The organism is Enterococcus sp. DIV1304_2 (genome assembly GCF_050555445.1).
Classification (GTDB): Bacteria; Bacillota; Bacilli; order Lactobacillales; family Enterococcaceae; genus Enterococcus_B; species Enterococcus_B pernyi.
Genome location: NZ_CP187851.1, coordinates 1,062,672 through 1,120,342, shown reverse-complemented (window position 1 = coordinate 1,120,342; position 57,671 = coordinate 1,062,672). Strand labels below are relative to the sequence as shown.

At 38.6% G+C, this 57,671-nt stretch carries 56 protein-coding genes and 1 riboswitch (2 of these 57 cut by a window edge); of the genes, 7 read left to right on the top strand and 49 right to left on the bottom strand.

What is annotated here, in order from left to right; all coding sequences use genetic code 11:
- The 6 genes from topA to IGJ14_RS05300 form a co-directional block, all read right to left on the bottom strand.
- Positions 1-521, bottom strand: the start of a protein-coding gene (gene topA / locus IGJ14_RS05325) for a type I DNA topoisomerase (protein ID WP_019723732.1). 1,558 nt of this gene lie to the left of the window's left edge; the window shows 521 of its 2,079 coding nt (coding positions 1-521); its start codon is at positions 519-521; its stop codon lies beyond the left edge, outside the window.
- A 126-nt stretch (positions 522-647) separates the two neighbouring features.
- Positions 648-1,505 carry a DNA-processing protein DprA gene (gene dprA, locus IGJ14_RS05320; protein WP_019723733.1) on the bottom strand — a complete coding sequence of 286 codons (858 nt, stop codon included), beginning with the start codon at positions 1,503-1,505 and terminating at the stop codon, positions 648-650.
- A gap of 56 nt (positions 1,506-1,561) precedes the next feature.
- Positions 1,562-2,329, bottom strand: a complete 768-nt coding sequence (locus tag IGJ14_RS05315) for a ribonuclease HII (RefSeq protein ID WP_430608372.1) — start codon at positions 2,327-2,329, stop codon at positions 1,562-1,564.
- A complete protein-coding gene (gene ylqF, locus IGJ14_RS05310) occupies positions 2,322-3,182 on the bottom strand; it encodes a ribosome biogenesis GTPase YlqF (protein ID WP_019723735.1) in 861 nt (286 codons plus the stop codon). The genes IGJ14_RS05315 and ylqF overlap by 8 nt, the downstream gene beginning before the upstream one ends.
- 120 nt (positions 3,183-3,302) lie before the next feature.
- The gene (locus tag IGJ14_RS05305) at positions 3,303-4,079 is read right to left on the bottom strand and encodes an aminoglycoside phosphotransferase family protein (RefSeq protein WP_019723736.1); all 777 of its coding nucleotides are present in this window, start codon (positions 4,077-4,079) and stop codon (positions 3,303-3,305) included.
- Between the two features lie 677 nt (positions 4,080-4,756).
- Complete coding sequence (locus IGJ14_RS05300) at positions 4,757-5,401, bottom strand: helix-turn-helix domain-containing protein (RefSeq protein WP_019723737.1); 645 nt, start codon at positions 5,399-5,401, stop codon at positions 4,757-4,759.
- Between the two features lie 212 nt (positions 5,402-5,613).
- On the opposite strand from IGJ14_RS05300, the gene IGJ14_RS05295 reads away from it, so the two are divergent.
- Both IGJ14_RS05295 and IGJ14_RS05290 read left to right on the top strand, forming a co-directional pair.
- A complete protein-coding gene (locus IGJ14_RS05295) occupies positions 5,614-6,081 on the top strand; it encodes a hypothetical protein (protein ID WP_019724587.1) in 468 nt (155 codons plus the stop codon).
- Between the two features lie 88 nt (positions 6,082-6,169).
- Positions 6,170-6,568: a VOC family protein gene (locus tag IGJ14_RS05290; RefSeq protein ID WP_010735749.1), complete on the top strand. Its 399-nt coding sequence runs from the start codon at positions 6,170-6,172 to the stop codon at positions 6,566-6,568.
- A 52-nt stretch (positions 6,569-6,620) separates the two neighbouring features.
- On the opposite strand, the gene lepB is transcribed toward IGJ14_RS05290, so the two are convergent.
- From lepB to IGJ14_RS05220, 14 genes are all read right to left on the bottom strand, one after another.
- Positions 6,621-7,172, bottom strand: a complete 552-nt coding sequence (gene lepB / locus IGJ14_RS05285) for a signal peptidase I (RefSeq protein ID WP_065096573.1) — start codon at positions 7,170-7,172, stop codon at positions 6,621-6,623.
- A 248-nt stretch (positions 7,173-7,420) separates the two neighbouring features.
- Positions 7,421-7,648, bottom strand: coding sequence for a YozE family protein (locus tag IGJ14_RS05280; RefSeq protein ID WP_019723629.1), 228 nt, complete (start codon positions 7,646-7,648; stop codon positions 7,421-7,423).
- Positions 7,645-8,163: a peptide-methionine (S)-S-oxide reductase MsrA gene (gene msrA / locus IGJ14_RS05275; protein ID WP_019723628.1), complete on the bottom strand. Its 519-nt coding sequence runs from the start codon at positions 8,161-8,163 to the stop codon at positions 7,645-7,647. Before msrA ends, IGJ14_RS05280 begins: the two co-directional genes overlap by 4 nt.
- 32 nt (positions 8,164-8,195) lie before the next feature.
- On the bottom strand, positions 8,196-8,852 hold the full coding sequence (locus IGJ14_RS05270) for a YpmS family protein (RefSeq protein WP_010735753.1): 657 nt from the start codon (positions 8,850-8,852) through the stop codon (positions 8,196-8,198).
- The gene (locus IGJ14_RS05265; protein WP_019723627.1) at positions 8,845-9,741 is read right to left on the bottom strand and encodes an SGNH/GDSL hydrolase family protein; all 897 of its coding nucleotides are present in this window, start codon (positions 9,739-9,741) and stop codon (positions 8,845-8,847) included. The genes IGJ14_RS05270 and IGJ14_RS05265 overlap by 8 nt, the downstream gene beginning before the upstream one ends.
- Positions 9,742-9,983: 242 nt before the next feature.
- Positions 9,984-10,826 (bottom strand): DegV family protein, encoded by an 843-nt coding sequence (locus tag IGJ14_RS05260; RefSeq protein ID WP_010735755.1) that lies wholly within the window; start codon positions 10,824-10,826, stop codon positions 9,984-9,986.
- A 265-nt stretch (positions 10,827-11,091) separates the two neighbouring features.
- Positions 11,092-11,604, bottom strand: coding sequence for a dihydrofolate reductase (locus IGJ14_RS05255; RefSeq protein ID WP_019723626.1), 513 nt, complete (start codon positions 11,602-11,604; stop codon positions 11,092-11,094).
- Between the two features lie 14 nt (positions 11,605-11,618).
- A complete protein-coding gene (locus IGJ14_RS05250; protein WP_019723625.1) occupies positions 11,619-12,566 on the bottom strand; it encodes a thymidylate synthase in 948 nt (315 codons plus the stop codon).
- 10 nt (positions 12,567-12,576) lie between these two features.
- Positions 12,577-14,463, bottom strand: coding sequence for an ABC-F family ATP-binding cassette domain-containing protein (locus IGJ14_RS05245; protein ID WP_010735758.1), 1,887 nt, complete (start codon positions 14,461-14,463; stop codon positions 12,577-12,579).
- Positions 14,464-14,684: 221 nt separating this feature from the next.
- On the bottom strand, positions 14,685-16,781 hold the full coding sequence (locus IGJ14_RS05240) for a cation:proton antiporter (protein WP_195339324.1): 2,097 nt from the start codon (positions 16,779-16,781) through the stop codon (positions 14,685-14,687).
- A gap of 12 nt (positions 16,782-16,793) precedes the next feature.
- Complete coding sequence (locus tag IGJ14_RS05235) at positions 16,794-17,069, bottom strand: hypothetical protein (protein WP_010735760.1); 276 nt, start codon at positions 17,067-17,069, stop codon at positions 16,794-16,796.
- 224 nt (positions 17,070-17,293) lie between these two features.
- A complete protein-coding gene (locus tag IGJ14_RS05230) occupies positions 17,294-17,749 on the bottom strand; it encodes a hypothetical protein (RefSeq protein ID WP_010735761.1) in 456 nt (151 codons plus the stop codon).
- Between the two features lie 265 nt (positions 17,750-18,014).
- On the bottom strand, positions 18,015-19,220 hold the full coding sequence (locus IGJ14_RS05225; protein ID WP_195273936.1) for a CCA tRNA nucleotidyltransferase: 1,206 nt from the start codon (positions 19,218-19,220) through the stop codon (positions 18,015-18,017).
- A 19-nt stretch (positions 19,221-19,239) separates the two neighbouring features.
- Complete coding sequence (locus IGJ14_RS05220; RefSeq protein WP_010735763.1) at positions 19,240-19,578, bottom strand: nucleotide pyrophosphohydrolase; 339 nt, start codon at positions 19,576-19,578, stop codon at positions 19,240-19,242.
- Between the two features lie 247 nt (positions 19,579-19,825).
- Between IGJ14_RS05220 and IGJ14_RS05215 the strand changes: the two genes are divergently transcribed.
- Positions 19,826-20,707, top strand: a complete 882-nt coding sequence (locus tag IGJ14_RS05215; RefSeq protein ID WP_019723717.1) for a YitT family protein — start codon at positions 19,826-19,828, stop codon at positions 20,705-20,707.
- A gap of 725 nt (positions 20,708-21,432) precedes the next feature.
- On the opposite strand, the gene IGJ14_RS05210 is transcribed toward IGJ14_RS05215, so the two are convergent.
- The 10 genes from IGJ14_RS05210 to IGJ14_RS05165 all read right to left on the bottom strand — a co-directional run bounded on the left by IGJ14_RS05210 (position 21,433) and on the right by IGJ14_RS05165 (position 31,882).
- Positions 21,433-21,993, bottom strand: coding sequence for a YpiB family protein (locus tag IGJ14_RS05210; protein WP_029594129.1), 561 nt, complete (start codon positions 21,991-21,993; stop codon positions 21,433-21,435).
- A gap of 5 nt (positions 21,994-21,998) precedes the next feature.
- On the bottom strand, positions 21,999-23,258 hold the full coding sequence (locus IGJ14_RS05205) for a tetratricopeptide repeat protein (protein ID WP_019723719.1): 1,260 nt from the start codon (positions 23,256-23,258) through the stop codon (positions 21,999-22,001).
- Positions 23,259-24,305, bottom strand: coding sequence for a hypothetical protein (locus IGJ14_RS05200; protein WP_066025634.1), 1,047 nt, complete (start codon positions 24,303-24,305; stop codon positions 23,259-23,261).
- Positions 24,306-24,546: 241 nt separating this feature from the next.
- Positions 24,547-24,822, bottom strand: coding sequence for an HU family DNA-binding protein (locus tag IGJ14_RS05195; protein ID WP_002290178.1), 276 nt, complete (start codon positions 24,820-24,822; stop codon positions 24,547-24,549).
- A 246-nt stretch (positions 24,823-25,068) separates the two neighbouring features.
- The gene (der, locus tag IGJ14_RS05190; protein WP_010735768.1) at positions 25,069-26,379 is read right to left on the bottom strand and encodes a ribosome biogenesis GTPase Der; all 1,311 of its coding nucleotides are present in this window, start codon (positions 26,377-26,379) and stop codon (positions 25,069-25,071) included.
- A 212-nt stretch (positions 26,380-26,591) separates the two neighbouring features.
- The gene (rpsA, locus tag IGJ14_RS05185; RefSeq protein WP_019724179.1) at positions 26,592-27,824 is read right to left on the bottom strand and encodes a 30S ribosomal protein S1; all 1,233 of its coding nucleotides are present in this window, start codon (positions 27,822-27,824) and stop codon (positions 26,592-26,594) included.
- Positions 27,825-27,957: 133 nt separating this feature from the next.
- Entirely contained in the window at positions 27,958-28,638 is a 681-nt protein-coding gene (gene cmk / locus IGJ14_RS05180; protein ID WP_010735770.1) for a (d)CMP kinase, read from the bottom strand.
- Positions 28,639-28,764: 126 nt separating this feature from the next.
- Positions 28,765-29,400: an SAG1386/EF1546 family surface-associated protein gene (locus IGJ14_RS05175; RefSeq protein ID WP_019724180.1), complete on the bottom strand. Its 636-nt coding sequence runs from the start codon at positions 29,398-29,400 to the stop codon at positions 28,765-28,767.
- An 84-nt stretch (positions 29,401-29,484) separates the two neighbouring features.
- The gene (locus IGJ14_RS05170) at positions 29,485-30,876 is read right to left on the bottom strand and encodes a RecQ family ATP-dependent DNA helicase (protein ID WP_195339322.1); all 1,392 of its coding nucleotides are present in this window, start codon (positions 30,874-30,876) and stop codon (positions 29,485-29,487) included.
- Entirely contained in the window at positions 30,863-31,882 is a 1,020-nt protein-coding gene (locus IGJ14_RS05165; RefSeq protein ID WP_019723226.1) for a helix-turn-helix domain-containing protein, read from the bottom strand. The genes IGJ14_RS05170 and IGJ14_RS05165 overlap by 14 nt, the downstream gene beginning before the upstream one ends.
- Before the next feature lie 29 nt (positions 31,883-31,911).
- Here IGJ14_RS05165 and IGJ14_RS05160 point away from each other — a divergent pair, with 29 nt between their 5' ends.
- The gene (locus tag IGJ14_RS05160) at positions 31,912-32,133 is read left to right on the top strand and encodes a ferredoxin (RefSeq protein ID WP_010735774.1); all 222 of its coding nucleotides are present in this window, start codon (positions 31,912-31,914) and stop codon (positions 32,131-32,133) included.
- A 259-nt stretch (positions 32,134-32,392) separates the two neighbouring features.
- Here IGJ14_RS05160 and IGJ14_RS05155 read toward each other — a convergent pair whose 3' ends face one another.
- The 5 genes from IGJ14_RS05155 to IGJ14_RS05135 all read right to left on the bottom strand — a co-directional run bounded on the left by IGJ14_RS05155 (position 32,393) and on the right by IGJ14_RS05135 (position 37,507).
- Positions 32,393-33,124: an alpha/beta hydrolase gene (locus IGJ14_RS05155; protein ID WP_430608365.1), complete on the bottom strand. Its 732-nt coding sequence runs from the start codon at positions 33,122-33,124 to the stop codon at positions 32,393-32,395.
- 279 nt (positions 33,125-33,403) lie between these two features.
- Positions 33,404-33,811: a type II toxin-antitoxin system death-on-curing family toxin gene (locus IGJ14_RS05150; protein ID WP_071866357.1), complete on the bottom strand. Its 408-nt coding sequence runs from the start codon at positions 33,809-33,811 to the stop codon at positions 33,404-33,406.
- A complete protein-coding gene (locus IGJ14_RS05145; RefSeq protein WP_071866356.1) occupies positions 33,808-34,044 on the bottom strand; it encodes an addiction module antitoxin in 237 nt (78 codons plus the stop codon). The genes IGJ14_RS05150 and IGJ14_RS05145 overlap by 4 nt, the downstream gene beginning before the upstream one ends.
- 222 nt (positions 34,045-34,266) lie before the next feature.
- Positions 34,267-35,607, bottom strand: coding sequence for a M20 family metallopeptidase (locus tag IGJ14_RS05140; protein ID WP_430608364.1), 1,341 nt, complete (start codon positions 35,605-35,607; stop codon positions 34,267-34,269).
- 376 nt (positions 35,608-35,983) lie between these two features.
- Positions 35,984-37,507 (bottom strand): YfcC family protein, encoded by a 1,524-nt coding sequence (locus IGJ14_RS05135; RefSeq protein WP_065096592.1) that lies wholly within the window; start codon positions 37,505-37,507, stop codon positions 35,984-35,986.
- 603 nt (positions 37,508-38,110) lie between these two features.
- Between IGJ14_RS05135 and IGJ14_RS05130 the strand changes: the two genes are divergently transcribed.
- Positions 38,111-39,406: an ISL3 family transposase gene (locus IGJ14_RS05130; RefSeq protein WP_430608363.1), complete on the top strand. Its 1,296-nt coding sequence runs from the start codon at positions 38,111-38,113 to the stop codon at positions 39,404-39,406.
- A 176-nt stretch (positions 39,407-39,582) separates the two neighbouring features.
- Here IGJ14_RS05130 and IGJ14_RS05125 read toward each other — a convergent pair whose 3' ends face one another.
- From IGJ14_RS05125 to IGJ14_RS05060, 14 genes are all read right to left on the bottom strand, one after another.
- Complete coding sequence (locus IGJ14_RS05125) at positions 39,583-40,194, bottom strand: ECF transporter S component (protein WP_019723230.1); 612 nt, start codon at positions 40,192-40,194, stop codon at positions 39,583-39,585.
- Positions 40,195-40,321: 127 nt separating this feature from the next.
- A riboswitch (FMN riboswitch) is annotated at positions 40,322-40,444 on the bottom strand.
- Positions 40,445-40,528: 84 nt separating this feature from the next.
- On the bottom strand, positions 40,529-41,245 hold the full coding sequence (locus IGJ14_RS05120) for a pseudouridine synthase (RefSeq protein WP_010735779.1): 717 nt from the start codon (positions 41,243-41,245) through the stop codon (positions 40,529-40,531).
- Positions 41,245-41,820: an SMC-Scp complex subunit ScpB gene (gene scpB, locus IGJ14_RS05115; RefSeq protein ID WP_074801184.1), complete on the bottom strand. Its 576-nt coding sequence runs from the start codon at positions 41,818-41,820 to the stop codon at positions 41,245-41,247. The genes IGJ14_RS05120 and scpB overlap by 1 nt, the downstream gene beginning before the upstream one ends.
- Positions 41,804-42,574: a segregation/condensation protein A gene (locus tag IGJ14_RS05110; RefSeq protein ID WP_269149416.1), complete on the bottom strand. Its 771-nt coding sequence runs from the start codon at positions 42,572-42,574 to the stop codon at positions 41,804-41,806. The genes scpB and IGJ14_RS05110 overlap by 17 nt, the downstream gene beginning before the upstream one ends.
- The gene (locus tag IGJ14_RS05105) at positions 42,571-42,939 is read right to left on the bottom strand and encodes a GNAT family N-acetyltransferase (protein WP_071866353.1); all 369 of its coding nucleotides are present in this window, start codon (positions 42,937-42,939) and stop codon (positions 42,571-42,573) included. The genes IGJ14_RS05110 and IGJ14_RS05105 overlap by 4 nt, the downstream gene beginning before the upstream one ends.
- Before the next feature lie 19 nt (positions 42,940-42,958).
- The gene (gene xerD / locus IGJ14_RS05100) at positions 42,959-43,846 is read right to left on the bottom strand and encodes a site-specific tyrosine recombinase XerD (RefSeq protein ID WP_071866352.1); all 888 of its coding nucleotides are present in this window, start codon (positions 43,844-43,846) and stop codon (positions 42,959-42,961) included.
- A 96-nt stretch (positions 43,847-43,942) separates the two neighbouring features.
- The gene (locus tag IGJ14_RS05095; RefSeq protein ID WP_023519469.1) at positions 43,943-44,416 is read right to left on the bottom strand and encodes a Fur family transcriptional regulator; all 474 of its coding nucleotides are present in this window, start codon (positions 44,414-44,416) and stop codon (positions 43,943-43,945) included.
- Between the two features lie 105 nt (positions 44,417-44,521).
- Positions 44,522-45,385: a CvfB family protein gene (locus tag IGJ14_RS05090; protein WP_071866351.1), complete on the bottom strand. Its 864-nt coding sequence runs from the start codon at positions 45,383-45,385 to the stop codon at positions 44,522-44,524.
- Positions 45,386-45,672: 287 nt separating this feature from the next.
- The gene (locus IGJ14_RS05085; RefSeq protein ID WP_430608361.1) at positions 45,673-47,727 is read right to left on the bottom strand and encodes a cell division site-positioning protein MapZ family protein; all 2,055 of its coding nucleotides are present in this window, start codon (positions 47,725-47,727) and stop codon (positions 45,673-45,675) included.
- Between the two features lie 290 nt (positions 47,728-48,017).
- Positions 48,018-49,127, bottom strand: a complete 1,110-nt coding sequence (gene rpoD, locus IGJ14_RS05080) for an RNA polymerase sigma factor RpoD (RefSeq protein WP_010735787.1) — start codon at positions 49,125-49,127, stop codon at positions 48,018-48,020.
- 23 nt (positions 49,128-49,150) lie between these two features.
- The gene (gene dnaG, locus IGJ14_RS05075; RefSeq protein WP_071866349.1) at positions 49,151-50,992 is read right to left on the bottom strand and encodes a DNA primase; all 1,842 of its coding nucleotides are present in this window, start codon (positions 50,990-50,992) and stop codon (positions 49,151-49,153) included.
- Between the two features lie 168 nt (positions 50,993-51,160).
- A complete protein-coding gene (locus IGJ14_RS05070) occupies positions 51,161-53,530 on the bottom strand; it encodes a cation-translocating P-type ATPase (protein WP_430608470.1) in 2,370 nt (789 codons plus the stop codon).
- 248 nt (positions 53,531-53,778) lie between these two features.
- Positions 53,779-54,615, bottom strand: coding sequence for a DUF368 domain-containing protein (locus IGJ14_RS05065; RefSeq protein ID WP_074801234.1), 837 nt, complete (start codon positions 54,613-54,615; stop codon positions 53,779-53,781).
- A 102-nt stretch (positions 54,616-54,717) separates the two neighbouring features.
- Complete coding sequence (locus tag IGJ14_RS05060) at positions 54,718-55,347, bottom strand: lysozyme family protein (RefSeq protein ID WP_104775671.1); 630 nt, start codon at positions 55,345-55,347, stop codon at positions 54,718-54,720.
- Positions 55,348-55,557: 210 nt separating this feature from the next.
- Between IGJ14_RS05060 and IGJ14_RS05055 the strand changes: the two genes are divergently transcribed.
- Positions 55,558-56,274 carry an alpha/beta fold hydrolase gene (locus IGJ14_RS05055; protein WP_430608359.1) on the top strand — a complete coding sequence of 239 codons (717 nt, stop codon included), beginning with the start codon at positions 55,558-55,560 and terminating at the stop codon, positions 56,272-56,274.
- 23 nt (positions 56,275-56,297) lie between these two features.
- On the top strand, positions 56,298-57,671 hold the 5' portion of the coding sequence (gene mprF, locus IGJ14_RS05050; protein WP_019723507.1) for a bifunctional lysylphosphatidylglycerol flippase/synthetase MprF. 1,212 nt of this gene lie beyond the right edge of the window; 1,374 of the gene's 2,586 nt are visible here — the first part of the coding sequence; the start codon lies at positions 56,298-56,300; its stop codon lies off the right edge, out of view.

The following is a 57,671-nucleotide window of genomic DNA, read 5'->3' as shown; positions in this document are numbered from 1 at the left end:
TTCAATGCGATCGACTGGACTCGACCAGCACTCAAGCCTTTCTTTACTTTACGCCATAAGATCGGACTAATCGAATAACCAACGATACGGTCAAGCGTTCGACGTGCTTGTTGCGCATCGACAAGATCCACATCGATCGTACGTGGCTCTTTAAATGCCGCTTTGACTGCATCCTTGGTGATTTCATTGAAGACAACACGATTCTTATCGTTGAGATCCAAACCTAATAAATAAGCCAAATGCCAAGCAATTGCTTCCCCTTCTCTATCCGGGTCACTTGCGAGGTAAACTTTTTGCGCTTTTTTTGCTGCTGCTTTTAGACTTTTGATGACATCGCCTTTTCCTCGAATCGAGATATAATGCGGTTCATAATTATTTTCAAAATCGATCCCCATCTTACTTTTAGGTAAGTCACGAATATGTCCTACACTAGCCATTACTTTATAATTACGGCCAAGATATTTTTCAATCGTCTTGGCTTTTGCAGGTGATTCTACGATCACTAAATATTTATATGCCATTCCTGAATGGACTCCTTTCCATTTTCGGGTTCCTACTATATATATGTTACAAGGACTTTTACAAATCGTAGCTTATCATATCCATTCAGAAATCGTTTGTCAAGGAAAGCAATAATAAATCAATCGTTATGATTCCAATTCATTAAGGATATCTTGTCCTGAAAAGGTACATATCGCTCCATCTTGGATCAATTGGTGACAACCAGTGGATTGACCTGTCAAAATATTCCCAGGGACAGAAAAAATCGGACGTCCAATCTCTAAGCCTTGCTCTGCTGTGATCAATGAGCCGCTTTTTGCTTTTGCTTCAATCACACAGATTCCACTTGATAAAGCGGCAATCAGACGATTTCTCATAGGAAAATGAAATTTTTGTGGACCAACATCTGGTAAAAACTCACTTAATAAAAGATGATCTCTAGCAATCCCTCGTTGCAACTGCTGATTTTCTTTCGGATAACTATGATTAATCCCCGTACCGATCACTGCAATCGTTCTGCCTGAACAGCGGATCGCTACTTGATGCGCATAAGTGTCTACGCCTTTCGCACAGCCACTAACAACTAGATAGTCTTGGTCAATCACAGGAGTGATCACTCGCTCTACGATTTTTCGCGCATAACCAGATGTTTGTCTACCACCAACGACAGCGATCATTTTTCGTTTCATCAGCGAAAGATCCCCTCGATAAAATAATAAGATCGGAGGATTTGCTAAATGAAGCAATTGTGAAGGGTAGATCGGATCAAGAAAAGTTATGTATGGATTCTCTCCTATTCTATTCCGCCAAGTATAGTTGATCTGGCTCCAATAGTCATAAAAAATTGCTCTAGAGCGATTGAAGTGCGAAACTGCCAACATATCATCAACCGACAACCATTCTTTCTTTTCACTTAATAGATGACGGATCACACGCCATTTTTGCTCTCCGCTCAGTCCTTTGACCAATGCCAACTTTGTAATAAATTCATTGTATATAACCATAAAGCGCCACCTTTTCTAATCTTTTTTATAAGATACGTGAAAAAGTGGCGCATCGCTTATGATAAATATTGTTTGACTGGTGCAAAACTTTTACGATGGATTGGCGTGATGCCATGTTGTGTTAATCCTAACAGGTGTTCTTTTGTTCCATAACCTGCATTCTTGGCAAAACCATAGCCAGGATATTGTAACTCGTATTCGTTCATCAAACGGTCACGATAGACTTTTGCAATGATACTTGCAGCAGCAATCGAAATTGAACGGGCATCTCCTTTGATCAATTTATTTTGTGCAATCGGCAGATCTAAAGTCATCGCATCAATCAATAAATACTTAGGTTCTGGTGTCAATTCTTTAACAGCTTCACACATCGCTAATTTACTTGCTTCGTAAATATTGACACGATCGATCGTCTGCTCATCGATCACACCAATCCCGATGGAGAGGGCTTTTTCTTGAATCTGTTCATACAGTTCTTCACGTTTTTTTTCAGATAATTGCTTGGAATCGTTCAATCCGTAAATCTCTACACCTTTAGGTAAAATAACAGCTGCGGCTACAACAGGGCCAGCCAAGGGGCCTCTTCCTACCTCGTCGATCCCTGCAATCAGGTCATACCCTTGAGCGTATCCTTCATTTTCGTAGAAGGACATCGTCTCATATTTTTCACGAAGCAAAGCTTCATTTGCTAAGCGTTTTTCAAAAGAGCTTAACGCTTGTTGGACACCTTTTCTTGTGTCTAATCTTAGTTGTGTGACTATCGGATCATCAAGCGTTGTGAGTTGTTTCAGTTTTTCTTTGATACTTTGGATCGATTCACTCATGAGTAGTCTCTTCCATTTCTTCACATCGATCTAAAGTATAGCGACCAAGTTTCCCTTGGCGGATATCAAAAACGACTAGCTCGCTCCCACGGTCATAATCTTGGCGATACCCTCTCCGTTCCGTGATCGTCATCAATAACTCAGGTGCAACTTGTTGCTCTTCTTCTATTGATAGTCCATAACGTTCACTGATTTTATTAGGGTAGTAACGGGCAAAGAAATCTAAGCCGTAAATTGCTAGATCATCAAGGTGTACCAATTGGTCTTTGATTGCACCAGTCAAGGCTAGTTTTTTACCGATTTCTTCATCTTCAAACTTAGGCCATAAAATACCAGGTGTATCTAATAGTTCTAATTCACTTCCTAAACGAAGCCATTGTTGCCCTTTCGTTACCCCAGGCTTATTCCCTGTTTGTGCAATCTTTTTGCCCACTAAACGATTCATCAATGTCGATTTTCCTACATTAGGAATTCCTAGGACCATCGCGCGGATTGCTCGAGGTTTGATGCCACGAGCTGCGTCTCTTTCGCGTTTTTCTTTCAGTGCTTCTTTTGCCGCAGGGATCAACGCTTTGATTCCTTTACTTTCTTGAGCGGTGATTGCTAAGGCTTGATGTCCTTGCTTTTTAAAGTATTGTTGCCATAATTTTGTTTGTTGCGGATCCGCTAGATCAGCTTTATTCAATAAAACAAGTCTTGGTTTTTGTTGGATGATTTGATCTAACATTGGATTACGTGAAGACAAAGGTAGTCGTGCATCAACTAACTCAAAGACGATATCAACATATTTCATCTTTTCTGAAACTTCACGTCTAGCTTTCGCCATATGTCCTGGGAACCATTGAATAGTCATTGGTGTTTCCTCCTCTAAAACTTAAAATCTAAAAAAGTTGCTCTTTACTTATACAATACTTGAATGAACTACACTTCTAGGAGTATACAAGAAAAAAACTAAAAATCAAACGGCTTATTCTCAAGTTTCTTCATTTTGCAACTTTCTAAGAATTTTTTTCTCATTGTCGAGCAACCATTGAATATCTTGCTCATATTTTTTTAGATGGCCTTCTTGTATATTTTTTTGAAAATTTGCTTCTCCGCGACTCGCTGCTTTAGTGATGAAGTCCATCATATAAGAAAGTCGCTCGATCATCGTAGGAATCAAATTTGGATACTCGGACTCATCTAGTCTGTATGCTTCAATAAATTTTTTTAAACGATGACACGTTTCATCCGTGATTGGATCTCCTTGATTCATCTCTAAAGGTACCCAGCGATAGGCGGCATAGCTTACATCCCAGATTCTTGATCCTGGTGTGATCGTGTCAAAATCAATGATACCAATGGCTATACCATTTTTCGTTGTCACATTGTATGGCGCAAAATCATTGTGACACATTACCTCACGCTCTCCGAACGAATGTAGCATCCACGGTTCTGTGCCACTTAAAGAAGTAAGGTATCCTTGATTCTGGTCATGGAAATCTCTTAACAACCGACCTGCTGAACAAATGGCACTGTCCGTCAACAATTGAAGAGGCAAAGGATAATCATAGACCTCACCTGCGAGATAAGATACCACTTCATTTCCTTGCTCATCATAGCCTAGTGGTTCTGGCACATAAGTTACACCTTGGTTCCTGAGGTAACTTAAAAATTTTTGGACCTCCTCCGACCAGACTTTCTTAGGACGAATCACTTGCTCTTCTTGGGTCACTACACCGTCTCTTCCTTTTGGTTTCTTTTCGATCATCTAGCTCCTCGCTTTCGACTCTTTTCTTCAGTTTACCATATCGCTTCCACCTCATGTTCTAAAAATGGAAAGAGAGACATCCGTTCAATAAGCAGGTTTCTATTTGTTAAAGTCAATCAAGGAGAATGTTGGCTATCCTAGAAATATTTACCATTGAAACAAGTCTTCTATTTTATAGTTATCTCAGAACGTGTACCGACATATGATGCGAAACTCTGGAGAAGTGAATCCATGCTTATTCAGATCGTAAACTGGACAAAAATATTTGATGCGGAGGGAATACCTTAACAGAGTAAACTCCTTTGTCCGATCTAGCCACAAGAGGAATACTTCATATTTCTGATTCCTAACCGATCTTTTGACATACATCATGAGTCAGTTTTAGGAAAAGTCAAACGATCAATCAGCCAACGTTAGAAAGCAATCAATGTAAAAAAGAACTTGCATAGTAATGAAAAAAGTAAGCTCCGTAAAACAATCGACTGAACGATTCGTTTCATGAAGCTTACTTTTTAACCTGATCCGACTCGAAGTATACAGCTCGTTGACAAGAAGATTCACCTGATTTCTAAAAGTTTTTTAGAAGATTTTTATTTTGCCACACTTAACTTCACTAACCATAGAACTCCTTCATTTGTCCTCATACAGCTATTTTTGACTACTTCTTGCAATACGCTTTATTTTTTATAATTCACACTGATTTTATTCACTTTTGTAAACATATCTAAATCTACTTCAATCAGTCCATCATGTACTAATTTCCGCTGATTGACATCAGAATCAGCAGTCTTATATAAATCAAGGTTTACAAATCCTTCTTGATTACTTCCGTCAACATAGTAGCCAACATATTCACTGTCTTTAGGTATAGTAAAAAGAACAGTCATTTTCTTGTCTTTGAGGGTAATATCTTTGATGTCTTCTTTGTTAAAGAGCGCTACCTCTTCTGAATCGGCGTTTTCAACTGCATTCAAGACAATCGTCGGTTGCTTAGAAAATGAAAAAAATAAAAGCGACATGACTGAAACAATCGAACAAAGTGCTACTGCATAAAACAATTTTCCTCGCTTTTTTTTCTGATTCACCGCCATTTCTTTAGTAGTATCAATCATCGTCTCAGTCATAGTAGAATTTTCCAATAGTTCGTCTAAAGACACACCTAAGCTGGTCGATATTTCCACTAGTGTATGTATGTCTGGGTAATTTCTGCCGATTTCCCAATTAGAAATAGCTGAACGACTAACATTTAATCTCTTTGCCAATTCTTCCTGTGTAATTCCTGCTTGATGCCTTTTTTCTTTTAATATTTTACCAAAATCCACAACATCGCCTCCTTATTCTATCTCTCATTATAACCATTTCATAAAAGAACTTAAAAGCGAATTATTGAAACGAATCGATATATTTCCGATTATTCGATGTCACAATCTGTGACACCTTGTAAAACAAGGATTCTTGCTATTGAAAATGTGAAACAAAACACTTATTATCAAGAGGTGAACGTTCACTAAAAAATAACAAAAAAGGAGTACTTATGAAAAAATTATTTTTGTTCTCTACTATTTTCTTATTATTTGGTTTGTCCACTCCACAACAGTCAGTAGATGCAGATCAATTAAGTGTTGAAGCCACAAATACAGAAGCAAGTTTAATCAACTTGACCCCTTCATTGATCAGAGGAGCCAATGTGCCAACGGCAAACTGGAACGTAGCTTCGTCAGGACGTTGTTCAATATCTGGCACTTATAGTGGCAAATATTATTTATATTCTAACTACAATATATTAGGAAGAAATACGTATAATTATTACTTCCACAATCAAGGTCGTGGAACCTTAGAAATTCGAATGAGAAATTCAGTCAACCATGCCGTCTTAAAAACACATTTCGTTCCAGCGAACTCTACGATTTCTAGTACTCTTAGTATGACAGATCAAAGTTCAAGATTTTATTACGAATTTTATAGTACTGTCGATTATACTTTTAGCGGATACGTCCAATAAAATAAAAAATTCTTCCCCAAGCTAAATACTTTGACAACGCTTACCGACGAGCGCATGATAGAGGAAAATTGAAAGGAGCTGTAGCAAGGTGAACACAATGGTTTTTGTCAATTTCCCTGTGCAAGATGTTGGTCGCTCGGTCGAATTCTATACAAAATTAGGATTCAAACAAAATAAAGAATTTTCAACTGAGGAAGCAAGCGCAATGGTTTGGGATGACACATTTTGGGTGATGCTCTTGACACATGACTTTTACAAAAAATTCTTGAAAAACAAAGAAATCGCAGACACAAAAAAAATGAGCGGTGCACTGATTGCTTTTAGTTTAGCAAATGCTGCAGAAGTCAAACGTTTTGGTGAAATTGCAAAAGAAAATGGTGGTAGCTACCATACAGTCGAGATGGGAATACCGGAAGAAGAAATGTATTCTCTTGAAGTACAAGATCCTGATGGAAACACATTGGAACCAATGTGGATGAAAATATAATCAAAAAAAGAAGACTTTCCAACATGTTGCTATTGGGAAGTCTTCTTTTATTTTACCTGATCCATTTGATTTCATTTAATGGGTAATACACAAATCTCGCTTTTCCTAAAATTTCATCTCTAGATATTGTTCCAAATGAACGACTATCTTTTGACACACGACGATTATCCCCCAAAACAAAATAGCTATCTTCAGGTAATTCTGTATATCCTGTCAACTCTTCCAAGGTAAAATCGGTAGTATAAGGTGCATTTTCATGGTCCGAACGGATATTTTTACTTAAATAAGGTTCTTCGACTGGCTGGCCGTTGATTTTTAGTTGGTCCTTTTCATAACTAATAGTTTCTCCCGGTAGACCAATGACTCTCTTGATATAGATCGTGCCATCTGAAAGTTGGAAAACGACTACATCAAATCTTCTGATTTCAGAGAATTTTTCCATAACGACCATATCACCTTGCTTAAGGACATTCTCCATCGAGTTTCCTTCCACTGGTACTGGGATCAATATAAATCCCCGTAAAATAAATGCAATCACTATGGAACAAAGTAAAAATTTAATAAATAACCAAAAACGGTCAATATAACGCTGCTTTTTTGTCAAAGCCCATCAATCCATCCCTCGTAAAATCTTAACCTATTATCCTCATTATATAGAATAACTACAGAAAAAGCGAATGGTTCAATAATCATTTACAGATAGACGCGAAAAAAGACGGACATACGTACGATGCTTTAGAAATAATTGAATAGGCCAAAATCACTGTATCAAATAGGACTATTCAAAAATATTGTCTAAGCAGTACTTGTCTCGTCTTTTTTAAGTCATACCCTTCATACCAGATCCATTGTTCAGGCGAGATGATTATTCTCTAGATAATGATCCCAAGCTGTATCAAAGATATCCATAGAGGGCAAATAATCAACATTCATTTCTAAATAATCAGAGATTTCTTCATAACTCGTACTATGTTTTGGAAACTGGATATCTTTTCCAGCTTCGGTTGCAAACGTTGATAACGCATCGGAAGATTTCCCTCCACGAAGAGTCATCAGATAGTGATAGAAGCTGCGATTCATTGATTTCCCTCCCAATTGTCAGCAATAAATGCCGCACGACGCGCATGATTACGCTCAAAGTTCTCAGGATTTTTTTTGTAGTAATCTTGATGTTCATCTTCTGCTAAATAGAAGGTCTCCGCTGGCTCAATCGTCGTAACGATGGGATCACTAAAGCGACCACTTGCTGCAAGTTGTTGTTTGCTTTTTTCAGCTTTTTGACGTTGTTCTTCTGTAGTATAAAAAATCACAGGTCGGTAATTGTCGCCTCGGTCTTCAAATTGACCAAAAGCGTCTGTAGGATCTGTTTGTTGCCAATAAAGCTCAAGTAATGCCTCGTATGAGATCAATTCAGGATCATACAAGATTTCTACTGCTTCAGTATGTCCTGTTGTTTTGGCTTTCACTTGTTCATACGTTGGATTTGGCACATGACCTCCAGTATAACCGGACATGATCGTGTGGATGCCAGGTAATGTGTCAAAAGGCTGGATCATGCACCAAAAACAACCTCCTGCAAATATTGCTCGTTCCATTGTTGATTCCTCCCTTACTCTCGAGATATCACTTAATTAGTACTAGATTCGGTCGTTTCTTCCGTCGTTGAGGAATCTTTTGGTAAATACAAACTAAAGCGAATATCATCGTTGACTAAATCAATTTTGTCCGCTTTAATGTACATTCCATTTTGCATACGGAATTGGTCTAATCGTAACATGATCGTTAAATCGTCTGTATTGATCTCGATCCATTCAGGTAGTTTGTAATTTCGCTTGATCATATTCATCACATCTTTGATCGGCAGATTCAATGTGCCAATCGACAAGCTTTTTGCTTTTAATTGAACATTGCCATTTTCCATCACATAAGGATCAAAATACAAGTAAAAATCAATGGGAAATCCTAACACTTCAAACGTCCCATTAAGCAATGCTTCATTTTCTAAATAAAATTTGTACTTGATATCTTGTCCTTCTTGGAAATCTGTCAAGAAAAAGCTGATCAGTTGGTTGACTTTTTCTTTTTGAGTATTGATCGTCAATACTGGATCGCCTTGTCTTTCTGTAATCGCTGGTACTTCTGGCAAATCAGGTTCACGATTGGCGAATATCCGCGTACCCAAGAAAATCGTCGAACCAATGATCAGGCCTAATAAAATCAGAAATGCGTATTTCCAGTAATTATGTCTTTTGTTTTTTACAACTGTTGAACTACGTTTATCCATCCTTGTTTCCCTCCTTGACCAGCCATTTTTCATGCGTTTCGATCAATTGATCTCTCACAGCGTTAGCCATCAATTGATAGCCTAAGTTATTAGGATGAAAATGATCTTCTTCATATAACACATTATTTTTCGTCCCGGTCGAACTATCACTAGAAGCTGACTGATCAGTAGCTTCCGTAATTCCGACCTCTTGATTTAATCCTTGATACAATAGATCATTGATCGGGATAAAATAGCTATTTTCTGCTTCATTTACTACTTGCTGTGTTCCTTCATTCCAGTTATCCACAATCGTTTGCATATCCGTGATCTCAGGGAAGTTCAAATAAAATGGATTGTATATCCCTAAAATATAGATAGGTACCTCTTTATTTAACCCTCGTATCTCTTCGATGATGGCTTGGACGTTTTCTTGATACTTCTTGATTGGTTTATTGAATGAACGGATACTGATACCAAAAAGGTTATTTTGGATCACTTTCATTAAATCATTCCCACCAACAGTCAAGGTAATAATGTCTGCGGTTTCGATATTCTTTTGGATTTCTTCATTGCTTTTCAATCTTTTTAATATTTGATCACTTCGTTCGCCATTTACACCATAGTTTTCCATTTCAATGGCTGTCAACCCGTATCTTTCTTTTATGTCATTTGCGACTAACGGAACAAAACCACCTTGTTTCGTCTGGTCGCCTACTCCTTCAGTCAATGAATCGCCAATTGCTACATAGTGTAACTTTTCCTTTTGATTGCTTTCAGAAGTAACCGATGCTGCCGGTTTTAACAAAGGCTGTGCTTTCGGCACGCTCAAAGAGAGCCCGACAAAGAGAAGAACTGCAGTGAACAAAGGGATCAAAACAAGCAACCACTGTTGTTTCATTCGTTTCATTGTTTCACCTCTAGACCATGATTGTTTCTTATATTACCAAAATTCCAATTAAAAAAATAGCCCTTTTCTGAAAAAAAGAAAGAGGCTGTTTCTCATCTGCTAAAGGAAGTGGAGCATCTCAAAATGTCTTTTCCTCCTCACTTCCTTATGCTAGTAGCACTTGAACGAAAAAAGACAGATCACAAAGAACACGTTTATTTGTCTTCACATGATCTGTCCTTCTATTCCTTATTTTACATTCATCAATCGGTATAATACATGATTGCAAAAGCATTTTCCCCTGTATGGGTAGCAATCACCGGATTTGTATGCAATACTGGGATGTCCATATCAGGAAACAATTGTTTCAAGCCTTCTTCAAACTCTCGAGCAAGCTCTGTGGCACCTGCATGTGAGATACCGATCTGGCGAACGTTCGGTAGAGCCTTCAGTTCTTTCTTCAAGCCATCGAACCACTTGTCGAAAGTCTTTTTCCCACGACCTTTTGTCACAGGAATCAGCTCTGAATGAGCAAAGTTCATCACCACACGAATGTTTAACATACTTGATAGTAAACCAGTTGCACGACTGATTCTTCCACCTTTTACTAAGTTATCCAATGTGGAGATACCGATATAAAGTTTTGTATTATTTTTGATCTTCTCGATTTCAGCAAGGATCTCTTCTGCTGATTTACCTTCCTTGGCCATTTCAGCCGCACGAATCACTTGGAAAGATAAACCTTGGTCAGTCGTATCACTATCAATGACTGTGACGTTTGTTTTCGTTAAGTTGCTTGCTTGTCTTGCAGCTTCAACCGTTCCACTTAACCCTTTCGTCATATGGATGGAAATCACTTCACTACCATCTTGTCCTAATTCATCATACGTTGAAATGAATTCGCCGATCGGCGGTTGACTTGTTTTAGGTAATGATTTTGATTTAGCCATCATTTCCATGAATTTCTCTCCGCCTAGTTGATCGTCATCAGGATATACAACGCCATCGATCATAATTGATAATGGCATAACATGAATATTCAAATGATCTCGTACTGCTTTTTCCATTGTACAAGAAGAATCTGTTACTATTTTTACGTTTGTCATTATTTCACACTCTTTCTTTCACAAAGTGCCTAGCATTTTTCAGGCAGGTCCACTTTCAGTATACCAAAGAACTTCTGTTTTTTCATCAAATTCAGTTATAAACAAAATTTTTAAAATAAATGTTTGTTATGATAACATGGTTCTACTCAGTTTTCTTTATCTGTTCTACTTTTTTGATGGAACGACAAAATAAGCAGAAGAAACCTGAATGATAAAAAATCCATTTCGGTTTCTTCCGCTTTGAATCTTTAGGTTCAACGAGACATTATATCTCTTCTGTTGTGTGTTCTTCTTTACGTTTATACGTCTCAAACTGATGTGCATAACTATTTTTTCCATCTATTTCTCCCGGACTGATATTGATCAATGACCATGCTTGCCAGTCTACAGCAGGAAAATACGTATCTCCTTCGAAAGAGTGATGGATCACCGTACGATACAAAATTGTGCAGTAAGGTAAAAATTCTTCATAGATTGCTGACCCTCCAGCAACAAATAAAATTCCATCTGCTTCTTTTTCATAAGCCAATACTTCATTGACATCATGCATCACTAGTACGCCCTCGGCTGTAAACTCACGGTCTCTTGTCAAAACAATCGTTTGACGATTAGGTAGTGGCTTACCGCCCATCCCCATAAATGTTTTTCGTCCCATGATCAATACATTCGCTTCAGTCATTTGCTTAAAAAATTTCAAATCATTCGGCAAATGCCAAGGAAGTCTATCTTCTTTTCCGATCAGGCCATTTTCATCTTGTGCCCAGATTGCAGCGAACATTTTCTCATCCTTTCTTAGACCGCGATAGGTGCCTTTATTGAAGGATGCGGCTCATATCCTTCAACTTTGATATCATCCATTTCAAAATCAAACACAGAGTTTTTTTCTGTATTCAATACTAGTTTCGGAAATGGACGAACTTCACGAGACAATTGTTCTTTCATTTGTTCTACGTGATTTGAGTAAAGATGCGCATCGCCTAAAGTATGGATAAATTCACCAACTTCTAATCCCGTTTCATGGGCAATCAGATGTGTCAATAAAGCATAGCTAGCAATATTGAACGGGACACCTAAAAACACGTCAGCACTTCTTTGATACAGCTGACAACTTAGTTTATTGTCATTCACATAGAATTGAAACATCGTGTGACAAGGAGGCAAAGCCATACTTGGTACATCTTCTGGATTCCAAGCTGAGACGATCAGTCGTCTTGAATCAGGTGTTTGCTTGATAGCTTCGATCACTTCTTTGATTTGATCGATGAAACTACCTTCTTTGGTTTCCCAATGACGCCATTGATAGCCATAAATATGACCAAGATCTCCATGTTTTTCTGCAAATTCTTCATCTGCCACTATCTTTTCACAGAATTTCTTGCTTTCTTCTTGATAGACTTTATTGAATTCTGGATCAGTCAAACTACGATGGCCAAAATTTGTCATATCCGGCCCATGATAGTCCTCACTTTTGATATACCGTTCAAATGCCCATTCATCCCAAATATGGTTATTATTTTGTAAAAGATAACGGATATTCGTGTCTCCTTTTAAAAACCATAATAATTCGCTTTTGATCAAACCAAAAGGTACACGTTTTGTCGTCAATAACGGAAAGCCTTTTTGCAGGTCAAATCGCATTTGATAACCGAATAAACTAAATGTTCCTGTTCCCGTACGATCACCTTTTACATGTCCTTCAGATAACAACTTTTTCCCTAGATCAAGATATGCTTGCTCCATCTTTTCCCTCCTAATTATCTGCCCATTCACTTAGATATTCCCAACGTGACATTTTTTCTTCCAGCAGTTCCTCAGTTGTGGTTACTTCTTTTTGTAATTCTTGCAATCGTGTGAAATCATCCCCTTGATGATTCATCTCCTCTTGCAATTCATCCAAACGATTCTCTAGTTCCGCAATCTCATCTTCGATTGTTGCCCATTCTTTCTGTTCCATATAAGAAAGCTTTTTCTTTGGCTCAGATTTTTTTTCTTCTATCTTAGCTTTGACTTTTTCTGGTTGAATCTGTTGATCTTCTTTGCGTTTGGCTAAATAGCTAGACATATCGCCATAATAAAGCTCTTGTTTGCCATCTCCTAGAAAAACTAACAGTTTATCAACTACCTTATCTAAGAAATAACGGTCATGAGAAACGGTGATCACCGCTCCAGGGAATGTCCGGAAATAATCTTCCAAGATCGTTAAAGTAGCGATATCTAAGTCATTGGTTGGCTCATCCAGCAATAGAACATTTGGTTGCTGGATCAATAATTTGAGTAAATATAAACGACGCTTTTCCCCACCAGATAGTTTACGGATCAGTGTTCCGTGCATGAATCTAGGAAACAAGAACCGCTCCAAAAGTTCTGCGACACCGATTTGCGTTCCATCCGCAGTTTGGACTTCTTCTGCCGCTTCTTGCAGATAAGCAATCATTCGTTTGTCCGGAGACATTTTTTCATTTTCCTGTGTATAGTAAGCTAATCGAACAGTTTCGCCAATCGTATAGATGCCACTATCTAAGGATAATTTCCCTGCTAAGATATTTAACAACGTTGACTTTCCAGCACCGTTCTCTCCAGTGATTCCTAGACGCTCTCTTGATTGGATCAATAGATCCAAGTGTTGGAGCAAAGGTTTTCCTTCAATCGAATACGAGCCATCCTTAATCTCGATCACTTTTTTACCTAAACGTTGTGTCGCGATATTGAGTTCGATATCCGTATCATGATTGACTTGATATAAGTTTTCTTTTAAATCTTCAAAGCGATTGATACGTGCTTGCTGTTTCGTCCCACGAGCTTGTACTCCCGCTCGCATCCAAGAAAGCTCCTGCTTATACAGGCGTTTACGCTTTTCTTCTTGTTCGACTTCGACACGATCTCGCTCGGCTTTTTCAATAAGATAAGCTTCATAATTGCCTTTATATTCATAAAGATTCCCAAAGGCAAGTTCAAAGATCCGATTCGTGACACGATCTAAGAAATAACGATCATGGGTAACCATCAATAAGGCACCACGATATTGTTTCAAGTAAGATTCCAACCATTCGATCGCTGCATAATCTAAGTGGTTTGTCGGCTCGTCAAGTAATAAAAGATCAGGTTCATCGATCAAAACCTGTGCTAAGCTGACACGTTTTTTTTGTCCACCCGAAAGCTCACCGATTTTCTTTTCTAATTGGCTGATCCCTAGTTTTTGCAAAATGATCTTGGCATTTGTATCCGTCGTCCAAGCGTCCTCTTTATTCATTCGCTCTTCTGCCAATGCGTAGCGTTTTTGGACTGCTTCATCATCGCCATTTTCAGCTAATGCAATCAAGGCTTCCTCATAGAGTCGTACAGTCTGAATCAATGGACTATTCCCTTGAAAAACAGCTTGTAAGACCGTATCATTTTCTGCAAATGAATCGGTTTGTGATAAATAACCGATACGGTAATCATTCGGATAAAAAACTGTCTGCTGATCACCATCTCCACTGTCAAGTCCAGCGATGATATTCAAAAGACTTGTTTTACCAGTTCCATTGGTTCCAATCAAACCGATGCGATCATGTTCATGGATCAAAAAGGAGATCTGATTAAATAATTCTTTTTCTCCATATGTTTTTTTGAGGTCAGTTATTTTTAGCTCTTTCACCAGCACTCCCCCCTTATCTTGGATATTGTAACATAAAACAATTGTTTAAAAGATAGTTTTTTTCGAATATTCTTTTTTTTAGGTAGCATTGAAGATACGTGTTCTCTCACTTCATATAACCAAATACACAGGATTCAAAAACCTGACTTCCAGGATGAACTTAATTATTAAGGTTAAACGACTTCTGTCACAACCTCAAAAAAAAGAGGAGCTGTGCTTTGTCACAACTTCCTCTTTTGGTCTTGTTTCAATTGAAATTTCTTTGCTTTCGCTTGGAACGCAAAGCGAAATGAAAAACGATCTGTCGGTTGATTCATTGTATAGGACTCCAACAGATTGATATTTCGTCTATATTGATTCGCAGAAAAAGTCGTGATCGTTTCTGCGACTTCATATTCATCAATGACTTTTCTTTCTAAATAGTAACCTCTTAGCATCTTCTTCGTAAACAAACGATCTTGTTGGATCATCCAAGTGGAAATCAGATTACCACTCATCATCCGAATCCCCTGAGCTTTTCGTTGTTCGATAAAGAATCCGATCATCGTATCATCATAAACGTCCGTTAGATTCTCCAAACTTTCGATGATCAATTGCGTATTCTTTTGATACGTCTCTCGAATTTCCTGAATGTCTTTATCAGAGATCATCGTTTGGCGATCACTTTGCCGTCTTTGCCAAAACATTTTGGGGTGGAGAACGATCCGCATCAATCGGCGTACCACAATAAACCAAAATCCAATGAATGACAAAATTTGACTTGTGATCGACTGTTCAAAGTTAGCTAGGAATCTTGAATAAAAGCGATAGCCATTAGAAGACAACTTCCCAGAACGATATCTTTCATCCAAGCCATCTCGCTCAATCGATAAAATCAACGCTTGGATTTCTTGGACTTCTTGCTTTTCATCTCCACTCAAATCAGATAAATAAAGCTCACTGATTCTTTCTTGATAAGTCTCAATCACTGCTTCTATCGCTAAATAAGCTTTTGATCCTGGTTCTTCCGCTTCTTTTTCTAAGCGTAGTGTTTCAATCACTTCTTCCAAGATCATCAAAGCTTTTAAATCAGTTGTCGCTGCTTCTTCTGTTTCAGTCAACATTGGCAATACAATGATCCCGATAATCAACGTGACCAAAATAACCCCCGCCGTTAAAAATAAGAGCAATGATCGTTGATTGAATGCCATTTGATTGATCGTGAATGGTAAAATAAAAATAGTCGCTAAACTGACTGTTCCTTTTACGCCCCCGAAGGTTAAGATCAAGACTTCATTCAGTTGTTTTTTGAAACTTTGAAAACCGCCCTTAAACATATAAAATAAGCTGATTGAAACGAAGCGTATGACGAACAGCATGATTGAAACCAATAAAATGATCATTAGCAGCAAACTATTCGAATACAATCCATCTCCCCAAACTGGTGTAAAGACTTGTGTCAGTTCAATTCCTAAAAATATAAATACCAGCGCATTCAATGTGAAGGCAATCGTTGTCCATGTACTATTCGATAAAGTTGACAACTCCGCATCAAAGACTGAGATTTTTTTAAATCCTGAGGCTTGTAATACCCCTGCAACCACTGCTGCAATAATTCCTGAAACATGAAAGACTTCGGCTAAAACATACGCTAAGAAAGGCAACAACAATTCAATCAATAAGTAGCCTGTTACGTCACGTGCCGATGCTTTCTCGATCAAACCAATGATTTTTCTTTTTACCCAGACAAGCAAAAAGCCGACTAATGCCCCGCCAATACTTGATAAAATCAGTGTAACGCCTGCATTTACCGCAGAGAACGTCCCAGTGATCAAAGCAGCTAAGGCAAATTGGAAGGCTGTTACGCCAGAAGCATCATTCAGTAACCCTTCACCTTCTAAAATATGCATGGCTTTTTTCGGAATGTTCACACGATTGGAAAGCGAACTGACTGCCACCGCATCTGTCGGACCTAGTGCTGCACCAAAAGCGAAACACGCGGCTAAAGGGACACTGGGCAACAGAAATGATAACGTTGCTCCAACGCCAATCAAAGTCAAGATCACCCCACCAAAAGCGAGAAACAATATCGTATCGAAATTTTTCAGGATCGAGGCGATATCCGCTTTTTCTCCTTCTCTAAAAAGCAAGGGGGCGATGATCATCACTAAAAATAATTCAGGTTCAAAATTGATGGATTCACCCCATTCGGTCAATCCTAAAACCACGCCAAGAAATATTTGGATCAGTGGTGCAGGGATCATTGGCAAGATACGACTTGCTATGTTGGATAGCGTGATCGTGACTGCAAAAACAATCACTAACTCTGCAAATTCCATGCTTGATCCCCTTTATTTTTTATTTTGTGCAAGAACTTTCAAATATTGCTCTTTTTTCTTTAAAATTTTGTTTTCAACAATTTCCGCTTGGGTCACCCGACCGTCTAACTCACATTGCACACGTTTTGATTCTAAACGGAGCAATTCGTGTTTCAAGCGTCCCAATTGACGATACATCAAGATATTCCTTTTACGCAACTTACATAAGATCTGGCGACGATCTTCCATTGAAAAAGTACCATAGTGATCAACCAGTCGTTTCTTTTGTTCTTCAAAACTCTCTCTCATTTTCAAGATCTCCTATATTCAAACTGCACCAATTATAGCAAAAAGTTTTTAGAATGCAACTAAAAACTTCCTACCTTTACGATTACTTATTGGTTTTGATTCCAGAAGCTCATTCTAGTCCAATCACCATAAAATATCAATTGTAATTTTTAAAAAATAGAAGAAAAGCACGTACAAACCCTATTCAAAAGTTTTGTACGTGCTATTTTTATTGATGAGCGATCTTATTCGAAATACTCACCGTAAACATCGTCAACACGTTGTTCCGGATTGATCACAATATATAGGTTACCAGTTTTTTCACTGATTTTTGTTGATTGGTATTGGTTATCTAATCCCTCTGTTCCTTTGTCCAAGTAAGGGAAGTATACAAGGTCAGGTGTACCATTGCGATACAAGATTTCCATACGTTCGATATCTTCATATTTCAATGCGCGATTGAACATACCCATTTCCAAACCACCTAGATTGATATCATGAGTAGCTACTGAATCGCCTTCATGGAAAATCTCGATTTTAAAGCCTGCACATGGATGGATCTCGATAAATTCGCTCCCATTGATACGGCCAAAACTTGTTGTGATTTGTTTGATCCAAAGGTCGCCGATATGACGACGATTGATTGTCCATGTTTCGCCGTTACGGAAATAAAATTTTAGCGCTGTCATTTCTTTGCTCATTAAAAAAATCTCCTTTTTTGACGCATTATATTCTGTTTCATTACTAGTTTAGCATAAAACAACAAAAGCGGTCATCTCTCATGTTTGCTTTTCTGTCAGCTTTTTTGATAACAATCCTCCTCTAAAAGAGAAAAGGGACATGAGAAACATCCTACAAAAAAGCCAAACGCTTCTATAGATAACTCTCATGCCCTTACTTTAGACATGTCAGTATATGATTAGCCCACCAATCAGACGTAATTAGTGATTGTCACGATTTTGTTGACTAACCTTGTTGCTCTTTCAGATAGGTTAATAATGCAGCTTGTTCATTCTGTACCAGTCCGTTCACTACCGCTGACTCCGCAAGTGCTAACGCTTCACTGACCCATTTACCTGGTTTTTTCTCAGTCGTAGCTAATAACACCTTGCCATCAATCGCCAACTCACTCATTGTCTTGATAGGAAGTGCATGATAAATGTCTAGCACAGTTGTTGTGTCAGGGGTTTGTTGGAAGTAAATCATCAATTCTTCCACATCCAACGATGCGTCTTTTCCAAGATGATAGATCTCCAATGGTGTTAATCGTCGTTCTTGTCGCTTCGCCAATCCTTTGACCAAACGTTGGACTTCTCGAATCATTTGGTTGGAACATTTCCATGCTTTTAAGAAAGGTGCCACCTCTTGCTCAGATCGACCGAGTTGGTTGAGTAATAATGCCCAAGCTTGACTTTCTTTTTTTAATGGCATAGATGGTAAATCGGCAAATCTTAGTAATGCCTCACCATCTTCTTTTAATTGTGGACAATAGATGTAACATTTTGTTTCAACAAATGCCGTCAAGCCGTTTTTACGAAAATCCCCTAAAAGCATTTTGATAAATTCAACATTCATTCGCTCAACGGAAATTTTTTCCAGCAACGCATGATTGTCTTCGATCGCCTTGGCCGTTTCTTCTTCCAATTTGAACCCTAACTGACTCACAAAACGAAGCCCACGCATCATTCGTAAAGCATCTTCATGAAATCGCTCAAAAGGTCGTCCAACTGCTCGTAAGACGTGATTTTCTAAATCAGTTAACCCGTCGAATAAATCAATGATCTCACCATCTTCTTTCAGAGCGAAAGCATTGATCGTGAAGTCTCTGCGCTTTAGATCCTCTTCTAGTGTACGAACAAATGAAACACTATCAGGACGCCGATAATCTTGATACGTCGATTCCGTACGAAATGTCGTGATCTCATATTGCTCCTCTTCATGCAAGACGAGAACCGTTCCATGTTCGATCCCGATATCGATCGTTTTTGGAAACAACTGCTTGATTTCTTCTGGAAACGCACTAGTAGCAATATCTACATCATGAATTTTTTGTCCGAGTAACGTGTCCCGCACACTACCACCAACAAAGTACGCCTCAAATCCAGCTGCCTCAATTTTTCTTATTACTGGAATTGCTTTTTTATATTCGATCGGTAATTCATTTAGTCTCATTTTTACTCCTTCTATCCTCTCACTGTTCCTCATCTTTTCGGGCAAAACGATGATGGTCCCTTCGATTGAACTTCTCCATATTTTTTTCAAATACCGTCGTCAAATCAATTCCTAACGAGTTTGCCATGATCATTGTTACAAATAGAACATCGCCTAATTCTTCTGCCACTGAATTACTAGGTTCTGTTGCTTTTTTACTTTTTTCGCCATATGAATGATTGACCTCTCGTGCCAATTCACCTACTTCTTCGGTCAGACGTGCCATTTGCGCCAATGGCGAAAAATACCCAACTTTAAATTGTTGGATGTACGCATCGACCTCTTCTTGCATACTTTTTAGTGAACGCTCTTCTTTCATTAAGAACCCTCCAATCATCTCTTCCTAAAAAACTTTACAGCAAAACCGCAAGAAGTGCAATTGTGAAAACAAAGAATACATGCTACATTATGTTAGGTACACTTAATAAATTCTTAGCAACAAGCCAACTTGGTCTATTCTATAACTATAAAAATGAAGAACCAGTTTCCTAATCCCTAGGTCTATATCTAGGATTTACCGCTTGTTGCACAATGAATCATATCATATAGTAGAAAGTGGGGATTCGATGACATCATTGAAAACAATGAAAGAAGTTTTTTTTATTATTTTAGGAACAAGTATTTATGCTTTTGGACTAGTCTATTTGAATATCGCAAACCAGCTAGCCGAGGGTGGAGTTTCAGGTATTACCCTGATTTTGCGTGCTCTTTTTCATATCGATCCAGCTTATTCTACTTTATTGATCAATATTCCATTGATCCTACTAGGCGGAAAAATCTTAGGAAAACGTGCGCTCGCGTATACTGTCTTAGGCACTGTCTCGCTTTCTGTCTTCTTATGGATTTGGCAAAGGATTCCCTTACAAATCAACTTAGAGCATGATTTACTGATCGTCTCTTTACTTGCAGGACTGATTGCCGGTGTCGGCAGCGGGATCGTTTATCGTATGGGAGGTACTACAGGAGGAAGTGACATCATCGCTCGGATACTTGAAAAAAATCATGGAATCTCTATGGGACGTTCCCTTTTAGCTTTTGATGTCATCGTTTTACTTGCTTCATTAACTTATATCGATTTGAAGCGGATGATGTACACGTTAATCGCTTCCTATGTATTTAGTCGTGTCATCGATTTTATCCTTGATGGCGGCTACTCTGCCAAAGGGATTCTGGTAGTCTCAAATAAAAGTGAGGAAATTGCACCTTTATTGATGACCGGCTTACAACGTGGTGTCACATTCTTGCATGGAGAAGGTGGCTTTTCTGGTGTCGATAAAAAAATGATCTATATGGTGGTAAGTGCCAGGGAATTAAACGAAGTAAAACGGATCATTCATGAAATTGACGAACATGCCTTTCTTTCAATTCTAAATGTCCATGAAGTAGAAGGAGAAGGCTTTACGTATCTTAAACCACAAACGAGGCGATTCAAAAAAATAACAGAATGATTTTGAATCAATCAACCTGATACTGAAGCTTTCTACGTATATAGAATAACGTAGTTCTGCGTACTTCGTGATCAAGGAGTTGCAACTGTCTACTTAGAGATATTCTCAGTTCATTCAGAAGTACCTGGGCGATCAGGCGTTTTGTGCTTCCTAAAACCGAATATATGGTGCTCCACAAGCTTACCTTCATAAATAAGCGTGAAAAACGAAAATGGCTCTTCAAATTTTTGGGATTCACGCTTATCTGCCATAGCTGGATACTTATGTCACATCTTTTTTTGATCAATGGCTTTGTCGTTTCATATTTTTTTGCACAGAATGAAAGATAGATGAACTATTTAAAATATAACTGATAATATTTAAGAGAGCCTATATTACTATCCGAAAATATCACTGGAATCAAAGATGTATACATTTCTAGCAGATCAACGCACCTTCCAAAAATCTATAATATGTAAAGAATTCTGGACATTTCGTTCATACGGATCAACCAAAGGAATTTAGGGAAGCGACCAGAGATATTCTGGAACAAATTTGATTATAATAAGCTTTTTAAGAAATTTTGTTATTGAAATCCATTTTTTGTTGATCTAAAAAACTTAATAAAAACTAGGCTTCCTTTACGAATATTACTCGGAAGGAAGCCTAGACTTTATTATATATATTTTCACTATAGATACTTACTTATCATACTGTTACTTTTCCATGGTCAGCTTTCCCCACACTCAGCTCTTACTCTTCTGTGGCGCTTGAAGGATCATGCGGTTCACTTCATCAGATAGTTCAAGGAACGCATCTTTATCGCCTTCTTCTAATGCCTGATCGATCTGTTGGTAAAGCATGTTTAGTTTTGCTGCTTGCTCTTTTTCTTGGAAATAATGCTCGATTAATTCTGTTGATTCTTCGCTGATTGCATCTTCCCATGAGGCTAACGGGTTATCTTCGATGATTGCTAAATATTCTTTCGTTTGCCACGCATTTTCAAAAAGGCATTCGACATAGAGTGGATTTTTCCAATTCAGACGGATTTCGTGGAAGATCTGATCAGTGTCAGTAAATTCCTTTCCATCTAAAAATAGCTTCATCGGCTCACCTTCATAGGAAAGATCGGTGATCTGTAAACCACGTCTTGTTAAGTTTGCACCTTCAACAAAACGCACATTGTGTAAGATTGCTTCATGATTTGCCAGATAGTTCAAAATCCAAAATACTTCTCTACGACTGAAAGAGACATGGTTAACCATCCAAGTTAAGAAATTCTTCTTTTCTTTAACATCAATCAACATATTCATCACCTCTCTGTTAAATCATCTAATAGCGACAATACCTCCATATCCCCTGGTTCATAAGTTAAATATTGTTCCAATAATTCTCGTGTTTTTGCTAATTGGCCCTCTTCACGTAAGAATAAAGCATATTCTTTCAAGAAATCTGGCTCATGATCTAATTCGTGGGCTGCTTGTTCATAGTGGACTGCTGCTACCGCAAAATCTTCTAATTGATTATAGGCATGAGCGAGGTTCCATTCTGCATAAGGATTAGCAACTTCTCCCATTTGGTTGACTGTTTGAACAACGTCTTCATAACGTTCTTGATCCAAGTAAAGATTACTCAACGTCAACAATGTCTCATCCTGCTTGTCACCGACATTCAAAGCATCAAGTAATAATTGCTCTGCTTTTTCTGTGTCGTGTAAACGAAACGCATTTTCAGAAGCTAAGTGATAAAGCTCTACTTGGAATGGATTCTCTTTGATACCATCTTCTAAGACTTGTTGTGCTTCTTCGATCATCTCTTCTTCTTGAAGGGCTTGACCTAGATAAAGGTATAAGGATTGATACTGTGGATTCAATTCCCGTAACTCTTGCAAATAATTGATAGCTTTTTCGTTCTCATGTAATTGTAGATTCGTGAACGCTAATTGGAACAAACGATCATCTGTCCGCTCTTCGGCTAAAGCTGCTTCCAGTGGTGGGATTGCTGCTTCAAAATCCCCTTGCATACTCAACGATTGTCCTAAGCGTTCTTGCATGGAAATACTAGAAATTTCTTCTATACCATTTGTTAACAACATTTCGTAAAGTGCAGAAGCTTCATTGAAACGGTCAACTGAAAAATACAATTCAGCCAATGCAAATTGAATCAATGGTTCTTCTGGTAATAGCTTCGCTGCTTCTTTCAATTTTGCTTCACTTACTTCAGGAATACCGATTACTTGGTACAAGTCAGCGATTGCTAATAGTGCTTGTGGATAGTACTCACTATCTTGATGGATTTTTTCTAAATAGTCAAATGCCTGATCGATCTCATTGTCTTCGATAGCAATCTCTGCCAACGGAATATTCCATTCATCATTTTCAGGCGATACAGTTAGCAGATGTTCAAAAATTGCTTTTGCTTCTTCTAAAAAACCGATGGCTAATAATTCTTCTCCTAACTCATGTAACACATCAGCCGGATCTTCTTGGAGCGCCTTTGCCAAATATTCATTTGCTTCTGTCAAATTTTCGTCTGCTAATGCTTGTAGCATTTTTTCACTATTTGTCATCATCTAAATCCCTCTAATCTCTTGAACGATCCTTTCATAGGACGCCATTGTTTTCAATAGTTCTTGCTCGTTTGGCAATTGATATCCATCTATTATACCAATTTTTTCCAAAACGAGAATTTTTTTGCTCTTTTCTGCTAAAACCAGCACATTTTCTAGATAATCCATTTTTGATATCTCTTCAGGCCAAATAATTGGATAGCCTAGATGCTGCAGCCAGATAAAAAAATTCTTCAATTGGAAAGAAAGCGACTTGATTTCTGAATTCCAGATAAGTTGCATCAAGATACCTAAAAATTTTTTCATACTGGCGGAAAGCAAATGACTATTTTCAGTCAGATAAAAAGCTTGCTCAAATAGTTTACCATAATTTGCCACTTGTTCAGCGTCTTCTTGATAAAAATAAATGATTTCTTCTAGCATGCCAGCAAAAGGACGATTGAATAATTTTTCGCGATTCGGATAATTTTTGTAAAGATTTTGAAGAAACGGATGATCACAGACTAACCCACAACAGATAAAAATCAAAAAATCGATTTGTTTCCCTTCGATTTGTTTTTCACTGATCGTCCGATCATAAATGATCCGTTCTGGAAGGTTCGTCGTTTGAAGAGCCGATTCGTTCGATCCATGTAATATCTCGCATTGAGGATTAAGTGCCCGTGCCATGGAGCGGATCGAGACGGGGATCAACCAAAGTGTAGTCTGAAGATACGTATGTTTTTGAAAGAAGCCCGCCAACTCCATAACTCCCTCATTGCCAAAACCGATTACTAAAAGCGGTCGATTTTCGGGATAGCGTCTCGCATAGGACAAGAGGCTATGCAATTCAGATAATTGATTACACTGCGTATTGCCACAAATATACCAATCAATCGCTAACTTGTTCGTGAATGACTGTGTCATTTTCTCAGCGTATAGATCATAATAACGTTGGTTCGTCAAAAAAAGAATCGCTTGATCAATCGATTCATTTTTCAACTGACTGACAAATGTTTCCCCATAAAAGATTGTTGTTTCTTCTTGTTGGTAGCGATAGGATAACTCCATGTTGCCCTCCCCTTTTCTTTTATTTTACCATTAGTAAGTAAAATAAAAAAAGAATAAGAAAAACTTGTTAATGAACCCATGCCTTTTTTGATCAACTCTATTCTTTTATTTGATATGTAACGAGTTCCATTTGGTTGCTGAACTATTTGTTTGTTGCCTTTCTACTGCTTTCCGCCTCTTTTATCCATCTATATAAAAAAAAGCGCCTGTAGCCGTAGCCACAAGCGCTTTTTCAACTGTCTTATTTAACAGCGTCTTTCAATGCTTTACCTGGTTTAAATGCAGGTACTTTGCTAGCTGGGATTTCGATTTCTTCACCAGTTTGTGGGTTACGTCCTTTACGAGCCGCGCGTTCGCGTACTTCAAAGTTACCAAAACCGATTAATTGAACTTTTTCGCCGTTAGCTAAAGCATCTTGAATAGTTGAAAATACAGCGTCAACTGCTGCAGTTGCGTCTTTTTTAGTTAAATCTGTAGCTGAAGCAACTTTTTCGATTAATTCTGCTTTATTTGCCATGGATAGATTCACCTCCTCCAACAAGAGATATGATAGGAACATCATTTTAGTTTAAAAACTTTCTGAGTGGTCCAGAAGTTTATAAGAAATATTGATTAAGTTTCAATATTCTGTTATCACGATATCATATGAATCGCTTAATAGCAAGGTTTTTGGCATTTTTTAACCGCTTTTTTTAGTCATAAAAACGTAATACAAAAATATGCTTATTTTTTTTGAAAAAAACGGACTACTATGGTAAAATGCCTATTTTCTTCGACGTGGGATAATTCGGATCGAAGTTCCTTCAAACGTAAATGCTTTTCTGATTTGATTTTCCAAAAAGCGTTCATAAGAGAAATGCATCAATTCTTCTTCATTAACAAAAACAACAAAGGTTGGCGGTTTGACTGCAACTTGTGTGGCATAGAAAATCTTTAATCGTTTACCTTTATCTGTCGGTGTCGGATTGATCGCTACGGCATCCATGATCACATCATTCAAGACTGCTGAAGAAACACGTAAGTTTTGGTTCATACTCACTTCTTCGATCATTTCAGGCAAACGTTCTAATCGTTGCTTAGTCACAGCTGAAACAAACAGAATCGGCGCATAGTCTAAGTAACGGAATTCTTCACGGATCTCTTGTTCGAAGTCACGCATCGTATTCGTTTCTTTTTTGACTAGATCCCATTTATTGACAACGATGATCACACCACGGCCAGCTTCATGCGCATAGCCAGCTACTCGTTTATCTTGTTCACGGATGCCTTCTTCTGCGTTCAAGACCATTAACACGATGTCTGAACGGTCAATCGCACGCATGGCACGCATCACACTGTATTTTTCTGTGGTTTCATAAACTTTCCCACGTTTTCTCATACCAGCTGTATCGATCATCATGAATTTTTGACCGTCTTCTGAGACGAAGTGCGTATCGATAGCATCACGTGTCGTTCCTTCGATGTCCGAAACAATCACTCGGTCTTCACCTAGGATCGCATTGATCAAGGAAGATTTCCCTACATTCGGGCGACCGATCAAACTGAATTTGATGGTATCATCCTCTTCTTCTTCTGCTTCTTCATCAAAGAATTTCACTGCCTCATCTAAGATGTCGCCGATCCCTAATCCATGACTTCCAGATACAGGGTAAGGATCACCTAGACCTAGTGCATAAAATTCATAGATATCATTTCTCATTTCAGGATTGTCGACTTTATTAACGGCTAAGATCACCGGTTTATTGCTGCGATATAAAATTTTTGCTACGACTTCATCTGCATCAGTGATGCCTTCACGGCCACTGACGACACAGACGATTACGTCTGCTTCATCGATTGCGATTTCTGCTTGGTGCTTGATTTGATCCATAAATGGTTCATCGCCTAAGTCGATCCCACCAGTATCAATAATACTGAAATCACGACCTAACCATTCCCCTTTAGCATAAATACGATCACGAGTAACTCCTGGAGTATCTTCGACAATCGAAATACGCTCACCGGCGATACGGTTAAAAATCGTCGACTTACCGACGTTTGGGCGACCAACGATTGCAATTGTTGGATTTGCCATATTTTTTCCTCCTCACATGTTTCCAATCTCACTTAGTGTACCGAATACTTCGCGAACTTTCAAGCTTAGATCGGTGAACATTCAAGTATTTTTCTGGATCACTGCCTATTACAAAAGAAAATGGTCTGGGGCGTAATCCCCAGACCACTTGTTTTACACATGTACAACTTCCCTTGATGCTGTAAATTCGCGCTTCGGGAACGATCATTCATTTATTTTTCAGAATCATCTGTTGCTGTTTCTTCTACTTCCCCTTTTAAGGCTTCGCCTAAGATGTCACCCATTGTAAATCCTGTGTTTTCTTCAGGTAACTCATAAGACTCAACTTCTTTTGGTTCTTTATCAGAAGCAGGTTTTTCTTCTAATGCTTTGATACTTAATGCAATCCGGTGCTCTTCTGGATTGACTTCTAAAACTTTCACTTGGACATCATCGCCCTCATGTAACACTTCATGTGGTGTCGCGATGTGTTTATGTGAGATTTGTGAGATGTGGACAAGCCCTTCCACAGTTGGGAATACTTCAACAAAGGCACCAAAGCTAGTTAATCGTTTCACTTTACCTTCAAGTACAGCGCCTACTGGAGCTTTTGTTTCGATATCTGTCCAAGGTCCAGGCAATGTGTCTTTGATCGATAATGAGATACGTCCTTGTTCTGGATTGATTGAAAGAACTTTGACTTTCACTTCATCGCCAACAGCTAAAACATCACTCGGTTTAGCAACATGTCCGTGAGAAATCTCAGAAACGTGTACTAATCCATCGATGCCGCCTAAATCAACAAACGCACCAAAATCTGTGATACGAGCAACGCGTCCTTCGATCACGTCATTTTCTTGGATAGTTGATAGTAATTCTTTTTTCTGTGCTTCTTTTTCTGTTTCAACGACTGCTTTGTGTGAAAGGATCAAGCGATTTTCTGATGGTTCGATTTCAACGATTTTGAATGTCATCGTTTTTCCTTTGTATTCAGAAAAATCAGCGACAAAATGATCTTCTACCATTGATGCCGGAACAAATCCACGAACACCGACATCGACAACTAAACCACCTTTAACTACATTTGTCACTGGTGCTTCGATGATGTTTCCAGCTTGGAAATCTTTTTCGATATCCTCCCAAACTTTTTTCGCATCTAAGCGTCGTTTTGATAAAAGGTAACTTCCGTTTTCTTTGTCTTTACCAATCGTGCTGATCACGACTAGATCTAACGTATCGCCAACCTTTACCACTTCGTTGATATCTTCAACCGGTAAAGTAGATAATTCTTTTGCAGGAACTACGCCTTCAACACCCGTTCCTTCGATTCCAACGATGGCTTGTTTGTCTTCAATGACTAAAACTTCTCCTTTGACGACATCGCCAACGCTCACTTCTTGAACGCTATTCATTGCATCTTCCATAGATTGGTTGTTATCTGTCTGATTTTGTTCAAATTCTGTCATAACACTTGTCCTCCTAACCAACATTCTGCCGTTAACTACGGTACTGCCTATAGTTTAATTGATTATTTAAAAAAAATAAAGCGATTTCGTTTGTTTTCCATTAAAATGGTCGGATTCTTCGCTTTTTTTCTATTTAGTCAAGAAAATATCCTTTTTGTTGAATCACTTCTTTGATCGCTTGGACAACTTCTTGAATCGTTTTACCGGTTGTATCGATCCGTATCGCATCTTCTGCTTGCTTCAGGGGTGAAACTTTTCTAGTAGAGTCATATTCATCACGTGCTTGTATTTCTTTTGTCAATTCTTCTAAGTCTGTCGGAATATTTTTTTCAAGGTTTTCTTTGTGTCGTCTTTGTGCCCGTTCAGATACGCTGGCTACCAAGAAAATCTTCACTTCGGCTTTTGGTAAAACAGCGGTACCGATATCTCGACCATCCATGACGACACCACCATCTTCACCGATTTTTTTCTGGATCGCAACAAGAGCTTCGCGTACTTTTGAATGCGCAGCTACTTCAGAGACCGCTCGTGTAACATCTGGTTGTCGAATATCTGAAGTAACGTCTTGCCCAGCTACAAAGACATGTTGTCCATCCGCCATTTGCTCAAATGAAATCGGGTGTTTGTTGATCAAATCGACTAACTCTGTTTCATCTGAAAAAGCAATGTGATGTTTGATTGCCAAGTAAGTGACTGCACGATACATCGCGCCCGTATCTGTATAAATATAGTTCAATTCATTTGCGATGATTTTAGCTACCGTACTTTTGCCTGAAGAGGCAGGACCGTCAATTGCGATACTAATTCGTGTCATTTTTCATAAACTCCCTTTTCTCAAAAAAAAGGGGCTGTGGCTCAAGCCACTGCTCCTTATTTAGTTACATTTTATGAAGATACTCTGAGGAAAAACAACTCTTCAGTATTATCTTTTTAACTCCATTTATTGGACTCTAAGTTCTTGTCCTGGATATAACATGTAGTTGTTTGGATCGATTCCGTTCAATTGGAACAATTGGTCGACTGTAATGCCTGCGCGTTCTGCTACTTGTCTAGGGCCTTCACCCGCTTGAACGACTGTGGTTGAGCCTGAAACACCTGTGCCTGCCTCTGGTGTTGAAGTAGGTGTTGTTTCTTGTGGAGCCACACTGCTTGGTGTTGTTTGTTCTGGCGCTGTTACTGTTGAAGATGGTGTTGTTTCTGGTGTCACAGCACTCGTGGGTGTTGTTTCTCCAGCAACTGATTGTGTATCAGAAGTTGGTTCACTAGAAACTGTCGTCGATTCTACAGTTGATTCTACAGTCGAACTTTCTACGATCGATGAAGTCGTAGAGGAAGAAGATGCAGCGGTCGCACTATTACTTGATCCGTTTCTGATCCAGAAGTAAGCTCCTGCCGGAATGGCAATACATAAAACTAATAAAATCAAAAATAGCGATAAGAACAGGGTGTTCCCTTTCTTTTGCTGTCTTTGCGTACTTCTTGAAGATGCTTCGTCCTCTGTATCGTAAATTGGTTGCTCCCATGGTTCTTGTGTTTCGTTATTTTCTGATGATTGATGTCTATCTTTTCTACTCACCTTATTGACCTCCTAAATTCTTTCCTAGTTATTATACCATAGGATAATCTTGATTGTACGAAAAAAATACCTCGCACCATTTTTTTAAAATAAATTTAGTAAAATGGTTTGCCAGTCTTTTGCTTCTACGGTTGGACTAGTATGTCCAGTTTCAGAAAGAAATAAGGACGCACCATCTCGATCACAACATTTTTCAGGTTTTTCTTTGAGGGTTTCACCGAAATAATCCATCAGACGTTCTCGTCTACATGATGTTGTATGGATATAAGCAAGCATCTGCTGTAGTTGCTTGATTTTCACTTGTTCTTGTTTTTTTAATTGCAGAAGCCATGTATCAGGACTTTGCATTTCATTTACCAGCATCAGCCATTTTTGCTGGATCTCATCGAACTGGGGCGCCTCTGTTTGCCCAGTTGACAGATGTTCTTCGAAAATTTGGCGTTGTTCTTTAGATAATTGTTGGAAAAAGTAATGGATCGCTTCATCTCCTGGCCGGTAAAGCAACACAGCGCTACTAGGTCGCTGGTCTCGGCCTGCTCGACCAATCTCTTGCATATAATTTTCCAGGCTATCTGGTAGATCGTAATGGATGACATACCGAATGTCTGCTTTATCGATCCCCATACCAAACGCATTCGTCGCAATCAAAAATTGCAGTTGATTTTGACTGAATTGTTGTTGAAGTTGGCGGCGTTGTGAGGCATCTAGCCCTCCATGATAATACCCCACAGCATAGTCTTTGCGAAGCAGTTGATAAAGACGTTCGACTTCTTTTTTAGTCGCGCAATAAATGATCATTGCTCCGTCTGCTTGTGTCATCAACTGACGTAATTGCTGGTCTTTTTCATCTGTATGAAAGACAAATAATGAGATGTTTTCTCGATTAACTGAATGTTTGACGAGGGCAGGTTTTGTGCGAAAGAGAATGTGTTTGATCTCTTCTTGTACCGGTCGCGTGGCTGTTGCCGTCAAAGCTAAGGTAGTTGGTGATCCTAATTCTTTGGCGACTCTTCCGAGAGATTGATACTCAGGTCGAAAATCAATGCCCCACTGTGACACGCAATGAGCTTCATCAACTACGTACAACGAGATTTTTTGTTGCTTCAGGGCATGAAGCACTTCCGGTTGCTGCAACATCTCGGGACTGACAAACACAAATTTATATTCGGATAAATGAGCTAACACATACTGTTTCTCACTTCTAGTGAGTAAGCTATTATAGGCAACCACCCTTTTCTCTCCTCGTTTTTGCAATTGCCCTACTTGATCTTCCATCAAAGAGAGTAGCGGAGAAACGATCAATACCATCCCATCTTGCAAATAGCCAGTCAACTGATAGCATAAACTTTTGCCATTACCAGTTGGCAGGATCGCTAAAACATCTTTCTGATTCAATAAGGTGGAAATGATCTCTTCCTGTCCTTGGCGAAAAGAGGTAAAACCAAAGTACTGTTTCAATGGATCAAGCAAATCCATTTTTATCCCCTCCTTTAAATGCCTCGATTTGTGCCAAACGAAATTCGCCATAATCGATCGTTTGTCCTTCAAGATCTTTATATCTTAGCGTAAGAAGTGGTCGCTCCAACGAAGCTAAAGATCTTCTTGTCTCGGAGTGGATCAGTCGTTCAAAAGGAAAATCATCAAAAAAGATGGCCCACTCAATCAAATGGTCATTGATCGTGCCTTTCTTCAATCCTCGTTTCACCATCACTTGCTCCACCGAATCCCCAGATAAAATCAATGCTCTCGTCGTCAACATGCTTTGATTATAATTTTGTCTAAGCAACGGTGCAAGCAAATCGTAGAATAAGAAATCTGAATGCTGTTCGATAATCGCTAATAAGCGATGGATACACTGATCTTGGAATAATTGCTGAGCTGTGCCATCTTCAAGGGTAGTCAGTTGGTACGCGAGTAAGCCTGTTTGCTTTTTACCAGAAAATTGGTTCGCTAAAAAGTTCGCTTGTTCGTCTGGCATCAGAGTAAAAATAGTAGAAAGTTCCTTTGATACTTGAGCAACCAGCTCCGTTTTGGTACACGTTGCTTCCTTCAACCATCTCTTAACTTGGTAAGCATAAAAAGGACCCGTCTCTACTGGTAAATAAGCTGTTTCATTGGCGGATAAGTGAGAGACGACTTGTACAGAGAATTTCAGCAAACGCCAACTAACAGTAGCTGTACGTCCATACTTATCATAGTGTAGTCCAAGGAGGGATTTATTTTTTCTTTGCATTTCCCCTTTTTTCGTCAGTTGCAACTCTCGGTCTTCCCACTTTAATAATCCCTCATCTATCATCTGTTGGATCTGTTTATCAAACGTTGCTTGTTCAAGTGAAGGAAAACAACCATGAACAACTAATAATCGCTGAAAAAAGCCAAAAAGTAGTACCGAGGATGTACGCTTGCCACTTAATAATTGATAGAGTGAGCTTGCTCGTAACTTGTCACTTGAAGAAAATAAAGATAAAATAAACTCAGTCATAGTAATCCCCTTACGTTAGGATGGTGAATATGTCATTATTATGTAAATTAGTTCCTGAACGTTGTATTGCATGTGGTCTATGTCAAATCGAGGCGCCTGATATCTTTGATTATGATGAAGAAGGAATCGTCTTATTTGCACAAGAACCAGAAGCACATCAACAATTCGTTCAGCCTTTAGAAGAAGCCAACGTAACCAAAGCTTATCAAAAATGTCCGGTTCGAGCAATCTTATTGGAAAAAGAAAATTGACCGCTCTCTTACAACTAACTTTTAGCAGGACTGTCCGATGATCTACTTGTTTTTTCTATCTCACAAAAAATAGATGAGGTAATCGTATTCCCCTCAAGTGATAAGGCGTCATCCACGAAAATGATTCTTAAATTTTTTTGTGGATGACGCCTTATTTTTCTAGGAGCTTCCTTTGAGACGTCTGTATCCGCCGATCAGCTTGTGAAATTTTCAATTATAAACGGATCATTTCTTTTCGTCGTTCCGAAAAGTGACGCTCTTACTTGATTTGGTTCAGCCAATTCATCATGGTCGTGACGATTGCTGTTTGTTGGTCTTCATTACTGATTGTTGCTTCACCATCACCTTTTTGATGACCATAACTACCAAATCCGCCGTGGTTCCCTCCAGCGATGGAAACAAATTCTGTTTGTTCAGGTAAATAAGCTTTTGCTTCATCAGCTGCTTCTTGGTTCATGACTTTGTCTTCACTTCCGGTGATACTGATGACCTGTAAATCAGTTTTTTCCAATGTCCCCTTTTCATCCGGATAACTTGCCATGAAATAAATACCTTTTAATCGTTCGTCATCCAGATTTGCATTAGCATAACGACTTGCCATCACGCCACCTAAAGAATGTCCCCCAATCACAAAATCTTGATCTTTGAAATCCTCTCTGATTTTGTCTGCTTTGTTGCCACTCAGGATCGCCAGTTCAAAAGGCATTTTAGCAATGGCTACCGTATAGCCATTTTCTGCTAGTTGTTCTGCCCATATACTATAACTTTCTGGTTCAACGAGCGCACCAGGATAAAAAATCACCATTGGATGTTCCGCCGATTTTTGCGATTCGAATAATAAATAATCCTCTTTATCTATTCCTTGTTTAAATGATTGCTCTGCTTGAATCGATGGTTCGTACACACTTTGTTGCCAATAAAAATAACCTCCGATAGCACCTAATCCCAGTACGATCACTAATCCTATCAGGACTCTTTTGAATATTTTCAAAAAACATCACCTTCCGTCAACTTTCATTTGATACTCTTATACACTAAATAAAATACGGTAAAATTGCAAATGATTTTATGTAAGATGTTATTATTGGATATCTTTGTAAGGAGGAACAAGTGACAATGAAAATCCACCACTACTTTGACAAAATTTCTCAAAATAGTGGTGGTTTCTTACATTGTTATATTAAACTCAATTTATGTATTCACTGTTGTGCATGAACTCGCCTCATTTACTCTAGGAAACGATTAATCAACTGGAAAATCGATGTGGGAACTACTTTGGATTAACTTTTCCTGACCGAGTTAGGTAAGTCGAGACAGTTCGTTTTAATTCATCAAATTCTTTTTTACTAGTAGTAATATCTAAAATGAATTTAACTGCCTCTTGCTGGGTAAAAGTTGTTGTATATCCATTCGCTTGCAAAAATGTAATCATCGATACAAATGCTGTACGTTTGTTACCATTATGAAAAGGATGCTTTGTAGCTAAATTGATTGTAAGTATAGATGCTTTATCAAATATCGTAGGATACAAATCTCTGCCAAAAACTGACTGTGCAGGTTGATTTATTGCCATATCTAGTGCAGTTGCATCTTTTATACCGATTGTTTCACCTTGAGAATATGCTAAAATTACTTTAGCATTTATCTTTATGATGTGTTTTGAAGTCAAATATATCATAGGTCGACCAAATCTTTCAATGCTTGATCATATTGATTCATCACAGAGTCGACAATAGTATCAATATCAATTTCCTCTTGTGCTTTTACTATCCTAACTGCCCCATCTTTATCAAATATATAACTAATGGACTCTCCAGTTTTAACTCCAATATACTCTTTTACTTCATTTGGTATTGTTGTTACATCACTATTTCCAGATTTTCTGATTTTGTATTTACGAATTTTATCCATTAATTTTTTCCTTTCTGTTTATAATATATTCAATATGTAGATACATATTATCATAGTATCTACATTCCAACAAATTTCTGAGTATGTGAAATAGCTATTACGCTTGTTGCTTAATTATGGATGTTTAGATGGTGAAGAAATCCACCACTACTTTGACAAAGTTTCTCAAAATAGTGGTGGTTACTTTTTATAAATCTTATTCGTTTCTTAACTAACTATGGTTTACTTTCCACACAAGCGATAAACCGCTTCTGCGTAGATTTCCATCGCTTTGTACATGCTGCTTAATTCCCATCGTTCATTGGCTTGGTGCATGAAGTCTGGTGTATCAGGGAACATTGCACCGAAAGCGACACATTGGTTCATCGTACGGGCAAAGGTTGCTCCACCAGAAACAAATGGCTCAGTCATGTCCCCTGTGATATCACGGTACGTTCCTAATAAGTTTTGGATCAATTCGCTCTCCAAAGGAACGTATAATGAATCCAAGAAATCAAATTCTTCATATGATAAATCGTATGCTTTGATTTTTTCTGTCATTTTTTCGACAAGTTCCTCTTTTTTGAAGGTTACAGGGATACGCATGTCCACCCCGATTTTTGTTTGCTCAGGTGTGATTTCTAAACTAGCGAAGTTCATCGTCAACTCACCAGATTGTTCGTCAACAGTCTTTCCGACTACTTTTTCACCAGTCGCATTTTCTTGGACTAATTCACCTAAAAACTTAATTGGCGCAAAATCAAAAACTTCAGATAAAGCGATCGCTAAACGAGAAATCGCATTGACACCTTCTGCGGCATCCTTTGCGTGGATACTTTTTCCTAGCACTGTGATCGAGTTACCTTGATCTTCAAAATCGAAGTTGTGTTTCGTTAACGCTGCTTTTACTTCTGCCAATTTTTCGCCCGAATATGGTGCAGAATCCGGCACTACATTTAGTGCCCCACCAGCATTTACAGAAAATTCATTTGTGCCAGGACCTGTCAAGTAAGCTTGTAGCAAGCCTTTTTCTGCATAGATCAAAGGAAATTCTGCATCTGGCGCAAAGCCTTGTGTGATTCCTTCTTCTTTTTCATTGTATTTATCTAAACAACGCCAAAGGTTTTCTTCGTCCGTTCCGAAGATGAAACGAATGCGCGTATTAAATTCTACCCCTGCATCCATCAATGCTTTCACTGCATACATCGCAGCAATCGAAGGTCCTTTATCGTCTTGAGAGCCACGACCAACTAGCCAGCCATCTTTGATCGTTGGCTCAAAAGGTTTAGATTCCCAGTTTTTTTCATCGCCTCCAGGGACAACGTCCATATGGCATAAGATACCAAATAACTCGTCTCCTGAGCCTACTTCTGCATAACCATAGTAGCCTTCGGGATCTTTAAATGTTTTGAAACCTAATCCTTCACTGATTTCTAACACTTTATCTAAAGCTTCTACAACTTTTTTCCCAAAAGGATGTCCCTCTCCAGAATCAGATTCATCCAACACAGAAGGAATTCTGATCAACTCACTTAATGATTCTAATGCTTGTTCATGATGTTGTTCTGTTACAAATTGTTTCATCAACTTTGCCTCCTCATTATTTTAAAAAAAAGATGACGGCAGAAAATACTACTTTGATCCACATGTCCATCTGCTCGAGTGCAATAGGACACTGTTTACGAAATTTTCTGTGCAAAAGCCAACGCCTTCGGAAATAAGCGACAAAACCCAAAATCCAAGTTTCGGGTTTTGTCGCTTATTTCTTGGCGCTGGATTCTTCAGTCACCATTTCATCAACAGAGTAACTCGTTTTTTCAAAGGTCTTATTTCTACCGACGATCTCTTACATACAAGTGATACATCGTACATGGTAAATAAAGGATTCATATCTCTTTATTCAGTCAATAGATAGTGTTTCTTCATTTATCATAGAACTTTGGCTGTCATTTGTCTAGAATTAGAACATTGCTGCTACACCTAAGATCACACAGATGGCAACAAATAAGATGGCAATCAACTTCCCAGTGAATTTCCACCAAACGGAAATATCAAAGCGGGCAATGGCGATTGCACCCATTACGATAGCAGAAGTTGGCGTGATCAAGTTCACTAAACCAGATGCTGATTGGTAAGCAGTGATTACTAGATCTTTACCGACACCGGCAAATTCTCCCATTGGTCCCATGATTCCCATTGTAGCAGCTGCTAAGCCAGAAGTTGATGGAATCAAGAATGACATAGGGATATAGAAGATAAATGTAAGGATCAAGAAGACACTTGATGATAATGAGCTTAATCCTTGTTCTCCCCAATGTAAGATCGTATCTGTGATCAGACCGTTGTTCATCACTACTTGGATCCCACGGGCAACAGCGACAACGATTGCTACACCGATCAAGTCTGAAGCACCTGCTAAGAATTCTTTGACAAAATCAGATTCTTTCATACCAAAAGTGATTGCCACAACGATTGACATTACTAAGAATAACATTGTGATTTCAGGGAAATACCAATCGCCTAGAGGCAACATGTTTTTACCTAAAACAGTTCCAATTACAGGTAGGCCAGTTAACCAATTTGTCAATGACTCAAAAATAGTGAAGTTTTCATTCAATGTTGTCCACGGAATCAAACTAATGATCATGATACCAAAAGTAAGGAAGAACAATACATTCACATGTTTTTGTTTTTTCGTGATCATTTCTTGACGATTGATTGCTTCGATATCAAAGTGTTTCATGTCTTCTTCGCGCTGATTATATACTAAAGATTTGGTTGGATCTTTTTCGATCTTCGACGCATAGCGATACACATAAATAATAGAGATTGTTAATAAGACAACGAACATAAAGAAACGTAACCCAATTCCTTCACCCATTGAAATACCAACGGCTTGTGATGCAACTCCTGTCGCAAATGGGTTAACTGTTGATGCCAAACAACCCACTTGAGATCCGACCAACACGATGGCTACTGCTGTGACAGTATCAAAACCAACGGCCATCATAACAGGAATCAATAATGCGTAAAATGGAATCGTTTCTTCCGCCATTCCATAAGTTGATCCACCTAAAGCGAATAAAAGCATCAATACAGGGATCAACATTTTTTCTTTCCCTTTGAAGCGTTTAACAACAGTTGCGATCCCAGCATCTAATGCGCCAGTTTTATTGATAATTCCTAAGAAACCACCAACAATTAAGATAAAGAATGAAATTGGAATTGCCGCAGGTGTTTCTTTCGTTAACTCACCCGCTGGTACACCCAACATCCCGTTGACTGGAGCCATAAAGATATCCCAAAGTCCTTGTGGATTTTGTTGGACTCTTTCGTAAGACCCTGCAATGATATTACCGGCTTCATCCACACTGTAGTGTCCTGCTGGGATGAACCATGTAAGTACAGCGATAATGGCAATAATAATGAATAAGACCGAGTACGCTGAAGGCATTTGAAATTTCTTCTTCGTTGTTTGTTCCATTTTCTTCTTCCTTTCTTGTTTCAAAAATCTTTGACACATCGGTATTTTATCAAAAAGATGATAAGAACAAAAATAATAACTAGTAGATTCGATAAATTTTATTCAAAACCCTCGTTTATTGTCCCTCCTTTGATTATTTAATTGAAATGCTTTATTCATACTAATTGTAGCGTTTCCGTCGTCTATTATATCAGGTCCATCTAACAAACAAAAGGAGAAGAATTTCACGTTAAAACGCATAAAATACATTTTTATACAAAAAGGCAAAAAATACTCAGACACGATTTATAAAACGCTTACACAATGTCGGTTATTGAATTTTTTTTCATAACAAAATATTAAGAAAAACTTTAAAAAAATATGTGTTAGCTATAAGAATACCTATGATTGGTCATTTGTTATCATCCAAAAAAAACTATCTAGGCTCTATATAAATAACTGGAAATGCCCTTTTTAGTAAAAAAAACGGCTCTATAATTTATGGGACTGATGAATCAAAATTGATTCTTCAGTCCCATTTTCATTTTAGGTATTAAAAAACATATCGTTCTCTAGTATGATTAAATCACCACAAAATAAACAACTGAGAGGACGATATGCTATATGAATGATTCTATCAAAAAAATGCTGAGATTAATAGATAAAGATTTGATGATTACTGAGATCTCTTACGAGATCTTTCATAAGGAAAAGACATTGGTCATTAATGCCATTCTCTCACCTGATCCTCGTACCTGTAGAAGTTGTGGTTCTACTGTGGTAGATGGAAACGGGAAAGCAATTGTCGTGAAAAATGGGAAGAAGGAAATCATTGTCCGCTTTGAACAATACAATCATATGCCAATGGTTATGCGCTTAAAAAAGCAACGCTATACCTGTAAAAACTGTCGAACCCATTGGACTGCTCAAAGCTATTTTGTCCGCCCAAGACATTCAATTGCGGATCATGTCAGATATAAAATTGCTTCTTTACTGACTGAAAAAGTCTCTTTATCTTTTATTGCGAAAAGCTGTCAGGTATCTTTGACTACCGTTATTCGTACATTGAAAGAGTTTAAAAGCTATTTACCAAAGCCCACTAAGAGGATTCTCCCCAAAGTATTGATGGTTGATGAATTTCGTTCGCACACTTCCATAGAAGATAAAATGAGCTTTATTTGCGCAGATGGAGAAACAGGTAATTTAATTGATATCTTACCTACGCGTAAATTACCTCGATTAACAAACTATTTCTTGGGCTGCATCAATCCAGAAGAAGTAAAATTCTTAGTCACAGACATGAACGCCGCCTACTTCCAGCTTACCAAACGCGTTCTGCCAAATGCGAAAGTAGTGATTGATCGGTTTCATATTGTCAAACACATGAATCAAGCTTTCAATGAGTTGCGTATCCGTGAAATGAATGAACTGCGTAAAGCAGGACAGAAAAGCCATGCAGAAAAACTGAAAAAGAACTGGCGCTTTCTGCTAAAAAATCGTGCAAACATTAACCACTATGAGTATAAAACATGGAAAAGTTTCCGAGCACCTAAATACCCATTTCTTACTGAAGCAATGATGATTGATCGATTGCTTAGCTTTTCTACGCCCCTAAAGGAGGCATATCCCTTTTTCCATGAATTAGTTGAAGCTTTTCGAGACAAAGACCCTGACTTGTTTTTCTCCTTATTGGCAGAACTTCCCGAAACGTTAGATGACGGCTTTCGTGAGAAACTTCAAAACCTTCTGACCTACGAAGAAGGCATCGCCAATGCGATGATTTATCCTTACTCCAATGGAAAAATAGAAGCAAAGAATACCCACATAAAAACGATGAAACGAGTATCCTACGGTTTTAGATCATTTGAGAACATGAAAATTAGAATCTTTTTGACCAATCGATTAATCAATGTTAGATAACAAAAAATCTGAGCCAGAATGAGGTTCATTCTGACCCAGATTTAATTTTTCGCAACTCATCAGTCCTTATTGACAAAGAGCCAAAAAAACTTGAAAGTAGGAATTACTACTTTCAAGTTTACTTGTATTTTCTGTATTATAATATATCGTAGTTTTTTAAAAAGAGTCGTTTACTTTTATTTTACCACGCTATGTCGTTTTTCTAACTGGTGTTGTTTTCTGCTCAACCAAGGCAGTAGTTTGGCGTGTAAGACAAGGAATGCCACACTAACGATAAATCCTTTGATCAAGTTAAAAGGTACGATACCGATCAAAATGTAATTTGCCAGTGGCATACCTAACATTTGGGTTGCGTTAAGGCCTAAAAATGTTAAATAAAGAGGTGTGATCACAAAATAGTTCGCAATACTCATGAAAATGGTTAGTGCAAGTGTTCCACTGATCACGCCTAAAATTTGATTTTTTCCTTTTTGGTATTTGTTTCTTTTGAAGATGTAGAAAATCGGTAAAGTAAAGACCGCTGTTGAAAAGAAACTAGCGACGTCGCCAACTAGATTCTCCGGACTAAAACCGGTCATGATCAAATGTAAGATCGAACGTAAAAACGCGGTAACGATCCCCGCTAACGGACCAAATAAAAACATGCTGATCAAAACTGGGATATCACTAAAATCGATTTTCAAAAAGCTAAATGTTGGCATGATTGGAAATGAGAAAAATTGCAAAACCAATCCGATTGCAGCAAATAATGCGACCGCAACCATTTTTTGTACTCGGGTGTTCTTCATGTTGAAATCCTCCTGTTGGGATTCCTCTTCAGCGAACTATTCAACCACGTAAACACAAACAAAAAAACTCTATTTTCGCAGGGGAAAATAGAGTTAGAGTCATTTGTACATACGTATGCCAAATAAGCTCTATCTTCTTTATCCAGACTTTACTGTCGGTATCGGAATTTCACCGATTCAGCTACTCGCAAAAGTAGGTCGTGGACTATAACCACCGGTCGGGAATTTCACCCTGCCCCTGAAGACGAACCATATCTAATTTTTGTTTACCATTTTATTATACTTATTTCATAACAAAAAAGCAAGGTATTTAGTCTTACAAAAAGTAAGTTATTTATTTTGATTGATTCAATAACTGACTGATTTCTTTTTTATTGAGCTCACGATACTCACCAGGACGTAAACCTTGCAAGGTCAATTCGCCATATTTTTCTCGTTTTAATTTTTGCACAGGTAACCCGACGGCTTGTAGCATGTTTTTTACTTGGTGGTTACGGCCTTCATGGATCGTTAATTCTACGATACTATGATTCGTATGAGGATCAACAGATAAAATAGCATACTTTGCAGGTGACGTTTTCTTTCCTTCAATTTTGATTCCTTTTGTCAATGGATTCAGCGCTGACTTAGTGGCGATCCCTTTGACTTTGGCAACATATACTTTATCAACTTCATGCTTTGGATGCGTCAATCGTTGCGCAAAATCACCATCATTCGTCAATAAAAGTATGCCAGAAGTATCATAATCTAGTCGTCCAACTGGATAGATGCGCTCTTTGACCATTGGTAATAGGTCTGTCACTACTTTCCGGCCCTTGTCATCTGCTACAGCAGAAATGACGCCTTTTGGCTTATAAAGTAAATAGTAGCCATATTCTTCTTGATAGATCGGCACTTGGTCGACTTCCACTGTATCGTGTTTGCCAACTTTTACGCCAAGTTCTTTGACGACTTGACCATTTACTTTTACTCGACCAGCCAAAATATATTCTTCGGCTTTACGGCGAGAGGTAATTCCTGCGTGAGCAATTACTTTTTGTAATCTTTCCATTATATGTTTTCTCCTTCATGCACGCCATCAAAAAATAAATCAAGGGGTGCGTCTTCTTCCAGTGAACGTTCGATATCTTGAATATCGGGTAACTCATTTAGCGATCTCAGACCAAAATAATCTAAAAAATGACTTGTGGTCCCGTAAAGGATCGGGCGACCTGGTCCATCAACTCGCCCTTTTTCTTCGATCAGTTGGTGTGCAGTCAAGCGTTGAATCGCGCCAGAAACTTGAACACCACGAATCAACTCGACCTCACTTCTAGTGATCGGTTGTTTATATGCAATGATTGCTAGTGTTTCGACTGCCGCTTGTGACAAGGTATTCGATGTCCCTTGCGCGTATCTTTTGACGATCGGCGCTAACTCCTTTTTGGTAGTCAGCACGATTTGTTTTTCTGTTTCAAAAAGATGTAACGCTGTGTTGTCATTTGCTTCATAACTAGCTGCCAACTCTGCCACTAAAGCAGTCGTTTCTTCTCGTGTATAGGTCAGTAAGGCACTCAATTCTTCGATTGTCGTCCCTTCTTCTCCTACTATAAATAAGATTGCTTCAAGTTCACTTAATTTCGTCATGTTGTGTATCTCCTACTGCTGGATAAAGCATGATTGATTCATAATTTTTTTCTTGCTGAGCCACGATCTGTCCATTTTTCATCAATTCGAGGATCGCCAAAAATGTTGTGACGACTTCGTTTCTAGAAGGCGTTTCAAAAAAAGATTCGAACAAACAGCCATTTTTTTGAGAGACGATGCGCTGTTGGATAAATGTCATTCGTTCTTCGATTGTCGCATCATCAGGTGCGATCGTTTTTTCTTCTTTTTGGGCAAATTTCTTTCGTTCTAAAATTTTCTGCATGGCTTGAAATAAATCGATTTTTTTCACTTGTCCACGCTTCAATGGTTTTTCTTGACCCAATAACTCATCGATTGCAGAAGGTTCTTTTGTGAAATACAAACTACGTTCTTCTGCCTTTTCAGTAAGCTTCTCTGCTGCATATTTGAATTTGCGGTATTCTAACAGCTGATTAACTAATTCGTCACGAGGATCTTCTTCCCAAAATTCTTCTTCGTCATTGCTCACTTCTTGGATAGGCAATAAAGTCTTGCTTTTGATTGCCATCAGTGTTGCCGCCATGACGAGATATTCTCCTGCCACAGCTAACTCAAGCGTCTTCATCGTATGGATATAGTTCATGTATTGTTCCGTGATAGTGGCGATCGGGATATCGTAAATATCGATCGACATATCTTGGATCAGATGAAGGAGTAAATCTAATGGACCTTCAAAGACATCTAATTTGATATTGATTTCTGTCACATCATTCACTCTTTCTTATTTTCCTTAATCCATCTACTTAAATAAGCTTCTGTGATATCCGTTGGATGGATCAACACATCAGGGTATTTTGCTTGCAATTCATTCAACATTTGAAACCCGATATTCTCCCCCCGGTAGGAAGGATTCAACGAAATATCGTGAATCGTCATCTGATCTTTATCATTCCAATGAACACCAATGACTCCTTGGATATTTGTAGAATCTTCTGGTGTATAGAAAAAAAGTTCATAATCCTCAGCAGATTCATACGTATCGATCTCTTTTAGTAAACTTGATTCTGCATTTAACTTTTTATGAAAGCTCAATAGTCCCATCGCGATTTTTCGGTTTTCTTTTCGATAATGTGTTAACATTTTCTCACCATCCTATAAACTAAGCCCTTGGGAAATGCTGCTTGTAGACATCTGTCATTCTTTTTTTCGTGATATGTGTATAGATCTGTGTCGTTGAAATATCTGCATGACCTAATAGTTCTTGAACGGTACGTAAATCCGCCCCATTCTCTAGTAAATGTGTCGCAAAACTATGCCTCAATGTATGAGGGGTCACGTCTTTGTAGATCCCTGCTTCTCGAACAAGTTGTTTTAAATTTTTCCATATTCCTTGTCGAGAGAGACCTGAACCATGATGATTCAAAAAAACGTGGGTTTCAGATGGATTTTTGACTAGTAAAGGACGAACCTCATCCAAATAGCGTTCTAACCATTGAATCGCATAATCGCCTAAAGGAATGATTCGTTCTTTATCTCCTTTACCTAAGGTTTGGACCAGCCCTAAAGACAAGTGCAAATCGCCTAACTTCAGTCCGACTAACTCACTCACACGCATCCCTGTTGCATACATGACTTCTAAAATAGCGCGATCTCTGATCCCTAAATTTTTCGATGTATCAGGTGTTTCGATCAGTCGTTCTACTTCCTTTAAAGACAACGTACTTGGCAACTTTTGGGCTTTCTTCGGTGTCTCGATATGTTGCATTGGATCTTGTTCTGTATACCGTTCTTGTCGCAAAAATTGATGGAATTTTCTTAAACTTGTGATCATACGTGTAATCGTTGCAGAAGCCTTATTTTCCGCATGCAACGTTTCTAAGTATTGGATGACGACAAATCGATCAATTGTTTGCCAAGAGGTTATCTCGTGTTCTTTCAGATAGTGCAAGTATTGATTCAAGTCTCGTTCATAACTTTTTCGAGTATTGAACGATAATCCACGCTCGATACTTAAATAGCGAAGATATTCATTGATTTCTTCTTCCATCATTCTCACCTCATGCTTCTTTATCATATCAGATAGCCTTTGGTTTCGGTAGTCTATTTTTTCGTAGACACTTCAAAGAAAAAGCCGTCTATCAATTCAGACGGTCTTTCTTTCTTTTTTCTTATTATAGCATTCTTGGCAGATACCATGAAAGGTCAAACGATGATCTTTGACAAAAAAGTGGTAACGCTGTTCGATCACTTGTTCAACTTCACTTAGCAGATCTTCTTCGACTTCCTCGATCGTTCCACAATCTAAGCACAGGAGATGATGATGAAAATGTTTGGCTCCTTCTTTTCGCAGATCATACCGAGCCACACCATCATTGAAGCTGACTTTGTCGATGACTTTTAGATCCGTTAGAATCTCCAACGTCCGATAAACGGTGGCCAAACCAATCTCAGAGTTTTTCTTTTTGACTAGAAAGAAAACTTCTTCTGCTGACAAGTGTTCTTTTTCGTTCTCTAAGAGGACGAGCAAGGTTGCTTCGCGTTGTGGGGTCAGTTTAAACCCAGATTCATGTAGCTGCTGTTTTGTTTTTTTCATTACTGACATTGTATTCATGCCCATTTTTCTCAACCCCAACAATTTATAATGATTATAATTAAGATATCTAATCAACCGTTCTAGATTAAAATTATTATAAGCTAGACGAGAAAAACATGCAAGTCATTCTCAATTAGATTTTTTTGCTAATTTCGTCACGCCATCCTCTTGTTTGATCAATCCTTGTTTCAATAAATTACCAATCGCACGCTTAAATGCTCCTTTACTGATTCCAAACGCACGCATGATCTCATCTGGATCTGATTTGTCAGTGAATGCGATTTGTTGATCTGCCGAACGTTCTAAAATCGTTAAGATCATTTGTGCATCATCAGAAATCGTTTCATGTGCACGTGGTTTCAAAGAGATATTCAACACACCATCAGGTCTAGCCCCAACTACGCGTCCTTCTACTTTTTCACCTAAACGTGGTTCGCGGTAACGTTCTGAAGGATGGATGAACCCAATATAAAAATCATCCGTCAGCAAATACGTTCCCGTCAGCTTCAAACGATAAGCGATTCCTGAGATGTTTTTATTTTTCAATTCTTCTGAACCTTGCTTACTTAGTGATTTGAAGATTCTTTCTTCTGCTAAACTTCCCCAAATGCGATCTTTCGCGTCGACACGTAAAGCGATCATCAACTGATCACCTTTTTTAGGCCACAACTCAGTCATTGTAGGTAGCTCATCCAGTGAAACAACAAAATCTTTATCCGGTAAACCAATATCAACAAAGACACCTAGATCTTTTCTTGAAGAAGTGACTGTTCCAAAGGCATAATGTCCGATGCGACTCTTCGGGATCACCGTTGTAAAACGATTTTCTTGTTTTTGATTCTGGTAACCAAACCCTTCGACTGCTTCGCCGATCGTATGCTCCCCTTCCTCTTTACTTAAACGGAAAGTTTGTCCATTTTTCTGGACAAAATAATTTTTTTCATTTTCGTCAATCACCATTGCGGTAAAGACATTTGCTAATAATTCGTTCATCTTTTTCTCCTTTTCTAAAAGGCCTTTGTATTCCAACATTTCTTTGCTATCATAACATAACGACATGTTTATGGATAGAGATTCTCTATAAAAGGTTGAGACGCAAGCGTTCAACTGAAATAGGCCATAAAACCCGAAAATATCCTCATATTTTTGGATTCTAAGGCCTATTCTTGACGTTATGATAGAAAGAAAAATTGTTTGTGGACCATTGTTGTTTCGCTTTGAGGGAATAGTAAATTAGGTTGATAGAACTCTATGTCATACTAAAGCAAACTAACAATCATCTAGTTGCTACCGTTCCCACCAAACCAACCAGTTTTACAATTGATCGTGACGATATAAAATGGTAGTGCACTTTCGCCGATGCCACTCATCAATGACGATTTAGTTGAAGTCGCATAAAGGTTGTAGTAACCTTCACCGTTTTCGATGCGAGCTTTCTCTAATCGATAACCACCTTCAACGATATATCCTCGTGCAATACTTGTTGCGATCACACTTTCTTTGACTCCTGGTGCCCAATTCCAAGCAGGATTTGAAGCATCTGCGACATCACTGGCTCTTGTTTCCATGATTGGACGGTTTGCGGAATTTGTCGCTGGCGTTGTCTGTGTCGACTCAGTTTGTTGAGCAGCTGCCTCTGCTTGTGCTTGTGCTTCAGCCTGTGCCTGCGCTTGTTTCGCTTCTTCGGCTTTCTTCGCTTCTTCGGCTTTCTTCGCCTCTTCTGCTTTCTTCGCTTCTTCTTTTTTCGTCAAAGCTTCATCGACTTTATCCAATTCAGTCGCAAGTGCTTTGACTAATTCTGCATTTTTTACTTTCGCCACTTCTACTTTTGCTGTCTCGTACTGCTCTTTCGTTGCTGAATCTTTTACTTGACCATCTGCATAGACCACAGCAGTTTTTTCTTTTGCTGTTTGAAGTTGTTGATACTGTTTGGTTGCTTCATTTGTCGCTTTGTCGATCAATTGACCAAATGCTGTATCTTCTGTTTCAAAACTTTGGATTGCTTGGTCAGCTTTCAATTTGGGTTCTGCGATCAGTTGATCATCTGCGATAACTGGTGTAACAAACCATTCATTGACCGTTTGGATCTGTTTGATCTTTGATTGGATATCTTCAAAGGTTTTTTCCAGATCTGCATAACCTTTTTCATCTTTGACCTCATTCAATGATGCCCTTAATTTTGACAAGTCTTGATTGATCATACTTGTACGAATGAACTGTTCATCATCATCTAAATAAAACGCAGCTAAATCTGATTGTAAATCAGCCATTTTATCTTGTTTACGTTGGGTTTCAGCTGCGATTTCTGCTTGGACTTTTTGCTGATGATCATAATACATCCAACCACCTGCACCAAGTAAAAGCACTGCCGCACTCGTCAGGTATAATCTTTTTTTGGATTTCTTTGATCCTCGATCATTTGGCAATTCTTCTTTTTTGATGGACGCATTGCTTGTTTCTTGTTCCTCAACCTTTGTCTGTTCCGGCTGTGTTTCCACCAGTTCAGTTGTTTCAGGAGCTTCTTTTGGTTGCGGTGCATCTGTTGAAGCAGCTTTCGTACCCTCAACCTTAGAACTTTCCTCTTCGATCGGTTCAGTCGGCTCTACAGGTTCTTCCGTAGAAACTGGGGCAGTTTCTTCTATATTTGTAATTACGTCTACTTGTTCTTCTGTACTTGTTGAAGAATCTTCGACCACAGTATCTTCAATGATCGTTTCTTCTGTTGGTTTTTCCACTGGTGACTCTTTTATTGCATCCTCTTGAGATTTTTCAGGAGAAACTTGCTCCGTTGTATTTTCCGACAAACGAATGTCGACTGAATCCTCACCCGTTGCTGCCGCCGTTTCGATCATTCGAAGCAGCTCTTTTGCGTGTTCTTCAGTCGTATCTTCACGATGCGCCTTGATGTAAGCAGCTAGAATGGAATTTTCTTCTTCATTGTTTACTGCTTCTTTTAATTCAGCTACTCGTTTTTTCTGCTGCGCTTTTTCTCTTTGCTCAGAGGTAGCAGCGTGATCTGTCTCTGTTTTTTCTTTGTCAAGATTGGTATTTTCTTTTTTATCTACTTGATCATCCTTTGACTCAGTGCTCGTGTCACTTGAGTCAAACAACTCCATGACAGATTCCAACGGTAGATCTTTTAGTTCTGACCATTCGATTGGATCATTCACGATACTGTCTGGATAAACTTCCTCAGCTGTTTCGTCTAACGATTGATTGTCATCTGTTTGCGGTAATTGTGTTAGTTCATCTTGTTGTGGTTCAAAGTCACATTCTGGACATTTTGATTGATCTTTGATTTTTTCTGATCCACATTTTGGACATTTTTTTATCACTTAGCGATCGGCTCCTTTACTAGGTTTTCGCTACCATTAAATCTACCATAATCTAATCCACACGCCAATAGGATATCCTAAGGATTTTATAAAAAAACAAATAAGTCTTTCAGTAAAAAATAAATAACGACCGTAATGAGCTACTTTGTTTAAACGGACCTTTGTTGAAAGTTAGTCGAATTGTTTGATAAAAAACAAACCCTCAATAGCTGGAGTGATCTCCTACTTTGAGGGTTTTCTATCATTCAAGAAAAATGATCTGTTTTTTTGTTTAAAAAATTATTTCTTGATTATTCCAAGAAATCTTTCAATTGTTTTGAGCGTGATGGGTGGCGAAGTTTTCTTAATGCTTTTGCTTCGATTTGTCGAATACGTTCACGAGTCACGCCGAAGACTTTACCTACTTCTTCCAACGTACGTGTACGGCCATCATCTAAGCCAAAACGCAAACGTAAGACGTTTTCTTCACGATCTGTCAAAGTATCTAAGACATCTTCTAATTGTTCTTTCAATAATTCATACGCTGCATGTTCCGCAGGACTAGTTGCTTCTTGGTCCTCGATAAAATCACCTAAATGTGAATCATCTTCTTCACCGATTGGTGTTTCTAATGAGACAGGTTCTTGAGCGATTTTTAAGATTTCGCGTACTTTTTCTGTAGGAAGATCCATTTCAGCACCGATTTCTTCAGGCGTTGGTTCTCTTCCTAAGTCTTGTAGTAATTGACGTTGGATACGGATCAATTTATTGATGGTTTCTACCATATGCACTGGAATACGAATCGTGCGGGCTTGGTCAGCAATCGCACGTGTGATCGCTTGACGGATCCACCAAGTTGCGTAGGTAGAAAATTTGAACCCTTTACGGTAGTCAAATTTTTCAACAGCTTTCATCAATCCCATATTTCCTTCTTGGATCAAATCTAAAAATTGCATTCCACGACCCACATATCTTTTGGCAATACTTACAACTAAACGAAGGTTAGCTTCAGCTAAGCGTTGTTTCGCTTCCTGGTCACCTTCTTCGATCTTCAATGCTAATGCTACTTCTTCTTCTGCAGTTAAAAGGGAGACGCGGCCAATTTCTTTGAGGTACATCCGAACAGGATCATTGATTTTGACGCCTGTTGGTGCAGAAAGATCTTCTGTTTTAGCTTGTTCTGCTTTTTTCTCAGCACTTTTCAGACTGTGGATCGATGGTTCACCATTTTCGTCAACGACGCTGATACCTGCATCCTCTACTTTTTGGATCAACTTATCCATCTCATCTGCATTTAAAGTGAATGGTGTCGCAAGTTTATTTGATAGATCATCATAAATCACTTGCCCTTTTGGTTTATTTTCTTTAATGAACGCTGCCACTGCTGCTTCATATTTTTTAACATCTGTTCCATTTGCCATAAAAGAAGGCCCCCTTTAAGTAGCTATTCGGCTTGTTTTAACTGTTTCGTTAAATTAATGATCTCAATCGTCAATTCCAATTCTAACTGTTTGTTCCCGGTACGTCGTGCTTCTTGCTGCATCTGTTTTTTTGTTATGATTTCTTCAGCTAAGCCCGATTTACTGATCACTCTCAGTAAGTCTTGGATCTCACGCGGCGTACTTTCTTCCGCCATTCGCATGTATTCGATCTCGACCACTATCCGCCTTAAATTTTCATCTTGCAAGAAGTCTAAAAACTCCGCAAGTTTGAATTCTCCATTTTGAGATACAAACGCATCAAATAAAAAATAGATTTCTGCATAAGTATCATGAATAAATTGAACCCCTTGTTCCTTGAGTAGATTACGCACAGCAAGTTCTTTGAACGCGCGATACAATAGCATTTGTTCTGCTTTTTCAACCTGAGATAGTGGACGTTTTTGTCTGATCGTTCCAGATTTTACGGACACCTGCTCTGTCGTTGGTTGAGCTTGTTCTTGCTTGGTTGGTTGATTCTTTCGGCGCAGATCACGTATTTGTTTTTGCATCGTTTCTCGACTCAGCTGAAATTCTGCTGATAACTGCGTTAAATACATGTCTTGTTCGATTGGCGAAACAACTTTACTCAATTCACTTAGTACCGCTTCAAGATATTCAATTTTATCTTTTTCATTTTCCAGATTTTTTTCTTGCTTCAAATAACGCGATTTAAAAGCAAAAATGGTTTCTCGTCCGTGTAAAACTAATTCTTGAAAAGCATCTTCCCCATACTTTCTCAAGTACTCATCTGGATCGAGTTTTTCTGGGATCGCTACGACAGATAATTGCATTCGACTATTTTGACGCAATAGCTCGATGCCTCGGTTCGTAGCTTCTACTCCCGCACGGTCACCATCATAACAAAACACTAATTCTTTTGTCAGTTTTTCCATCTGCTGGATCTGTTGAGTCGTGAGACTTGTTCCCATGGAGGCTAAACCAGTCTTGACACCCGCTTGCCATGCAGCGATAACATCCATAAACCCTTCGAATAGTAAGATTTCACCCGACTTGCGGATCTCACTACGTGCTTTGTCTAAGTTGAATAAGACTTGTCTTTTGTTGAACAGATCCGTTTCAGGACTGTTCAAATATTTTGGTTGATCTTTTGTATCGTGTTCACCAGCCAAGTAACGACCAGAAAACCCGATCGTCCGACCTTGACCATTACGAAGAGGAAACATGATCCGTTGATAAAAACGATCCGACATCCGTCCATCATCATGGGTCACAAACAAGCCGGACTGCTGGAATACTTCCTCAGAATAGTCTTCATTTTGGAATACTTGTTGTAAAAATGAGCGTTCATTTGGCGAAAAACCGATCTTGAATTCTTCGATCAACTCGGTGGTCAGACCGCGTTCGAGTAAATAATTTAACGCTGGCTCACCTACTTTTGTGTGCAACAACATGTGATGATAAACTTCTACTGCTTTTTCATGAGCCGCAATCAATTTACCAGTAGCTGAATCTCCGGTTTGAGCAGTTGACGTTTGTTGTCGCCACTGATCTTCGAGTTGGATCTGTTCTAAATCAGCGACCTTGACTACTGCTTCTGGAAAAGACAGACCTTCCAATTCTTGAAGAAACGTAAAGACATTCCCACCTTTTCCACAACCAAAACAATGGAAAATCTGCTTATCTTCCGCAACCGAAAAAGAAGGCGTACGTTCTTCATGGAAAGGGCAGAGACCTAAATAATTCTTCCCAGATTTTTTCAACTGGACGTATTGCCCAATCACCTCAACGATATTCGTTTGATTACGAATCGTCTCAATAGTCTCTTGAGGGATCCTTTGAGCCATATTCTCACCCCCTGCATTAGTTGATATCTCATACTCATCGACAAGACATTTCAGGAGAATAACCGGTAAAAAATCGCACTAACGAAAATCAGTGCGATTTTAAAGGACACAATTATACATGTTTCATTGTACCATATTCCTATACTTTTTCAAGTGATAGATACTAGATTATATGACATTTTCTTCCACATGAGTATGAGGAGTTTTATTTGCATTTACTTTATCCAATAATTTGTTTTGTATGCCTAATTTCCAATACGCTAAACGTAATAGCACATTCAAACCCATAAAGCCAACAAAATATGGCCAAGTATTTCCTAACCCAAGATTGACTTCTAATATATGATGGAAAAGCATCGCAGCGACATAAATACCGACCACTGTGGTGACTGCTAAGAAAATCCGCAATGGATTGAATGGCAAGCAGGCTTTGATCACTGCCAGACAGCTGATCCCGATCAATAAATAATACATCAATGTCGTTGTTTCACCAGATGTCCAACCTTGGTTGTGACCGATCAGGTAGATCGCCACAGTATTGAAAGCAACAAGCAATGCATTAGGTAATGCATTGACTAGCGCAGTAGGCAGATAGCGATAATCGACTTTTCGTTTATCATTCTCAAATGATAAGAAGAAAGATGGATACCCTTCAATAGCAAGATCGATCAACGTGATCTGGATCGGGATAAATGGGAATCCGATAGCCGTCACTGCACATAAAATCGATAAGATAAATGAATAGATTGTTTTAATAAAGAAAATACCTGAAACTTTCGTTACGTTATTCACGACTCGGCGTCCCTCAAACAATACCTCGGGCAATGTCGTAAAATCAGAATCTAACAAGACAAGATTAGCAATTTGTCGTGTTGCTCCGTCTCCTTCTGCCATCGCAATACTACAATCAGCTTCACGCAAAGCCAATACATCGTTTACGCCATCTCCAGTCATTGCAACTGTTCGTCCACTTGCTTTTAGTTCGTTGACTAAGAGTTTCTTTTGTTGCGGACTCACTCGCCCAAAAACTGTATATTGATGCGCCGCTTTTCTGACTTCTGCTTCTTCTGTCAAATCAGATAGATCAACATACGATTGATAGTTGGGCAAACCAGCACGTCGCGCAATATTTGACACCGTAAAAGGATTGTCTCCAGAAATCACTTTCAAGTCTACCCCTTCTTCGTGCAAATAAGCTAAGGTTTCTTGCGCGTTCTTACGGATAGGATCATCGATTTCAAACAAAGCAATCGGTTCAACCCCTTGAGGATCGCCTGAAGACAACGTTTGATTGGGAGCAAGACCTAACATCAATACACGAAACCCGTTGGCCTGGGCTTCCACTAAACTTTCCGGCAACTGATCGTCTGCCACTAACCGTTCCGGAGCCCCGACATAGACGACACCTAGTTCAGGAAATTCCATTGCGCCCCATTTGCGGTCAGATGAAAAGGCTAATTTTTCTCCGACATCGTAACGATTAGAAATCTCGAAATACTCTCTCAACGCACGCATCGTGACATTGTTATCGCTACTTTCAGCTAAATATGTTCCCATAATGGTTGGAATCATTTTTTCATAGGTTTTATTTAAGGGTTCGACTCGTTGGATGCTCATTTTTCCTTCGGTGATCGTCCCTGTTTTATCAAGACATAATGTATCTACATGTGCCAATGTTTCGATAGAATACATATCTTGGACTAAGATTCGTTTCTTCGCTAGTTTCGTTACACCAGTCGTCAATGCGATACTGATCAATAACACTAATCCTTTTGGTAACATTCCCAGTAAGGCTGCCGCAGAAGCAACGACTGATAGTTGGATCGACGCATTTCGAATGAACAAAGCTTCCAAGAATAAGATGATCCCTAAAGGAATGATCACAAAACTTGTAAACTTAGATACTTTGCGGATCGATTCCACAAGTTCCGAATGAATTTCCTTGTGTGTTTTTGCTTCGTTGGTCAAGCGGACAGCATAATTATCTGCCCCAACACGAATAACTGTAGCAAAGACAGAGCCACTAGTCAGGTAACTACCTGACAGTAATTCTGCTCCTGACTCTTTGATGATCAAATCAGATTCACCGGTCAGTAAAGCTTCATTTGCCTCTGCCCGACCACTGATCACTTGCAAGTCTGAGGGAATCTGTTCACCCGCACCGATTTTGACAAGATCGCCTAAAACTAGTTCTTTCGTTGCGATCATCTGTTCTTTTCCATCACGAATGACGGTTACTTCCGCCTGTGAAACGATTGATAACCGGCGCACAAGATTACGCGCATGGATTTCCTGATAGATCCCCATGGTGATATTTACAAAAATAATTGCTAAGTAAGCCATGTTTGAATAAGCACCAACTAGTAATAAGCAGAGTCCTATTCCTAAGTTCAAAAAATTGAATAATGTTAAAATATTATCGCTGAAAATTTGTTTCGTACTTTTTGTAGCATCCTCTTGGTAATCATTCTGTTGACCAGAGGCACGTCTTTGACTCACTTCATTTTCTGTAAGTCCCTTTAATTCTTTCATTTCCATATCACGCCAACTTTCAAAAATAATCACTTCAATTAGTCTAGCTGTTTCTACGATTAAAAACAACTCGTTTTTTTTATTTTAAAAAAAGATAGAAAAATCAAAAAACAGCGGATCTGTTTTCTATTTTTCTATCTCACCATATACTTCACCTAGAAAAATCACAGAAGAGAATCGTTTCTTCGAACCATCTATCAAGAACTTGGATAATTGAATACAACGATCACGTGACTTTTCTTCTTGTGCTTCTTCTACTTATACTGCTCTTCTAAACGGCTCATCCACCAGCCTAGTGCAGCACCAGCAACGAATAACACTGGACATGCCAAGATACCTAAAATGCCAAGTCCACTATAATTTGTAGGAATGATCATGATCGTGGATGCAAAAACAATGCCTAGAATAAAATGGAATAATTTGCTATAAGCTTTTGAGAAAATAAAGTCCATTACTTTGGAAAGACCTAGCACACACACGATTCCACCGATTGCAATAGGAATGATCACTTCTAAACGCACTTCTTTAAAGCCATCAGCCATCGCTTTATACAGTCCCATGTAAACTAAAAAATTCGACGGACTTAATCCAGGAACGATCATTCCGAGACCAATCAAACCGCCTGCCATCATCCAGGTATAGACATTTTGTTCTACTTGCCCATCAAATAAACGGGCACCATATAACAAGAAAAGATAACCTAAAATAAATGTCACAACCATAATAATGAGATCTGTATTGTTTCGGCCTTTTTTTCCTGACTCTTTCCATAAAGCGGGCACCGTTCCAGCAATACATCCCACAAAGAACCATAAAATCGTTGTTTCATAGGCCCCTAGTAAAAAACTGACTAAAAAAGACAGCAAGAATACGCCAGTGACACCGCCTAGGCCGACTGGTAAAAAGAATAAGACGTTTTCTTTAAAGTTTCTAGTGATATGTGCTAAGAAAGAAATCAGCCGCTCATACATTCCAAATACTGCTGCTAAAGCCCCTCCGCTCACTCCCGGCAAGATAAAGCCTGAGCCGATAAACATTCCTTTGAAAAATCTTAATCCCCAATCTTTCGTTGTATTCTCTCTTTTCTCCATTACTTTTTGATTTTCTTCCACTCGTCCAAGCACTCCTTCTTTCCATTCATTGTATTCATTATTCGTCTTGCTTTGATTTGCAGTTGGTTCGATCCAACAGGCTTAAAAAATATTTTCATACCATTCAAGAAACTGTTGGTTCATCTTCACCACATCAGCATAAAACATATTACCACCATTATGGTATAAATACCCACCATTATACAATAATGACTGGATTCGCCAATAGCGATAGGTTTTTTTGTTGTCATTGCCTAAAAGCGGACTCAACACATCCCTAGAATACTCTTCGGCTAAACGGACCGTGTTCTTCCCGCCTCTTTCGTTGACGTAAGCAATATAGTCTTTGCCAAAATTGTACGCTTGGATCGCTGTCGCCAGATCGCAACCTAATGCTTTCGCCTCAGCTATCATCTCTGAGAGGTATTTGACTCCTTGGTCAATACTTCCTTCTTGTGTCGTGATCGCCCCCATCTGTCCATAGGCACTTTCCGAACTTTGCATCAAATCGACACCATTTCCTCTTGATTCAGTAAGTATGATTGCCTTCACTAGATTCTCATGTTCTTGCATTTGATACTTTTCTAATGCTGACGAAATCTGTGGCTGATAATTTTCTACACGCTTGATCGATTGATATGTTCTACCGAATAGAAAAAGAATCGTTGCCAGAATCGTGAAGACAAATAGACCTACGATCATACGGAAGATTGATTTTCTTTTTTTCTTCATCCAAACCCACCTAGCTATTTGACATCTTTTTTTATCTTACTATTTCTTTTCATTCTTGGCTATTTTTTCTCTGTTTTTTCTTATTTAATTTAATAAAAAATGAATGTTTCATTTTCGCTTTCACCTTACGAAAATGATCGTTCGTTTTATAGAGTTTCGATTTATAAAATAGATAAAGAGCGTTATAATTCAAAATAGTAGGTGATAAATGTGAAAAGAGAAAAGAAATTTGCAAAAATGGCAGATGGTACTGACATCTATTATGAAAAAAGTGGACATGGATTTCCCCTCTTGCTACTACATGGAAATGACGGGAGCGGTGATTTCTTTTCAGAACAAGTGCCCGTTTTAGAACAATACTTTACGATTTATCTCATCGATAGTCGTGGGCATGGACAATCGACAAATCAAGCGGGAACATTGAATTTTCGTTTGATGGCAGATGATTTATTGACAGTCATGCTGCTGGAACAAATCCCACAAGCGAATATCTTGGGATTTAGTGATGGAGCCAATCTTGCCTTAGTTTTTTCAAGCAATTATCCAGATAGGGTCAATCGCTTGATTTTAAATTCGGGTAATACACGGTTGAATGGGGTTCTCTGGTCCTCACGACTACTCAGTGCTTTTCACTATTTCTTTGTTTGGTTGCGCGCACTGTTCCAGCCACATTTACGTCAGCATTTATTGGTCATCGATTTATTGCTTCATGATATTGGCCTCACGACAGAACATTTAGAAAAAATCAATTGTCCAACACTGATCATCGTCGGTAAAAAAGATGTCATCAAACTGAAACATTCGCTTTATTTAGCGAAAACGATCCCTAATGCTTCATTTGTTCTCGTCACAGGACAAGGACACCAATTAGCTCGCCAAAACCCAGAACGCTTCAATCAAGAAGTTTTAGATTTCTTGACAAAATAAATTTGAAAATAGTAGGTGATTTTTTGTTCAAGCCAATCATTCAGTGGTTCAAAAGCCACTTGAGACTTATCAAAACGATTTTTTTGATTTCCGTATTAGTAATTATTATTCGTGAATTGATGACAATCAGTACTTTGTTATCTGCGGACCAACTAGCTCAAACATTTTCCACGATCCCACTCTGGAAAATTGGTGTCATGTTTTTGATTGGGTTGATTTCTATTCTACCCATGATTGGATATGATTTGATTTTCAACAAGTTACTAAATCAAAAGCAAAAGCCATTATATTTATTTGAAACAAGTTGGATGATCAATACTATTAATAACATTGCTGGATTTGGTGGCTTTGTCAGTATCGGTTTACGATCCGAACTCTACGGTCAAAGAAAAGATAGCAAACAAGTCATGCAAGCTTTATCTAAAGTATTTTTATTTTTGATGGCGGGTTTATCTCTGTATAGTTTAGTCTCGTTTTTTATGGTCTTCTTTACTCCTGTCGCTCCGTTTCTTAAACAGTATTGGATTTGGTTGATTGCCGGTGGTTTGTATTTCCCCATCGTTTTTATTTTTACCACGATCAAAAAAGAAGGCTATGTTGGTGGTCTTTCAATTAAATCCCAAGGGCAATTGTTACTCGTTTCCTTATTGGAATGGACGGGTGTCTTAGGAACCTTTCTTGCAGTCGGCTATTTGATGGAGATCCCCATCGATCTATGGCAAACAATCCCTCTATTTATCGCTGCTTCAGTTATCGGGATCATCTCAATGATCCCAGGAGAAATCGGTAGTTTTGATGTGATGATGATCTTTGGTTTATCAGCTCTAGGTATCCCTAAAGAAACCGTTGTGATCTGGATCTTGCTTTATCGGATCTTCTATTACTTTATTCCATTTTTCATTGGATTAGTTTTCTTCTTTAAAAATGTCGGTGTATCGATCGACCAACGATACTCTGGTATTCCAAAGCAATTAGCGACCCAGATTGCTCGGAAGATCCTGGTGATCTTAATGTATTTTTCTGGCATCATGTTGGTTCTTTCAGCAACGATCCCGCAAGCATTTACTGAGTTTCGTTGGTTGCATCATATCAATCCTATAAAGATGCATTTTATTATGCAATTTCCAAGCATATTGTTAGGCTTCTTGTTTGTTATTATGGGACGAGGCATCGCAGCCAGAGTCAAGCGTGTCTACTGGCCAACCATTTTTTTGATCCTTGTTTCATTAATTTATGTTGGGCTGAATGATCTAAGCACTACTGGCATTATTTTCTTACTATTGCTATTAGGTATCGTGATCGCTTCACGTAATGAATTGTTCAGAGATCAATTGATCTACTCGTGGGAATGGTTGACGATCGATGGGTTGATCATAGGTGCATTGACCGTTTTATAT

Coding starts and splice junctions, on each gene's coding strand:
- dprA (WP_019723733.1), bottom strand. CDS start 1,505: ATGGTTATATACAATGAATTTATTACAAAGTTGGCATTGGTCAAAGGA.
- IGJ14_RS05315 (WP_430608372.1), bottom strand. CDS start 2,329: ATGAGTGAATCGATCCAAAGTATCAAAGAAAAACTGAAACAACTCACA.
- ylqF (WP_019723735.1), bottom strand. CDS start 3,182: ATGACTATTCAATGGTTCCCAGGACATATGGCGAAAGCTAGACGTGAA.
- IGJ14_RS05305 (WP_019723736.1), bottom strand. CDS start 4,079: ATGATCGAAAAGAAACCAAAAGGAAGAGACGGTGTAGTGACCCAAGAA.
- IGJ14_RS05295 (WP_019724587.1), top strand. CDS start 5,614: ATGAAAAAATTATTTTTGTTCTCTACTATTTTCTTATTATTTGGTTTG.
- IGJ14_RS05280 (WP_019723629.1), bottom strand. CDS start 7,648: ATGAATCGCAGCTTCTATCACTATCTGATGACTCTTCGTGGAGGGAAA.
- msrA (WP_019723628.1), bottom strand. CDS start 8,163: ATGGAACGAGCAATATTTGCAGGAGGTTGTTTTTGGTGCATGATCCAG.
- IGJ14_RS05270 (WP_010735753.1), bottom strand. CDS start 8,852: ATGGATAAACGTAGTTCAACAGTTGTAAAAAACAAAAGACATAATTAC.
- IGJ14_RS05265 (WP_019723627.1), bottom strand. CDS start 9,741: ATGAAACGAATGAAACAACAGTGGTTGCTTGTTTTGATCCCTTTGTTC.
- IGJ14_RS05260 (WP_010735755.1), bottom strand. CDS start 10,826: ATGACAAACGTAAAAATAGTAACAGATTCTTCTTGTACAATGGAAAAA.
- IGJ14_RS05255 (WP_019723626.1), bottom strand. CDS start 11,604: ATGTTCGCTGCAATCTGGGCACAAGATGAAAATGGCCTGATCGGAAAA.
- IGJ14_RS05250 (WP_019723625.1), bottom strand. CDS start 12,566: ATGGAGCAAGCATATCTTGATCTAGGGAAAAAGTTGTTATCTGAAGGA.
- IGJ14_RS05240 (WP_195339324.1), bottom strand. CDS start 16,781: ATGGAATTTGCAGAGTTAGTGATTGTTTTTGCAGTCACGATCACGCTA.
- IGJ14_RS05235 (WP_010735760.1), bottom strand. CDS start 17,069: ATGAGAGAGAGTTTTGAAGAACAAAAGAAACGACTGGTTGATCACTAT.
- IGJ14_RS05230 (WP_010735761.1), bottom strand. CDS start 17,749: ATGAGCAAAGAAATGACAGCGCTAAAATTTTATTTCCGTAACGGCGAA.
- IGJ14_RS05225 (WP_195273936.1), bottom strand. CDS start 19,220: ATGAGACTAAATGAATTACCGATCGAATATAAAAAAGCAATTCCAGTA.
- IGJ14_RS05220 (WP_010735763.1), bottom strand. CDS start 19,578: ATGAAAGAAGAGCGTTCACTAAAAAGTATGCAAGAAGAGGTCGATGCG.
- IGJ14_RS05215 (WP_019723717.1), top strand. CDS start 19,826: ATGACATCATTGAAAACAATGAAAGAAGTTTTTTTTATTATTTTAGGA.
- IGJ14_RS05210 (WP_029594129.1), bottom strand. CDS start 21,993: ATGTTGATTGATGTTAAAGAAAAGAAGAATTTCTTAACTTGGATGGTT.
- IGJ14_RS05205 (WP_019723719.1), bottom strand. CDS start 23,258: ATGATGACAAATAGTGAAAAAATGCTACAAGCATTAGCAGACGAAAAT.
- IGJ14_RS05200 (WP_066025634.1), bottom strand. CDS start 24,305: ATGGAGTTATCCTATCGCTACCAACAAGAAGAAACAACAATCTTTTAT.
- IGJ14_RS05195 (WP_002290178.1), bottom strand. CDS start 24,822: ATGGCAAATAAAGCAGAATTAATCGAAAAAGTTGCTTCAGCTACAGAT.
- der (WP_010735768.1), bottom strand. CDS start 26,379: ATGGCAAATCCAACAATTGCAATCGTTGGTCGCCCAAACGTCGGTAAG.
- rpsA (WP_019724179.1), bottom strand. CDS start 27,824: ATGACAGAATTTGAACAAAATCAGACAGATAACAACCAATCTATGGAA.
- cmk (WP_010735770.1), bottom strand. CDS start 28,638: ATGACACGAATTAGTATCGCAATTGACGGTCCTGCCTCTTCAGGCAAA.
- IGJ14_RS05170 (WP_195339322.1), bottom strand. CDS start 30,876: ATGGATTTGCTTGATCCATTGAAACAGTACTTTGGTTTTACCTCTTTT.
- IGJ14_RS05165 (WP_019723226.1), bottom strand. CDS start 31,882: ATGACTGAGTTTATTTTATCTTTATTTTCTTCAAGTGACAAGTTACGA.
- IGJ14_RS05160 (WP_010735774.1), top strand. CDS start 31,912: ATGTCATTATTATGTAAATTAGTTCCTGAACGTTGTATTGCATGTGGT.
- IGJ14_RS05150 (WP_071866357.1), bottom strand. CDS start 33,811: ATGATATATTTGACTTCAAAACACATCATAAAGATAAATGCTAAAGTA.
- IGJ14_RS05145 (WP_071866356.1), bottom strand. CDS start 34,044: ATGGATAAAATTCGTAAATACAAAATCAGAAAATCTGGAAATAGTGAT.
- IGJ14_RS05140 (WP_430608364.1), bottom strand. CDS start 35,607: ATGAAACAATTTGTAACAGAACAACATCATGAACAAGCATTAGAATCA.
- IGJ14_RS05135 (WP_065096592.1), bottom strand. CDS start 37,507: ATGGAACAAACAACGAAGAAGAAATTTCAAATGCCTTCAGCGTACTCG.
- IGJ14_RS05130 (WP_430608363.1), top strand. CDS start 38,111: ATGAATGATTCTATCAAAAAAATGCTGAGATTAATAGATAAAGATTTG.
- IGJ14_RS05125 (WP_019723230.1), bottom strand. CDS start 40,194: ATGAAGAACACCCGAGTACAAAAAATGGTTGCGGTCGCATTATTTGCT.
- IGJ14_RS05120 (WP_010735779.1), bottom strand. CDS start 41,245: ATGGAAAGATTACAAAAAGTAATTGCTCACGCAGGAATTACCTCTCGC.
- scpB (WP_074801184.1), bottom strand. CDS start 41,820: ATGACGAAATTAAGTGAACTTGAAGCAATCTTATTTATAGTAGGAGAA.
- IGJ14_RS05105 (WP_071866353.1), bottom strand. CDS start 42,939: ATGTTAACACATTATCGAAAAGAAAACCGAAAAATCGCGATGGGACTA.
- xerD (WP_071866352.1), bottom strand. CDS start 43,846: ATGGAAGAAGAAATCAATGAATATCTTCGCTATTTAAGTATCGAGCGT.
- IGJ14_RS05095 (WP_023519469.1), bottom strand. CDS start 44,416: ATGGGCATGAATACAATGTCAGTAATGAAAAAAACAAAACAGCAGCTA.
- IGJ14_RS05090 (WP_071866351.1), bottom strand. CDS start 45,385: ATGAACGAATTATTAGCAAATGTCTTTACCGCAATGGTGATTGACGAA.
- rpoD (WP_010735787.1), bottom strand. CDS start 49,127: ATGGCAAATGGAACAGATGTTAAAAAATATGAAGCAGCAGTGGCAGCG.
- dnaG (WP_071866349.1), bottom strand. CDS start 50,992: ATGGCTCAAAGGATCCCTCAAGAGACTATTGAGACGATTCGTAATCAA.
- IGJ14_RS05070 (WP_430608470.1), bottom strand. CDS start 53,530: ATGGAAATGAAAGAATTAAAGGGACTTACAGAAAATGAAGTGAGTCAA.
- IGJ14_RS05065 (WP_074801234.1), bottom strand. CDS start 54,615: ATGGAGAAAAGAGAGAATACAACGAAAGATTGGGGATTAAGATTTTTC.
- IGJ14_RS05060 (WP_104775671.1), bottom strand. CDS start 55,347: ATGAAGAAAAAAAGAAAATCAATCTTCCGTATGATCGTAGGTCTATTT.